The organism is Leucobacter faecis, from assembly GCF_054456635.2.
The window spans coordinates 1-57,671 of record NZ_JBTJEP020000002.1 but is presented as its reverse complement, the minus strand read 5'-3'; the positions used below and the strand labels follow the sequence as shown (position 1 = coordinate 57,671).

Sequence of the window (57,671 nt, the reverse complement as noted above, 5' to 3'; positions counted from 1 at the left end):
CCGATCTACGTGCAGAGCGTGCTCGGCTACAACACGCTGCAGACTGGGTTGCTGATGCTGCCGGGCGGCCTGCTGATGGGTCTGCTAGGCCCCTTCGTAGGGCGCCTCGTCGATTCCAAGGGGGCGCAGTTCGTGCTGATCCCGGGCACGCTCATCACCGCGCTCGCGCTGTGGAGCATGGGGTTGTTTACCGACACCACCCCGCTCGCGCAGGTGCTCGGCACACACTTGGGCCTGAGCCTCGGGCTCGCCGGCGTGTTTACGCCCCTGTTTACCGTGTCGCTAGGATCGCTCGACACGAAGCTCGCCTCGCACGGCAGCGCCCTGATCTCAACCGCGCAGCAGGTCGCCGGCGCTGCTGGCACCGCGCTGTTTGTGACGGTCATGACGCTCGTATCGGTGCAGGCGGCGGGGTCACCCCAGGCCGTCGACCCGCACGATCTCGCCGCCGGTACCCGCGCAGCGTTCTTGCTGGGTGGCGCGGTGTCGACGATCGGATTCGTGCTGGCCTTCTTCGTGCAGGACCCTGCGCACACGAAGGATCCTGCGCCGGCCGCGAGCGCGGCTTAGGAGACTGCGTGTGAGGGCACGACGGGGCTAGCGGGCTCCTCGGTAACCCGCTGTGTGCGCGTCCGAAAATCAATTGTCAGCTTGGATCGATTCACCGACCTGACTCGCGATGTCGGGCTCGTCGCCAACAACTAGGAAAACTATTTCTGGCGGTGCGCGTTATTAGAAGCACTGTCTGCTGGCATTCAAACGGCACGAACCCGGTCATACGCACAGGCGCCAGGACATCGTGCGGCCAAAAGTGGGTGTTATCGGTCCTGATAACACCCACTTTTGGCCGCACGGCCTCTTTGCCAGAGGAGTCGATCTTTGGTGCAAGGGATGTCGGCGAAGTCTCATACGCCTGGGCTATTGCCTCAACGCTTCGACAGGTGCACTGCACGCCAGTACTTAAGAGGCATGAGCCAGGACCTATGACAGGGGTGTAAAGAACATCCAACCGGAGTTTATGGGTGTGTAGAGTGAAGAACGATGACCAGCGAGAGATGTGACTGCTTTCTTGCACATACGTGCCAGCAGACGGAACGCTCCGCGGTACCTCTGACTTGGCGGGGCTTCGTGCTCCTCGTCGCGGCTCCTTTGCTACTTGTGGCAGGCTTCGTGGTGCTCACTTCGATGGGTTGATAAGCGCTAGTCCAGCGCGCTGATCGAGCGCCGCACGACCTCGGCGAGCTGCCGCACCGCGGCCGACGGGCCGCCGGGGCCCGCGGGCGCCGCGAGAATCAGCTCGCGGGCAAACCGCGGGTCGTCGATGGGGCGCAGCACGACCCCCGCCGGGGGTGTGCTGCCCACGAGGCTCGGCACGAGCGCGACGGCCATGCCAGCCGCAATCAGGCCGAGCACGACCGAGTAGTCGTCGGTGCGAATCGCGGCGTCGACCTTGTGGCCTCCCGCCGCGAAGACCTCGTGCAACAGGTCATCGAGCGTATCGCCCGGGGTCGACCCCATGACCCAGCGTTCGCCCGCGAGATCCAGCAGCCGGTCGGCGTCGAACGACGCGTGCTTCGCGGCCGGGTGACCTTCGGGCAGCGCGAGCAGCATCGGGTCGGTGAACAGGTGCGTCGTGTGCACCTCAGCACGAAATGGCAGCTTGTACCCGCCGGCCGCGTACACGAGCGCCGCGTCGAGCGTGTGCTGGTTCACGCGGGTGACGAGCGGCGCGAGCTCCTCGAGGGTCGCATCGAGCTCGATACCGAGCTCTGTGATGCGGCTCGCGATGCCCGGCAGGAGCCTCGCCGCCGCGGTCGGAAACGTGCCAAAGCGCAGCCGGATCCGTCCAAGCTTCGCCAGATCCCTCACGTCGGTGAGAGCCCGCTCTGCGAGGCTCAAGATCTCCTCGCCGCGCTCAAGCATCAGTGTGCCCGCGGTGGTGAGGCGTGAGCCGCGGGTGCTGCGGGTGGTGAGGTCGGTGCCGACGAGCCGGTCGAGGTTGCGCAGGTGGTAGTCGACGGTGGGCTGGCTCCAGCCGAGGCGCAGCGCGGCGCGCGCCACCGACCCCTCGGCAGCGACGGCGCTGAGAGCTTGAAGCTGGCGTACGTCGATCATGGAGTATCACGGGTCCCTTCGATGCCGTTGCCCGCTCTGGGCACTTGGCTCCATACAGTCTATTACGCCCGAGAGTCGTTTCACGGGTTCCGTTCGCGCAGCATTCCGGCCACGCTGAAGGTATGTTCGATCACCACACTCACGACGGCCGCGCCGGGGTCGCCGCATCCGAGGTTGCCGCATCCGAGATCACCGCACCCCAACCCGCTGCTTCACCTGCCACCGCAGCAGCCACCGACGCGAGCCCCGCGCGCGGCGGCGAAGGCCTGGGTGCACTCGCTGGGTGTGGCCTGCAGCAGTGGCCATTGGTCGACAGGCTCTCGCCCGGGCAGCGCGGGGCGCCGTACGCCGACGCGCTGCGGCGTTTCGCCGAAAGCTCGCCACTGTCGCTCATGGTGCCGGGGCACGGCAATGATCCGGCTGGGGGCGCCGCGCACATTGCCGACCTGTTTGGTGAGCAGGTCGCGCGCATGGACGTGCCGTTGATGCTCGAGGGCATTGACCTGGGCGATGATTCACCGCTCGCCCACGCGCGTGAGCTCGCGGCCGAGGCGTGGGGCGCGTCACGCACTTGGTTTCTGACGAACGGCGCGTCGCAGGCGACGCGCACCGCCGCGATCGCGGTGCGCGGGCTGGGGGAGCGGGTGCTCATTCAGCGCAGCATGCACTCGAGCTTCACCGACGGAGTGCTGCTTGCCGGGCTGATGCCCGCGTTTGTGATGCCCGCGATCGATGCCCGCCACGGCATTGCACACGGGCTCACGCCGGCGGCCCTCGACGCCGCGCTCACGCGGGAGGCGGCAGCGGGGCGGCCCGTGACGAGCGTCTACGCCGTCTCGCCGAGTTACTTTGGGTCGACCGCAGACGTGTCAGGGCTTGCCGAGGTGGCGCACGCACACGACGCAGCCCTGATCATCGATGGGGCCTGGGGTGCGCACTTCGGCTTTCACCCTGAGCTGCCTGAGTCGCCCGTGCGCCAGGGGGCAGACCTGGTGATCTCGAGCACCCACAAGCTCGCGGGCTCGCTCACACAGTCGGCGATGCTGCACCTCGGTCACGGTCCGATCGCGGCGAGGCTCGCGCCGCTCGTTGAACGCGCGTTCTCGATGACGTCGTCGACGTCGATGAGCGGGGTGCTGATGGGGTCACTTGACCAGGCCAGGCACGCGCTCGTGACGAACGAAGCCCGCATCGGCGAGGCTGTCGCTGCCGCGCAGCAACTGCGCGAGCTGCTGCGGGCCGACCCGCGGTTTAGCGTGATCAGCGACGAATTTGGCAGCTTCGATGACATCGTCGCCACCGACCTGCTGCGCGTGCCCATCGATGTGTCGAGGCTCGGCCAGAGCGGCCACTGGGTGCGCAGCCGCATGAATCACGGCCACGGCATCTACCTCGAAATGTCGACGGCCTCGAGTGTCGTGGCGGTGATCGGCGCGCTGGCGGTCCCCGATATTGAACGTGTCATGGCGGCGCTTGGCAGCGTCGCTGACGAGGCGGCTACGCTTACGCCCGATGCGGCTGCGACCGGCGGGTTTCCGGCGCTGCCCGCGCCCGGGCGGCTGCTCGAAGAACCGCGGGTCGCCTACTTCGGCGACAGTGAGACGGTGCTGGCTGGTGAGGCGGTCGGCCGCATCTCAGCCGACACGCTCGCGGCTTACCCGCCCGGTATTCCAAACGTGTTGCCGGGTGAAGAGATCACCGCCGAGACGGTGGCCTTCTTGCAAGCGGTGGCGGCCTCGCCCACGGGTTACGTGCGCGGCGCCGTCGACCCGCTCGTCGCGCAGTTTCGAGTGGTGAAGTAGGTGTAGCGGGTGGAGCGGGCGGGGCGGGTGTCGCGCCGCACCCGCACCGCACCCGCACAACCGCAAGCGAGCACGAGCAGGTATCAAAACGACGAGTCGGTGCGATAAATACGTATTTATCGCACCGACTCGTCGTTTCGATGCCGCCTCGTCGCCGATGCGGGATCCACTGACCACCCGCTCGCCTTCTCCCAACAAAAAAGGCGCCGCCCAGACGGGCGGCGCCTTTTGAACCCGACTACCGGGCCCCCACTACTTCTTCTCGACTACTTCTTCTCGAAGAGGTTGCCGATGAGGGTTGAGCCGATGAGCACGATGGCGAGGATCACAACGCCTACGATCGAGATCGCGACCACGTCAACGGGGTGGCCTGCCGACGAGTAGGGGTTTGCCTCGGGGCCCACGTGCGCGAATGCGGGGGTGGCCACGAACACCGAAGCAAGAGCTACGGTCACGGCGGTGGCGATACGGGTGCGGATCTTCACGGATGTCTCCTCGCGAGTCTGAGCTGCCGAAAGTGGCGGGTGCCAAAATGGCGATGTCACCATCCTAGCCGGTTGCGGCGCGCGTCGCGGGCGCCCGCGCCAGGCAGCCCTAGGATCGAAGATATGGACGCTGCGCGCACACCAACGATCATCGATGAAATCGCCGAGGGCTGGGTCGACACCGTCGCCGAGCTGGCCCCAACGGTGGGCACCTACATTGGGCGCACCAGCGTGACGCTCGCTGACTACTCGCCAGAGGGCGCCGAGGCGCTCGCTGAGGCTGAGCGGCGCACGCTCGCGCAGCTTGAAGCGGCCACGCCGGTCGACGCGGTCGATGAGGTGACGCGCCAAGACCTGTCGGCTGAGCTGCGGCTGTCGCTCGCGCAGTACGAGGCGGGCGAGCACCTGCGCGACCTCAACGTGATCGCGTCACCGATGCAAGACATGCGCGACGTGTTCGACCTGATGCCTCAGGGCACTGCCGAAGATCGGGCACGCATTATCGAGCGGCTGCGCGCTCTTCCGGCCGCGGTAGCGAGCTACGAGCGCTCGCTCGCCGAGGGCGCGGCGCGCGGCATGGCGCCCGCGCTGCGGCAGGTTACCGAGGTCGCGGCCCAGGCCCGCCGCACCGCAGGCACGCCCGCGGCCCCCGGCTTCTTTGGCGCGCTCGCTGCTTGCCTCGGCGACAAAGCGGGCGCGACAGCGCACTCTGGGGCGGCCGCGGGGCGTGACGCGGCGCTCGCGCAGGACCTTGAGCTAGCGAGAAGCGCGGCAAACGAGGCAGCTGCGGCCTACGACGGGTTCGCCCGGTTTCTCGAGACCGAGATCGCGCCGCACGCGACGGCGACCGACGCGTTTGGGCGCGACCGGTACGAGCTCGCCTCAGAGGGGTTCTTGGGCGCGCGCGTCGACCTCGACGAAACCTACGAGTGGGGCCTCGACGAGCTCGCGCGCATGGTCACAGAGCAAGAGCGGGTCGCCGCCGAGATCGTGGGCGGTGGGCCCAGGCCGGGCATCGTGGCAGAAGCGATCGCGCAGCTCGACCGCGACGAGACACGCAAACTGCACGGCACCGCCGCGCTGCAGCAGTGGATGCAGCGGGTCAGCGACCGCGCGGTCGCAGAGCTCGGGGCGACGCAGTTCGAGATTCCCGACGAGATTCGCACGCTCGAGTGCATGATCGCGCCCACGCAAGAGGGCGGTATCTACTACACGGGGCCGAGCGACGACTTTGCGCGCCCGGGCCGCATGTGGTGGTCGGTGCCCGAGGGTGTCGAGACGTTCGACACCTGGCGCGAGCTAACGACCGTGTACCACGAGGGGGTGCCCGGGCATCACCTGCAGATCGGGCAGGCTGTCGTGAACCGCGGCACACTCAACGAGTGGCGTAGGCAGCTCGCGGGCACATCGGGGCACGCCGAGGGCTGGGCGCTCTACGCCGAACGGCTCATGGAGCAGCTCGGCTACCTTGACGACCCCGCCGACCGGCTGGGCATGCTCGACGGGCAGCGCATGCGGGCCGCCCGCGTGGTGCTCGACATCGGCGTGCACCTCGGCAAAGAGCGGCCCGGCGGGGGCGGCGCCTGGACGGGCGACTACGCCTTCGAATTCATGAGCCAGCACGTCAACATGGAGCCCGCGTTCGTGCGCTTCGAGGTGCTGCGCTACCTCGGCTGGGCGGGCCAGGCGCCCTCGTACAAGATCGGGCAGCGCATCTGGGAGGAACTGCGCGAGGAAGCTCGCGCGCGGGCCGAGGGATCCGGATCGAGCTTCGACGTGCGCGAATTTCACCGCAGGGCGCTCGCTCTGGGCGGAGTGCGGCTCGACACGCTGCAGCAGGCGCTGCGCGGCGGGTTGGGGGAGCGAGCATGACGCGCGACGAGCCGGGCGTAGCGGGGCCTGGGGCCGTAGTATCTGGACCCGCGGTGCCCGTGCTCGCGGCGGAGGCAGGCTGCCCCTGCGGGCGCGGTGAGTCGTATGGTGCGTGTTGCGGGCCGCTGCACGCGGGGGAGCCCGCGCCCACCGCAGAGCGGTTGATGCGGTCGCGGTACACCGCGTTCGCGCTGGGGCTGGTCGATTACCTTGAGCGCAGTTGGCACGAAACGACGAGGCCCGAGGAGCTCGAGATCGACCCCGACGTGGTGTGGCGGCGACTGCTCATCGAGCGTGTCGAAGCGGGCAGCCCGTTCGATCGTGAGGGGTTTGTGACGTTCACCGCGATCGGCCGCGGCCCCGAGGGACGCTTCGAGCAGCGCGAGCGCAGCCGCTTCGTGCGCGATGCGGCCGGGCGCTGGGTGTACGTCGACGGCGAGGCCGAGTTCGTTTAGCCGCAGCGTGCGGGAGGGAGCCCGAGAAGGCAGCCTCCCGCCGGCTAACGAATGTAGACGTCGAGGTGGTTGCCGAACGTGCCGCGGTCGTAGATTTTGCCGGGGTACCCGAACGGCGTGTCGAAGACGGCACCCTTCGGGTGGTCGCCCGCGAGCACAATGTAGCCGTCTTCGTCTGCGACGTATCCGCCCGCGTTGACGTGGCGGCCCGGGATCGCGAGGCCTGGCCCTGGCAGCACCTGCTGGCTATAGAACGTGAAGCGGTAGCCGCTCCAGTTCACGACTCCGCTGAAGAGAAACTCTTCGAGGGAGTACTCGGCAGGCGACGCCTTTGACAGCTGCGCTGCCGCGCCGATGCCGGGAGCCACGGCTGTGGCTTCCTCGACGCCGTCAATGCTCGTGTCGAGTTCCGTGATGGTGGCGTCGGTGCTCTGCAGCGTCTGCGCAGTGCGCGCGCCGGGAACACCGCCTGCGCCCCCGTCGAGGGCGAACGCCGTGGTCATCGAGAACGGCGCGAGCGCGGCGGTGCCGAGAAACACGCAGACCGTGGCCACGGCGCCCGCCGCACGTACACGAGAAGTATTAGCCACGCTGGCGCTGTACCCAGGCTTCAACGGCGTCAGCCTCACGGGGAATATCGGCCGAGAGGTTCACGCAACCGTCTGCGGTGACGACGATGTCGTCCTCAATGCGCACACCGATGCCGCGGTACTCGGCCGGCACGGTGAGGTCGTCGGGCTGGAAGTAGAGACCGGGCTCGATGGTAAACACCATGCCCTCCTCGAGCTTGCCGTCGAGGTACATGTCGCGCCGCGCCTGCGCGCAGTCGTGCACGTCCATGCCGAGGTGGTGGCTTGTACCGTGCACCATGTAGCGACGGTAGTACGCAGTGCCGTCGTCCTCGGGCAGAAACCCCCACTCGCGGGTCTTGCGTTCGATCACGGCCATGGCCGCGTCGTGCACGTCGCCAAAACGAATGCCCGGGCGCACGATCGCGCGCGCCGCGTCTGCGGCCTCGAGCACTGCCTCGTAGACCCGACGCTGCACGTCAGAGAAGGTGCCCGAGACGGGAATCGTGCGCGTGATGTCGGCCGTGTAGAGGCTGTCGAGCTCGACGCCCGCGTCGAGCAGCAGCAGGTCGCCGTCGAGTACGGGACCGTTGTTCGTGATCCAGTGCAGCGTGCACGCGTGAGGGCCAGAGGCCGCGATCGTTTCGTAGCCGACGGTGTTGCCGTCGAGGCGTGCGCGCTGGTTGAAGACACCCTCGACGATGCGCTCACCGCGTGGGTGCGCACTCGCCTGCGGCAGCGCCGCGAGCACCTCATCAAAACCCTTAGCCGTGGCGTCAACGGCGGCCTGCATCTCGGCGAGCTCGTAGGAATCCTTCACGAGGCGCAGTTCAGACGTGGCTCGTGCGAGCTGCGCGTCAGCGAGAGTACGGTCGCCCTCCTGGGCGGCGAAGTCAGCGAGCGGGGCGGTACGCACACCGAGCGCGGCAGCGACCTGCACGAGAGACGGGCGCGCGCCGATCCAAAACTCGCCGATCTCGGGGTTCGCGAAGAACTCGTCGCTGTCGCGGCCCGCACGCTCACGGAAGTAGAGGGTGGCCTCGTGCGTGGCGGCCGACGCGCCGGGAGCGGCCGGGTCGAGCACCAGGATCGCGCCGGGCTCGGAGTCTGCGCCCCAACCGGTGAGATGCGCGAACGCGCTGTGCGCACGGTACTGGTAGAACGTGTCGTTGGAGCGCTGCTTCATAGCACCGGCTTCAATGACAAGCCGCTCACCGACAAACTGCGCACCGAGAGCGGCGCGACGCTCGGCCGCAAAAGGAGCCGCGGCCAAGAGGTTCGGCGTGACCTCGGGGCGGTCCGCCCAGTGCTGTGAAATGTACGAGGTAAACACGTCGCTTTGCGGCGTCGTGCTGCGGTTGGTGTTGTCAATCTCCACCTCGTGGGTGGTCTGCGCGCTCTCGGTCATGCCTGCCATTGTCTCACCCCGGCCTGGGCGTGACGATAGAGCGGCATAGCGAGTGTCGCCCCTCGTCATACAATGGCAAGATGGCGCATCTTTTGGCAGGCGTTGGCTTCGACCTGCACACGCACTCAGCGTTTTCAGACGGCACGACGTCTCCGACCGAGATCGCAGCCGAAGCAGAGGCGGTGGGGCTCGCGGGCTTTGCGCTCACCGACCATGACACGATCACGGGGTGGGAGGAGGCCAGGGCAGCCGCTGCCGCCCACGGGGTCTCGTTTGTGCCAGGCATCGAAATCACGACGAAGCACAATGGTGCTTCGCGGCACCTGCTCGGCTACGGCATCGACCCTGCGCACGGTGAACTGTTCGCCGCGCTGGGAGAGGTGCAAGTGGCCAGGCTCACCAGGCTCAAAGAAATGGTGCGGCGGGTGGCCGTGGATTATGCCATCACACTCGAAGACGTCGTGGGGGCGGGCGATGTTGCAACGGTCGGCCGACCGCACATCGCCGACGCGCTGGTAGCGAAGGGGTACTTCGCAGACAGGTCGACCGCGTTCGAAGAAATACTGCACCCGCGCTCACCGTACTACTTGGGCACGCTCGCGATCGACACGCGTGAAGCGATCAGGCTCGTCACTGAAGCGGGCGGCGTCTCGGTGCTCGCCCACCCCGCCGCATTTCGGCAGCGCGCAGCGATCGCTACCACCGACATTGCCGAGCTTGCGGCGTCGGGGCTATGGGGCATTGAAACTGATCACCCCGAGAACCGGGCCGACTGGATGCCGCCGATTGTCGAAGCCGCGGCGCGGTTGGGCCTTGAAACAACGGGGTCAAGTGACTATCACGGGGCGGGTAAGCCCAACCGCTTGGGGGCGCACCGCACCCAAGCAGCAGTGGTCGCCAGGCTGCGTGAGCGCGTCACCAACCCGCAGTAATTCCGCCGGCCCAGGCACCCGGCGCGATGAAACATTCCGTAGTTGCGCGGGCGTGGATTCTGCGATCGACTCCGTCGCCGCAGAATGACTGGGTGGGGTGTCGCCGCAGAATGACGGGGTGGTGCCTGCCACCCCGTCACATCGCGGCTACTCTGCGGCTGCTTCGGCCGACGGTGTCGACTGCGCCGACTCGCCAGCAGCGGCGCCGCCCGTGGTGCGACGGCGGCGACGGCGACGCGTGCCCGAAGCACCCTCGCTCGTGGTGTCCTTAGCGGCGTGCTTGAGGGCGCCGTCGAGCGAAGCCCCCGGCTCACCCCCGCCCGCGAGGTCGTGACCGTGCTGCTCGTGACCGTGGGGCTCGTGGCGGCCACGGCCCTGCGGGTTGGCGCTGCGGGTGCGGCGGCGCGTGCGTGTGCGGCCCTCGCCCGAGCGCTCACCGGCGCCAGCGCTACCCGCGCCATCACTGGCAGCGCCACCGCCGCTACGCGCACCAGCGCGGCGTGCGGGTGCGCTCTCCTTCACGGGAGTGGCCTTGAGGCGGCCCTTTGATCCCTCGGGAATGTTCAGGTCAGTGAACAGGTGGGGGGACGACGAGTAGGTCTCGACAGGCTCGGGCACACCAAAGTCGAGCGCCTTGTTGATGAGCGCCCACTTGTGCATGTCTTCCCAGTCGACGAACGTGACCGCGATGCCGGTGCGACCGGCGCGGCCGGTACGCCCCACGCGGTGCAGGTACGTCTTCTCATCCTCGGGCACCGTGTGGTTGATCACGTGTGTCACATCGTCAACGTCGATGCCGCGCGCGGCGACGTCGGTCGCGATGAGAATCTCCTTCTTGCCCGCTTTAAATGCGGCCATGGCACGCTCGCGCTGATCCTGATTGAGATCGCCGTGCACCCCGGCCGTGCTGAAGCCGCGGTCGGTGAGCTCCTCTTGCAGCTTGGCAGCGGCGCGCTTGGTGCGCATGAAGATGACGGTCTTGCCGCGACCCTCGGCCTGCAGAATGCGGCCGATCACCTCGTCTTTGTCGAGCGAGTGCGCACGGTAGATGATGTGCTCAATGTTCGCCTGCGCGAGCCCCTCGTCGGGGTCAGACGCGCGAATGTGCACGGGGTTTGACATGAAGCGGCGCGCGAGCGTGACGATCGTGCCCGGCATGGTTGCCGAGAACAGCATCGTGTGGCGCACCGCCGGCACCTTCGAGAACAGCTTCTCGATGTCGGGCAGAAAGCCCAGATCGAGCATCTTGTCGGCCTCGTCGAGCACCATCTCGCGCACCTTCGACAGGTTGAGCAAGCGCTGGCTTGACAGGTCGAGCAGGCGGCCGGGCGTGCCCACGACGATCTGCGCGCCAGCCTTCAGCTGCTCGATCTGGCCCTCGTACGCCTTACCGCCGTAGATCGGCACGACGGTCGCCCCGCGCCCGGCAGCCGCCAGCTCGAGGTCTTCGTATACCTGCACGGCGAGCTCGCGGGTGGGCACCACGATGAGCGCCTGTACGCCGGGCTCGGGGTTTGCGCCAATGCGCTGCAGCACGGGCAGACCAAAGCCAAAGGTCTTGCCGGTGCCGGTTTTGGCCTGGCCAATAATGTCTTGCCCCGAGATCGCGAGCGGAATCGTCTGCTCTTGAATGGGAAAAGCTTCGGTGATGCCCTTGGTAGCTAGCTGGTCGACCATGTCTTGGTCAACGCCGAGTTCGAGAAATGTCGTCACGTGTGCGTCCTTGTCGGTGTGCGGTGCTGCGCACGCAGTGTTCAAAGGCGCAGCGGCGGGGGCTCCTGCGGCACCCGCGGTGAATACGTACCCGGCCAGTCTATTCCAGTAAGCGTGCGCACCGGGGCTAAACTGGCGGGGTGTTTGAATGGATTCGAGGCCTGCGCAGGCAGTCAGCCCCCGCCCGCAAGCTGCGTTCACGCGGCGACTCAGCTGACGCTGAGCGCGTAGAACTTGCCGAGTTTGCGCCCGGGATCCTGCCGTTTCTGGGGCTCACCTCGTACCTGCAGCTCGAGCTGTATGAGGCCGCGACCCGCGCCGTCTCGGGGGCGCCCACGCTGCAGGCCAAGAACGTGCTCGCCCATGTCGCGGGCCAAACCCTCGATAAGCACCAGCGCCTCACTCAAGAAATAAGGGACCGCGGCCACGAACCGCACACGCTCATGTCGCCCTACGCCGGCGTGATCGACGCGTACGTCGAGCGCATCGAGACGACCGACTGGCACCAGCACGTGCTGTCGCTGTACCTGGTGGGGGGACTGTTTGACGACTTCTTCGCGAGCCTAGCGCGAGGCCTTAAAGACGGCTTTCGCTCTGACGCGATCTCGATTTTGCAGAGCGAGACGGGCCGCGGCGAGCTGAAAGAGCTGCTCGAGGGCGAGCTCGCGGCAGACGATGCGCTCGGCAGCTGGCTCGCGGTGTGGGGCAGGCGACTCGTGGGCGACACGCTGCTCATGTCGCGCGCGGTGCTCACGCTCAGCGAGCGCCGTGACTTTGACGCGAGCGAGGTGGAGCCCGTGTTCACCGAGCTTATTGCCGATCACATTCGCCGCATGGACGCGCTCGGCCTCACGGCCTAGCCGCTGGCCCACGCAATGCGCAAACCGTTACTCACTCAAGCGAACACGCCCCACTGCGACTACTTCGAGCGCGGGGTATGCCGTTCGTGTGTGCTCATCGAGACGCCCTACGAGCGGCAGCTCGCCGAGAAAGAAGCCCGCTGCAAGAGTCTGCTCGCCTCGGTGCCCGAGGCCGCCTGGCTCGAACCCGTCGAGGGCGGAGTCACCGGCTTTCGTAATAAGGCGAAGCTCGTAGTGGGGGGTGTGCCCGGCGACATCACGCTCGGTATTCTCGGGCCCGATCAACGCGGCGTCGACCTGCGCGAGTGCCTCATCCAGTCGCCCGAGATTCACGCTGTGATCCCCGCGATCGCGCGGCTGCTCGAAGAGTCGAACCTTGCGCCCTACGATGTGCCAGCGCGCCGCGGGGAGCTCAAATTTGTGCACGTCACCTCGTCACCGGCCGGCCGCCTCATGCTGCGCTTCGTGGTGCGCAGCGCGCACGCTGCCGACCGGCTCACCCAGCTGAAGCCGCGGCTTACCCAGCTGGTGCCCGGCATCGAGGCCGCCTCAATCAACCTGCTGCCCGAGCACAAGGCGGTGCTCGAGGGCGACGAAGAGCGGCCACTCATCGGATCCTCGCTCACCATGCAGCTCGGGCCAATCGCGCTGCACCTGCTGCCACGCAGCTTCTTCCAAACGAACACCGCCGTCGCGCGGGCGCTCTACGCCCAGGCCGCCGAGTGGGTCGCGGCAGCTGGGCCCGCCTCCCTCTGGGATCTCTACTGCGGCGTCGGTGGCTTCGCGCTGCACTGCGCACCGTCCGTGGGTTCCGGATCCGGATCGAACGGTGAGGCCTTGGCCCCGGGCCCGCAGGTGACGGGCGTCGAAATTAGCGAGGCAGCGATCGATTCGGCCGTGCGCAGCGCGCGCGAGGCGGGGCTGGCCGCGCACTTCATCGCGGCAGACGCGACCGCGTTTGCGCTTGGAGCGCGCGAGGTGCCCGAGATGGTCATCGTGAACCCGCCGCGCCGCGGCATTGGGGCGGAGCTTGCCGGGTGGCTCGAAGCGTCGGGCATTGAACGCGTGATTTACTCGAGCTGCAACCCCGAGTCGCTCGCGCGTGACCTCGCCGCCATGCCTGGTTTCAGGGTGCAAAGCGCGCGGGTGTTTGACATGTTTCCGCACACGAAACACCTCGAGGTGATGGTGCTGCTCGAACGTAGGTAGCTCACAGCGCACGAAAAGTGCGAAGATGAACCGGTGAACATCGTATTGGGAGTGACCGGCGGCATTGCCGCGTACAAGGCCGTGCTGCTCGCCCGGCTGCTCGTGGAGGCGGGGCACGACGTGCACGTCATACCGACCGATGACGCGCTCAGGTTTGTGGGCAAGCCGACATGGGAGGCGATTAGTCGCCACCCGGTCACCACCTCGGTGCACGAGGATGTCGCGTCGGTGCGGCACGTCGCGCTCGGGCAGGGCGCCGACCTCGTGATCGTGGCTCCCGCGACGGCGAACACGATCGCGCGCATGACCGCGGGGCTCGCCGACGACCTGCTGGGAACGACACTGCTGGCGACGCGCGCGCCGGTGCTCATCGCGCCGGCGATGCACACCGAAATGTGGGAGCACCCCGCCACCCAAGACAACATGGCGATTCTGCGTGCGCGCGGCGTGCACGTGGTGGGCCCCGAGAGCGGCCGGCTGACCGGTGACGACTCCGGTGCGGGCCGCATGAGCGAGCCCGACCAGATCGCGGCGCGCGCGCACGAGCTGCTGAGTGGTGGTGCTGGCGCTCGTGCGGGTGCTGGTGCTGCTGGCGGTGGTGCTGCTGAAGCAGACAGCGCCTACGGCGGTGTCGCGGCGGCGGGTGGGCTCGATCCGGAGCTTGACGATGGGTTCGCAGCCGGAGCAACGACCGCGCTTGGCGCGCTCGATGCCGATATTGATATTGATGCTGATGCTGAAGGCGACGATGCGGCGGTCGCGCCTGGGCTCGCTCCGGGGGCTGCTTCGGCTGCCCCGTGGTTTGCGCAGGAGGAGGGGGACCCCGTGCCTGCGCAGGATCTCGCGGGGCTGCGCATGCTGGTGACGGCGGGCGGTACACGCGAGCCGATCGACCCCGTACGGTACCTGGGTAACCGGTCGAGCGGCAGGCAGGGGGCGGCGGTCGCCGCGGCGGCGGCGCTGCGTGGAGCGAAGGTCGTGCTGCTCGCAGCCAACATTGATGAGGCCGTGCTGGCGCCGGTGCGCGAGTTGGCGGGCGTGCGCGTGGTGCCCGTGGGCACCGCGGCAGAACTCGCCGATGCGGCGCAGGCGGCGGCGCTGGGCGCCCAGGCCGTGGTCATGGCGGCAGCGGTGGCCGACTACCGCGTAGCGAACCGGTCAGAGCAGAAGATACGCAAAGAGGACTCGCCCGGCGAAGCCCCCACGATCTCGCTCGTCGAAAACCCCGACATTCTCGTGGGGCTGGTGCGCGAGCGGGTGGCCGACCAGATTATCGTCGGGTTCGCGGCAGAAACCGTCGAGAGTGAAGAGGAGCTGCTCGAGCGGGGGCTGCGCAAGCTGGCCCGCAAGGGCGTCGACCTGCTCGCGGTGAATGCTGTGGGATGGGACGCGGGCTTCGAGTCGGCCGACAACACGCTCATGGTGCTCGATGCCGACGGTCACGTGGTGACCAGGTCGTCGGGGAGTAAGCGCCGCGTGGCAGACAGGCTACTCGACGCGGTGCGCGAGGAGCTGCGCGACTTTTAGCGGGTGCTGCGGATAGACCGTTTTGGCGGGTGCTGTGGAAAGGCCGTTTTGGCGGGTGCTGTGACGAGGCTGTTTTGGCGGGTGCTGCGACGAGACGGCATCGAAATGACGAGACGGCATGGAAAATGCGTTATTTCCATGCCGTCTCGTCATTTCGATGCAGAGTCGTGGGGAGAGCTCTACTAGCTGATGAAGCCGACCTTGCGGGCGGTCTCGCCGCCGAGCTCCACGTATGCGATCGAGCGGGTAGCCACGAGGTACTGGTTACCCTTCTCTGAGGTCAGCGACACGAGCGGGGCGTCGTTCGTGATGGCAGCTTCGATGAGCTCGCGCACATCGGCGGCCGCCTGCTCGGTCTCGAAGGTGAGCTCACGGGGGGAATCCTTGATGCCGATGCGAACTTCCACGGTGCCTCCTTGAGTGCGGTGGCGAGATGCCACGGGTGCCCGGCTGAGCCTGGGCGTGAATACCTGTCTCGAGTCTAGGGCCCGAGCCGTGTCTGGCGCTGCAGCAGTGCGGCTCGTTCGCCGTGAGCGCAGCGCGAAACGGCGATGTCGTACGTCACAAGTAGGCTGTGGCCATGATCGAATTCGATGATTCGCAGCGGCTGGTGCTCGCGCTCAATACGGCGCTGCACGCGAGTGTGCTGGGGGCGCCCGGTACGGGCAAGACTGCCACGCTCGTCGAGAGCCACGTGCGAGCGCTCGAAGAGCCGGGGTGGAGCGAAGAGGATGTGCTTTCACTCGCCCCCAACCGCCTCAGCGCTACGACGCTGCGGCAGCAGATCGAGGCGCGCGCGAGCCGGGCGATGGGGGGCACCGCCGCGCGCACGGCGACGTCGCTCGCGTTCTCGATTCTTGCGCGCGGCGCGGCACTACGCGGGGAAGACGCCCCGCGGCTACTCACAGGCACAGTGCAAGACGAAGCGATTGCGCAGCTGCTCGAGAGCGCCGGGAGTGGGGCCGCAGCCGAAGCCGCTGGGCTCACCAGTCTGGCCGCGTTCCCACCAGAGGTGCTCATGAGCCCGGCATTTCGCGGTGAGCTGCGCGAGCTGTGGCGCGTGAGCGACGACTACGGGCGGGGCCGCAAAGGGCTCGCCGAAGAGGTGTTGGCGGCGGCGGAGGTTGGCGGGCGCGAGGCTCACTCAATGGCACCAGACGCGGGGCTTGCTGAGCGCTGGGCGGCCGGGCTCGAAGTGATCGATGCCGTAGCTACGAAGCTTGCGGTCGAACGGCCGGGGGAGCTGACCTCGAGTGGGTTGCTGCGCGCCGCGGCCGAGCTGGTGGCGGCCGAGGGAGGAGTGCACGAGGGCGCGCGCATGCGGCTACCGAAATTGATCTTGGTCGACGACGCCCAAGAAGTGGGAGAGGGGGCGCTCGCGTTGATCGCCGCCTGTGCCGCGCGCGGCAGCACGGTGTGGGCGTTTGGCGACCCCGACGTGTCGACGGCGGCGTTTCAGGGTGAAGCGAGCGACCTTGCCGTGCACCCCGAGCGCGAGCTGGTGCGCCGCGGCGGCCGCACGGCCGCGCGTGAGCGAGAACAACGCGTGGTGCTCGCGGTCTCCCACCGACAGACCGGTGACCTGCGCGAGTTCGTACAGAGCCTGAGCCGCCGGGTGGGCGCGCGGGGAGCGGGCGGTCAGCGTGAGGCGGGTCCGGCACAGCCCGCAGCGCCCGCCGCAGGTGCAGTGCCCGCCGCAGGTGCAGTGCCGGCCGCAGGTGCAGTGGCGGCCGCAGGTGCAGCGCCTGCCGTGCCCACAGAACCCGCAGCGCCTGCCGTGCCCACAGATCCCGTAGCGCCCACTGGCGCACGCACGCCCGCACTGCAGTTTACGCTCGCCGAATCTGTCACCGAACAGTTGGGCGTCGTCGCGTACCAGCTGCGATCGAGGCGACTGGGGCTGGGAGGCGGTGTGCCGCTCGACTGGGGCGACATGGCGGTGCTCTGCCGCAGCCGTGCCGACGCCGTGCGAACCTCACGTGCGCTTGCCCTGCACCAGGTGCCCACGACGCTGGCGGCGGGAGGCATCGTGCTGCGCGACCACCAGCTGGTGCGAGACCTCGTGGCGCTGCTGCGTCACGCGCTGGGCTACGAACAGCTCGGCGCCGCGAACGTGCTCGACATCGTGGGCGGCCCGATCGGGGGGCTCGACCCTGTGGCGCGGCGACGCCTGCGACGGGAGCTGTTGATCAGCGAACGGCGGGCGGCGGCAGACGCTGGGCGTGATCCGGCGCCGATTGAAGAGCGGGTGTTTGCGGCGTTCGAGCAGCCGGGGCCCGAACCCGTTGTCGACAGTGCGGGTGGTCGGGCCCTGCGCAAGGTGGGGCTCGTGGCCGCGGCTGGCACGAAGGTGCGCGCCGCGGGCGGCACCGCGCGTGAGACACTGTGGGCCGTGTGGGAGCGTACGAAGCTCGACGCAAAGCTGCAGCGCGAGGCGCTCGACGGTCGGCCCGCGCGCGCTGCAGAGGCAAACCGGGCGCTCGATGCGGTAATGGGACTGTTTTTTGCGCTGCAGCGGCACGAGGAGAACGACAGCGCGCAGCCGATCGCGCAATTGCTCACCGACCTCATGGAGAACACGCTCCCCGAGGATTCACTAGCGCGACAGTCTGACCGGCAGTTGGTAACGGTGACGACACCGCAGGGTGCGATCGGGCGAGAGTTCGCCCAGGTTGCCGTGCTCGGACTGCAAGATGGCAGCTGGCCCAATTTGCGCGCGCGCGGCATGCTGCTGGGAGCCACAGCGCTCGAGCGGTGGTTGCGGGGCGGGGCGGCGGCGACACCGTCGCGCCGAGACACGATTCATGACGAGCTACGGCTCATGATTTTGAGCTGTTCGCGCGCGAGCGAAGACCTGCTTGTCGTCGCGGTGGCAGACGAAGAGCAGCACCCGTCGGCGTTCCTCAGGTTCGGTGACGCTGCTCGCTGTGAGGGGCTACCGAGCTCACGGTTGACGCTGCGCGGGGCGACCGCCGAGATGCGGCGCAGGCTCGTACAGCAGCCCACAGACGAGACTGCGGGGCGCACGCTCGCGGCGCTCGCGCGCGAAGACCTGCCAGGCGCCCACCCCGGCACCTGGTACGGTGTGCGCGGCCCGAGCACGCGAAGGCCGCTCATCGATCTCGACGCAGACCCTGAGGCGACGGTGCCGGTGAGTCCGTCGCAGCTCGAACGTGCCGAGGAGTGCCCGCTCAGCTGGGCGATTGCGGTGCTCGGCGGCGGCAGTAGCAACCTGCAAGCGAACATCGGCACGCTGGTGCACCACGCGTTTGAGACTGTGAGCGAGCCAGATTCGGCAAAGCTGCTGGCCGCCGTGCTCTCACAGTGGTCAAAGCTGCAGTTCGACACCGACTGGCAGTCTGAGCGCTCTGAGCGCACCGCGCAGGCGATGGTTGATGGGCTCGCCGGGTACCTGCGCGAGTTCGAAGCGTCAGACCGCGAGCTGCTCGGGCAAGAAGCAAGGTTTCAGGCCACGATTGAGCGCGCGCTGCTGCGTGGCACGGCCGACCGGCTCGAGGGGCGCACCCTGCCCGATGGTCGGCTCGAGGTGACCGTGCTCGACCTGAAAACCGGGCGCAACGTGCCTTCTGCGGGCGAAACGGCTGAGCATGCGCAGCTGCAGGCCTACCAATTAGGGGTGGCGCTGGGGTCGTTCGTGCTCGACGCTGAAGTGGCGGCCGGGGGAGCGGTGTCAGAAGGGGCGGCGGCCGGGGGAGCGGTGTCAGAAGGGGCGGCGGCCGGGGGAGTAGCGACGCACGAGCTAGCTACTAGCTCCGAGCCAGAAGTCGTGACCGGGGGTGCCAGGCTGCTGTATGTGCACCCAGACGCGACGAAGAAAAACGTGTTTGTCGAACGCGCGCAAGCGCCCATCAGCGAAGAAATGAAGGAGGCGTTTATGCAGCGTGTAGCCTCGGCTGCCCGAGTTATGGCGGCCGGCGAGTTTATTGCCCGTGTCGATCACCACTGCTCTGACCAGTACAAACCCGGCGACTGCCAGATTCACATTATTCCGGCGGTGAGCCGAGCATGAGCGCGTACGCCTCAAACGAGCCGCCCGCGGGTGCCGTGGGTGCTGCTGGCGCTGCTGGCGCCACCGCGACCGTGGTGTTTTCGGCGGCCCGCATTGCCGAGCTGCTCACCGTGCCGCCGGCCACCCCGCTCACACCCACCACCGAGCAGCAGGCCGTGATCGAGCACCCGGTGGAAGGCACCGCGCTCGTGGTGGCTGGGGCTGGCAGCGGCAAAACCGAGACGATGGCCAACCGTGTGGTGTGGCTCGTCGCTAATGGCATCGTCGCCCCCGACCAAGTGCTCGGGCTCACGTTTACACGCAAAGCGGCGGGTGAGCTGCGCGAGCGTATCGCGGGCAGGCTCGCGACCTTCGCCGAGCGGCTCGTCGATGCGGCCGAGCGCGGGATGCTCACTGAGCTCGAGCAAGCGCGTGCGACCGAAGTGTGCGAGCTGCTCGCCGACGGGCTCGAACTGCCCGACGTGAGCACCTATAACGCGTTTGCCGCGGCCGTGCTGCAAGAGTTCGGTGTCGCGGCGGGCGTGGCCCCCGGCGCCGCGATCATCGACGAATCAACCGCGTGGGGGCTCGCCCGCGAAGTAGTAGTGGCGAGCCGTGACCCCGAGCTTGTGGCGAGCGAACTGAGCCTGCCCAAGCTCATCGACAATATGCTCAAACTCGACCACGCCGTCTCAGACAACCTCACATCGTTTGACAGGGTCGACCAGGTCATCGCCGAGTTCGCTCGGGTAGAGCAGCTGCCCTACAACGAAAAGGCGCGGCAGACCGGCGCGGTGGGCAAAGTGTATGCGCCCGTGCGCGACGCGCTCAAAGCGCTCGAAGAGACCCCGCTGATTACACGGCTTGCCCGCGCCTACGCCGAGCAAAAGCAGGCGCGCGGCCTGCTCGAGTTCTCAGACCAGCTTGCCCTCGCCACGCGCGTCATCGAGAAGTCTGCCGAGGCTGTGCAGGCGATACGCCGCCGCTACCGCACGGTGCTGCTCGACGAAGTGCAAGACACGTCAGTCGGGCAGACACGTTTTCTGTCGCGCATCTTTGCGGGCATGGCCGTGATGGCGGTGGGCGACCCACACCAGTCAATCTACGGCTGGCGCGGCGCATCAGCCGAAGGGCTCACATCGTTTCACCAAGACTTTGGTGGCCGGGGGGTGCCACAGGCAACGCTGTCGCTCTCGACGAGCTGGCGCAATCCCGTGAGCGTGCTGGCCGCCGCCAACATCATCTCGGCGCCGCTCGCGGCAGAATCGGCGATCGACGTGCCGCGGCTTGCCCCCCGCCCGGGGGCCGCCATAGGCAGCGTGGAGTGGCGGTTCCCCGAAACCGTGCACGAGGAGCGGCTCGCCCTCGCCGAGTGGATGCGCGATGCCCGCGCCGCGTTTCAGGCCGAGCACGGCAAATCACCCACCGCGGCCGTCGTGTTTCGCAACCGCAAACACATGGCCCCGGTCGCTGCCGCGCTCACCGAGGCCGGTGTGCCCAATCGCATCGTCGGGCTGGGCGGTCTCCTCACAACCCCCGAGGTCACCGACGTCGTGAGTGTGCTGCGGGCAGTCTGGTACGCCGACGCGTCGAGCGAGCTCATTCGGCTACTCACCGGCCCGAGGTTTCGGGTGGGGGCGGCCGATATCGCGGGGCTGCGTGCTGCGGCACGCTGGTTCGGTGACCGCGACGTCACCCAGCAGCAGCTGAACGAGCGCGACCGCGCGGCCGACAGCGTGCTCCCTGATCCGGATCGTGCGTTCACCCTCATCGACGCGCTTGACCAGCTCGCGCGCATGAAGCCCACGCGGCATCGCGCATTCGAGGGCGTGAGCGACACCGGCCTCGAGCGCATGCGGGAGGCCGGGCTGATGCTCGCCGAGCTGCGTCTCGGCGTGGGGGGCAGCATCACCGAGCTGATCAGCGAGACCGTGTACGCGCTGCAGCTCGACATTGAGCTTGATGCGAACGAGGCTCGCGAGACCTCGGGCACCTCGGCCGCCCACGCCAATATTGATTCGTTTGTGCAGCTCGTTGACCAGTTCCTATCGATCGACGGGGCGGCGACGCTCGCGTCGCTGCTCGAGTGGCTCGAGCGGGCCACCGAGGCAGACGAGGTAGCGGAACATGTCGCGGCCCCGTCGCCCGACACGGTGCACCTCATCACAGCGCACGGTTCGAAGGGGCTCGAGTGGGATCTGGTGGCCGTGCCGCGGCTCGTTGCCGGTGAGTTTCCGGGGTCATCGAAGAGCGGGGCGGGTTGGCTGCGCACCGGGCAACTGCCCGATGAGCTTCGCGGTGACGCGGCCGCGCGCCCCGAACTGAACTGGCGCATCTGCGAGACACAGCAAGAGCTTAAGGAGCGCATGGCCGAGTACTCGCAGGCGCTCAAGGACCGGCACGCGCAAGAAGAACGCCGGCTGGCCTACGTCGCGGTGACGCGCGCCGCTTCTCGACTGCTGGTAACCGGATCATTCTGGGGTGGGCAGACCCGCGCTCGCGTGCCTTCTGACTTCTTGACCGAGCTACAAGACGAGAAGTCGACCGAAATGCAGGGCAACGCGCTCATCGAAGGGCTGCCCGAGGCGACCGTATATGAGACCGATCCGAGCGAACAAGACGAGCTGACGCTCACTTGGCCGCTCGATCCGCTCGGAAAGCGGGGAGCGGCGGTGTTGGCAGCAGCCGATGTCGTGAGCGCGCTGCTCGCGGCTGATCCGGCTGATCAGGGAGAGCCGGGAGAGCCTGGAGAGCCTGGGGAGTCGGGTACGGCGCGCGACGCAGGCCCAGCCATCGACCCGACCGTGCGATTGCTGCTTGCAGAGCGGCGCGCGCAACAGACGCACACCGAAACTCCGCTCGCCACGCGCATCACGGCGTCGACGTTTCACGACTTCATCGACGATCCGGTGCTTGCAGAGCGAACGAGACTGCGCCCCGTGCCGCAGCGACCGTACCGGCGCACGCGCGTGGGCAACCTGTTTCACGAGTGGGTGGAGCGCCGGGCGACGACCGCGCGTGGCACCGCGCTCACCCTCGCCGGTTTCGAACCGGCAGGCGCGCTGGCGCTCGAAACCGAGACATCTGACGCGAGAGCAGCCGCAGCCGCAGGGTTTGATGCAGCAGCGTTTGATGCGGCAGGGGTCGATGCCGCAGCGCTTGATGCAGCAGGGGTCGATGCCGCATTCGCGCATGAAACAGCCGAAGACCTGGGGCAAGACGCGGCAGCGCTGCAGCCGCTGATCGACCAGTTTGAACGCTCACGCTGGGCGTCACGCCAACCCATTTCGGTTGAGCAAGAAGTAGTGTTGCCGTTTGCCGGCCGCTCGCTCGTGTGCAAACTCGACGCCGTGTTCGAGGAAGTGGGAGACGACGGCGCGTCTCGGTTCGAGTTGGTCGACTGGAAGTCAGGGCGGGCTCCGGCCACCGCCGCCGAGCGCGAGACCCGGTTCTTTCAGCTCGACCTCTACCGCCACGCCTACGCACAGTGGGCGGGGGTACCGCCCGAACGCATCGACGTCACCCTGTTTTATGTGGCCGAGGGGGTGGAACTACGCGGCGACACCCCGCGCAGCCTCGCCGAGCTTGAAGGGCTGTGGCTCGAAGCTGCCGAGCGGCGCTTCGAAGATCGAGGTTAGCGCGCCTCGCCCCCCGGCCCGCCTGCAGAGCTCGGGCCGGGGCTTCCCGGTTCAATCAGATCGGTGTGAAACACGTCGGTTACCTGGTCGTCGGGGTTGAGCTCAGCGGAGGGGAACTTGCCTGCGGCGTCGCTGTTGGCCTCGGAAGTACGAGCAGCCTCGCTCGTACCCTCGTCGCCAGACGCCCCGGTACCTACTTCACCGGTACCTGCCTCACCGGTACCTGCCTCACCGGTACCTGCTTCACCAGCGCCGGTACCAGCGCTTGCCGCGTCGGCTTCTGCTGCCGTCAGGGGCTCGACGAACTCGGTGTCTTCACCAAACATGCGGTCTTCGTCGAGCGCCTCGTAGGCAGCGGTGTCAGACAGAAAGTCAACCACCTCGGGGGTCTCGCTGAGAATCTGTTCGGCCTCGGCCGCAGACAGGGGCGAGCGGTCGCGTGCCTTCGCGAGGGCAGAGGTGAGGGTGTGGCCACCGTTCACGAGTCGATCGAGCATCGCCACAGCATCGTCCACGATGTCTTGATCGTGGCTGTCGACGCCCTGCAGCAGCCACCGGGCCACCTCGAGCTCGTGGTACAGCGCCACGCGCGAGCGCAACTTCGCGAGCACACCCGGGTTGTGGAGGTCGGCGTAGCGCTCGAGTACCGCGTCCAGCACCTCAGCGCTCGCCCCAAGTAGCCACGTGAAGTCGAGCGCGGGGTCATCAACAGCAAGCCCCGACCAGCCCAGCACACCGGTGACGCGGTCATCATCGATGCGCAGCTGGCTCTCGTTGAGTGTGCCGTGCACCATTGAGGGGGCAAAGTCCCACAGCGCCGCATCTTCGACAACGCTCAGCCAGCGCCTGCGCACCACCTCTGGCACGAGTCGAGTTTGCTCGGCGCGGTCAATGACGCGCGTCGCTGCAAGCCTGGCATCGTTTGCCGAGTTGATGGCGAGGCCGCCGTGCTGTGCAACGCTCACGGGCAGCGAATGAATCGAAGCGATTGTGTGAGCGATCGATTCGATGAGCAACGAATCCGCCTGCAGGTCGGAGGCCTCGAATGAGCCGCCAGCGAGATGCGAGGTAACGACCGCGCGGGTTTGGCCCGCCCGCGTCATTCCCTGAGGTTCGGGCACAGCAAAGGGCAACTGAGACCTGGGCCCCTCGGTGAGCGCGGCGAGGCCGAGCAGCTCTCCACGCTGCAGCGCCTCGGCCGACTGGGTGCGCGGCACTCGCACGAGCAGCTCGGCGTCCTCGCTCACGATGACCGCTTCAACGAAGTCAGGGTTGGGTTCGAGCGCCCGGGCGCCGAATACCGTGAGGTCTGGCACCGCGGAGGTGGCGAGCGCGGCTAAAGTGAGAGGGATGCTGGCCATATAGACAGCGTATGCATCAGCGGGCACGGCAGGGTCGCGCCACGCGCAAGGAGGAGAATCGATGGACCAGGCAGTACCACCGCTCGCGCAGGGAACCTTTGACCGAGACGCCCCCTCGAGACTGAGCGACGACCTACTAGCCGAAGCCTGGAACGACCCGCGAGCGCGTCTTCTGCGCCTGCGCGGCACAGAGATCCCAGTGACGCAGCTCGCTAAGGGCGAGCAGGGCAAGCAGCGGCTCGCCCTCGCCCCCACGAGCGGCCCGTGGCGGCTCGCCCACGACGACGGCCGGGTCGCGCACGTGTTTCTCGGTCGCGTAGCTGGCGCGCCCGTCTTCGCACGCGCTGCCGCCGCAGACGAAGCGGCGTCTGACACCGATGCTGAGACGCGCTGGCGCCCGACCTTCGAGGCGGCGCTCGGGCTTGAAGAGTCCGAGCGCGAGCTAGTGGCGGCGGCGTCTGCGCTGCTGCGCTGGCATGAGGCTGCAAGGTTCTCTGGTGCAGACGGTTCGGTGACTCACCCGGCACAGGGTGGCTGGGCGCGCACCGACGCGGCCGGGCGTGAGTTCTTTCCGCGTACTGACCCCGCGGTCATCGTGCTGATCGAGCACGACGATCGCGTGCTGCTCGGCTCGAATACGCTGTGGGAGGCGGGCCGGTTTTCTCTGCTTGCGGGCTTCGTGGAGGCCGGTGAGTCGCTCGAGCAGGCTGCCCGGCGCGAGGTGTTTGAGGAGTCTGGTGTGCGGCTCGGTGAGGTGCGCTACGTCGCCTCGCAGCCGTGGCCGTTTCCCCGGTCGTTGATGCTCGGGTTTCGTGCCAGACTCGCCGCAGGGCAGGCGCCAGACGCGCTCAGCCCCGACACCGCCGAAATCTCGGAGCTGCGCTGGTTTAGCCGCGACGAGCTGCGCACCCCGCCGCCGGGTGTGACGCTGCCCGGGCCGCTGTCGATCGCACGCTGGCTGCTCGATCGCTGGTGTGAGGAGGGCGCGTGAGCGAGACGGGGGACCCGATCCTGTCGGGCCTCGATCCCGACCAGCGTGACATCGCCGAGGCTCTGCGTGGCCCGGTCGTGGTGCTCGCGGGAGCGGGCACTGGCAAGACACGAGCGATCACGCACCGCATCGCGCACGGTGTGCGCACGGGTGTCTACGCTCCGGATCGAGTGCTCGCGGTGACCTTTACGCGTAAGGCCGCGGGCGAACTGCAGGGGCGGCTGCGTGCGCTGGGCGCAGACGGCGTGCGCGCGCAGACCTTTCACGGCGCTGCCCTCGCCCAGCTCGGGCACTTCTGGCCCGACCTGGTGGGCGGGGCCGCCCCGCAGATCATTCCCGGCAAATCTGCCGTACTGTCACAGGTGCTCGAGGCGATGAAACTGCGCGCGAGCGGCGAAACCGTGCGCGATGTGGCCGCCGAGATCGAGTGGCGCAAGACCTCCATGCTTAGCCTCGATGACTATGAGACGCGCCTGCCGGATCGCCCGCTGCCGCAGGGCCTCACTGCAGAGCAGCTGCTTGACGTGCACCGCGGCTATGCGAGCCTGCTCGAGGAGCGGCGTCAGATCGACTTCGAAGACGTGCTGGTGCTTATGACGGGCATGCTCGAGGCGGAGCCGCGGGTCGCGATGCAGGTGCGCGAACGCTACCGCTTCTTCACCGTAGATGAGTACCAGGACGTCTCGCCGCTGCAGCACGCCCTGCTGTCGGCGTGGCTGGGCAACCGCGACGACCTGTGTGTGGTGGGCGATGCGAGCCAAACGATTTACTCGTTTGCGGGCGCATCGAGTTCGTACCTGCTCGGTTTTGGTGTTGAGTACCCGAACGCGCGCGAGATACGGCTCGAGCGTAACTATCGCTCTACCGAGCCGGTCGTGCGCCTCGCGAACAAGCTGATGCGAGACCAGCCGGGTGCGCTCACCCTGCGTGCGCACCGCGACACCGGGGCGACAGCCGGGCAACCGGCTGCGACATCGGCAGCATCACCGGCGCCGCCCAGTTTCGGTTGGTTTGCATCGGAGGCCGACGAAGCGGCGGCCGTGGCCGGGTCGGTGCGCGACGCCATTGCGACGGGCACACCACCGTCAGAGATTGCCGTGCTCTATCGTACGAACGCGCAGTCGGCCAGGTTCGAGCAAGCGCTGCAACTCGCGGGGGTGAATACGCGCGTGCACGGCGCGCAGCGATTTTTTGACCGCGCTGATGTGCGCCAGGCCGTGATGCTCATTCGAGGCGAAGCCAAGGTGGGCGACACCAGGCCACTGTTTCAAATCGTGAGTGACGTGCTGCGCGCGGGCGGATGGACGGCGCGTGCGCCCGAGGGAGCAGCGGCACGCGATAAGTGGGAGGCGCTTGCGGCGGTGCTGTCACTCGTGGACGAGATGCCCGAGGCTGCCACGATCAAGGAGTTCAGTGAGGAGCTGCTCGCCAGGCAGCGCACTCAGCACGAACCAACGTTGCAAGCTGTCACGCTGAGCGCGATCCACGCTGCCAAGGGCCTTGAATGGTCGCTCGTGCACGTCGTGGGTTTGGCCGAAGGGGTGCTGCCTATCGCGCACGCGGTAGATGACGCGGCAATCGACGAAGAGCGGCGGCTCACTTATGTCGCGTTCACGCGTGCGAAAGATTCGCTGCGGCTATCTGGTGTGGCGGGCGGGGCACGCGGCCGCAGGCTGCCGTCACGGTTCTTGGAAGAGGCCGGCCTCGCAGTGTAGCCACGGCGTGCGTTCAGCATCATCTCCGCAGCGTGCACGCGCACTCGGGGTGCGGTGTTACCTGTTCGATGCGGGGAGCCGCGGCCAGAAGAACGGGTGACGTCGGAATCACGACGCGAGTGGCGTGCACATGCCCGGCGCCCGCGACCCAGTCGGTCATCAGCGCGGCCGCGATGCTTGCTGCGATGCCCACAGCGGCACGGGTCTCGCTCTGCGGTTTCACGGCGGCCAGCTGTGCCGCAAGCACCGGGTATGCCGGGTCACGAGCAATGAACTCGAGTGTGACGCACATGTGGCACGGGACGCCCGGGGGCTCAACGATGGGGCCCACGTGTACCGCGGTATCGGTGAACCGCACGAGCAGCTGCGGCACCCCAGCGATGAGCCAGCGCTGCGCGCGCTCGAGCGGCTCAAGAAACCGTTCAACGTAGACGATGAGATCGGGTAGCTCACGCTCGTAGTCGTAACTCAGGTCGCACAACCCAGTGGCGGCGATCGCTTCGACGAGCCAGGGCACCGCCCGGCCGTCGTCTGAGATCGCCATGCGCAGGCCGGGCGGGGAGCCTGGAGACTGACTAGGCGATACCAGCGCAGGCGCGAGCGTATCGATCACCAGTTCGGCCTCGCGGGTGGTGATCCCTACTGCGCTCGCAGATTCGGCGATGCGGCGGGGGTCGATACCGCGCAGGAGGGCATAGAGAAGCCGCTGCACGCCAGGGGAAGGATCGTGCAGGCGCGCGTGCGCTCGCTCGAAGCCGACACGCAGCGTCTCGGGGTCTTCCCAGCACAGCGGCAGATCTGGATCAATCTTGAGGTGTGCCATAGACCGAGTATGAACGCGAAAGTAGCCCCGTGCGGGTTATCCACAGTCAAGCTGCAAACTCACCAAAAACAGCTCATTGGCGATGCCTGTGGACGACCAGGCGCGACCAGCACCCCCGCTACTCGGGTGTTACGTCGCTACTCGGGGCGTCACCGTTCTTGTCGTCATTCTTGTCACCGTTCGTGTTGCCGCCCCCATTGTCAGCTTCGTGCGGCGGCAGTTCGCCATCGAGTAGCTGCGCGAGCGCCGCGTCGAAGTCGTCGACCTCGGTGGTCGGGGAGCCCCCAGCGAGCCCCAAACGCTCGAGGAGTCGGGCCGGATGATCGAGCTCCTCGCTCGTTGGCAGCAGATCGGGGTGCGCCCACAGGCCATCGCGCACGGCAACCGAACCGCGCTCAGACACGAGCCGCCACAGCGCGGCGGCGTCGCGCAGCCTGCGCGGCCGCAGCTCAAGCCCCACGAGCGATGAGAACGCGTGCTCGGCGGGCCCGCCCGTGGCGCGCCGCCTGCGCACCATCTCGGCGATGGCCTCCGCTCCGGGAATACGCTTCGCAGCGTCTGCCGTGACGACATCGACCCAGCCCTCGATCAGGGCGAGCATCGTCTCGAGGCGCGCGTGCGCGGCCTCCTGCGCCTCGGTCTTTGGTGGAATCAGGGCCCCGCCCGCGATCAGCTCCTGAATCTGCTCGGGGTGCTCCGGATCAAGATCCTGCGCAAGATCCTGGATCCGGTCGGTGTCGATGCTGATACCGCGCGCGTAGTCGGTGATGGCAGTGAGCAGGTGCAGCCTGAGCCACTTCGTGTGCCTGAACAGGCGCGCGTGCGCGAGCTCACGCACCGCAAGGTACAGCATGACCGTGTCGAGCGACTGGTCGAGCCCCTCAGCGAACTTCTTGACGCCGCCCACCATGAGGGCACCGCCCTCGCGTCCCGAGCCCTCGAAGAGTGGAATGCCGACGTCGCCCGCAGAGACCACTTCTCCCGAAAGCTTGCCGATAATCGTGCCCAGCTGCACGGCGAAGAGCGCACCGCCCACGCTGCGCAGCATGGGGGTCGCGCCCTTGAGGGCGTCGCCGAGCTCCTCGGGCATTTGTTGGTTGAGCGCGTTCATGAGCGCCCCCGTGATGGATTCGGCGACGGGCTCAGCGAGCGCCACCCACGTGTCGATGCTCTGCTGCACCCACTCGATACGGCCGATAGCGCGCGGGGCATCTGGAGTGGGGCCGAGCTCGGTGGCCTCGTCGAGCCACAGCGCCGCGACAGGAAACGCGCGCAGCGCTGGCGCAGGGTCAGCGGCGGGCGTGCCATCGCTTGCCACTTCGAGGGCGGTGCGCCTGGTGACCGACCAGTCGATGCCCTCGCCCGGGTGCTGCATCGCACCCTGCAGCGTGCTGAACAGGTTTTGCAGGGTGGCGGGGTCGACGGGGATGCCTGCGGCCTTCGCGAACTGCTCGGCATCGACGGGGCCCTGCGGGGTGCCGCTACCCGAGAACATGTCACGCAGCATGCGCTGCAGTTCTTCAAAATCGGGGGTGTTCTCGGCGTCGTCAGGCCGATTGTTGTCGCCAGTGCTCATGTCTTGGCTCCTCGTGAGATTGGTGCAGCTTCAACGCTACGGCACACGGCCAGAAACTGCCTGCTAGATTGGCGGGCGGCCGCCGTGTTGCGTTGCGCCGAGTGCGAACAGGCACGGTCATCGCCGCCGGTGGGCGAGACCTGCAGCGCACAAACGAGAAGAGCACCCGTGAATTTCGAACCCGCAAGCGTGAACGAGCAGAACGCACCCACGGGGGACACAGCGCCAGCGAATGAGGCGAAGCGGCCGGGCAAACTGGTGCGCTTGTGTCGGCGCACGTGGGCACTCGTGCGCGCCAACCGCACGGAGACCGTAATGGGTCTGGTGGCGATCGCCGTTTTGCTCGCGGCCACCGTTCCGTCACCCTATGCGATCGAGCGCCCCGGCCCGGTCGTCGATGTGCTCGGCACCGTGCAGGTCGAGGGTGAAGATGTGCCGGTGCTCACAGTAGCGGGGCAAAAGAAAGAGGCGCAAGACGCCGAGGCGGCGGGCGCACTCAACCTCTTAACCGTGCAGATCACGGGCAGCCCGCAGAAGCCACTCAACTGGGCAGCCTTGATTCCGGCGCTGTTTGACCCGTCGCAGTCGATTGCGCCCGTGACCAACTTTTATCCCGAAGGCATCACCGTCGAGCAGCGCGAGAAGGTGACATCGATGCAGATGGACAATTCGCAGGTGCAGGCCGCCGCCGCCGCGTTCGCCGAGCTGGGGTTGCCCGTAAAAGTGGCTCTCAGCGTCGACGGAGTCGACGAACACGGGGCCGCTGCGGGACTACTCGAAGCGGGGGACGAGCTCGTGAGCGTGGGCGGTGCACCGCTTGAAAGCTTCGATGACCTGATTGCCGCGGTATCTGCGTCCGACGGTGAGATCGAGATCGGGATCCGGCGCGAAGGCAAAGACCGCAGCGTGCGGGTGACGCCGCAGCCGCAAAACCCGGGGGGCGACCCGCGTCTCGGGGTCGTGATCGCTTCGTCGTTCGAGCTGCCGCGCGAGGTCGACATTAGTGTGCCGCAGATCGGGGGGCCGAGTGCCGGGCTCATCTTTGGGCTTGCGATCATGGACCGGCTCGGCGACTCACCCGAGCTTGGCGGCCTCGCCGTGTCGGGGACTGGCACGCTCACCGCCAAGGGCGAGGTGGGCCCAATTGGTGGGCTAACACAAAAGGCCTGGGCGGCCAAGCGGGCGGGCAGTGACCTGTTCTTGATGCCCGTGGCGAACTGCGCAGACGTCGAAGGGTTTCCAAAGGAGCTGCGCGTGGCCCCCGTAGCGACGCTCGCCGAAGCGGCGGCAGCGATTGATACGGCGGCCTCGGGTGGTCAGGTCGCTGGGCTCGAGCGCTGCAGCGCTGGCGGCGTCGCGGAGGGTTAGCGCGAAGTGAGCGGAGGGTGCGCGCTTCGCTCCGCATCGAACGCAGCAATTGTCAGCTCAGGGCGACGCCTGCGCGATAGGCTCGAGGGTGTAGACCGCGCCCCGCACTTGCTGGGCGCAAGCTCGGACAGGAAGTAATACGAAGACGTGACCGACCAGAACGTACATGCTCAGGCCGCACGCTCGCGCCGGATGTCGCCGCTCGCGGTGACCATCGTGATCGTGGTGGCCCTCATACTCGGCTTTCTCGCAGCCGCCGCGGTCGCCGCGGAGGTGCTGTGGTACCGGCAGGTCGGCTTCTTGCCGGTGCTGACGACACAGTGGATCGCCGCCGGCACCATGTTTGTGCTCGGCTTTCTTGGCCTTGCCGTGCCGCTATTCTTCGCGATCGATATCGCGTACCGCAAGCGCCCCGTGTACGCGCGCCTGACAGCGCAGCTCGACCGGTATCAGGAGCTATTCGAGCCGCTGCGCCGGCTCGTGAAGTGGGCGTTGCCGTCACTCATCGGTCTGTTTGGCGGTTTCGCGGCCGCCGCGAACTGGCAGCGTGCACTGCTGTGGCTCAACAGTGAGCCCACGGGTGAGAAAGATGCCCAGTTTGGGCTCGACGTCTCGTTCTACATGTTTGACCTGCCCATGCTGCAGGGCATTGTGGCCTTCGCGTCAGCCGTGATCATGCTGTCGCTCATTGCGGGCGTCGCCACCAGTTATCTGTACGGCGGTATCTCCTTCTCGGGCCGCGACGTGCGCGTCTCGAAGGCGACCCGCATTCAGGCGGCCATCTTGGCTGGCGTCTACCTGCTGCTGCAGGGTGTGAGCCTGTGGCTTGACCAGTACCGTACGCTCACCGGCGGTGAGGGTATTCGTACCGGTGCCATGTTCCAAGACGTGCACGCACTGATTCCGGGTAAACAGATTCTGGCGGGCATCGCGATCATTGTGGCGCTGCTGTTCTTTGTCACCTCTGTGACCGGCAAGTGGCGGCTGCCGGTTGTGGGCACGGCGCTGTTTCTGGTGTCGAGCATCGTGCTCGGTGTCGGTTACCCGTGGGGTGTGCAGCAGTTCCAGGTGAACCCCGACGAGAAGAGCCTCGAGTCCGAGTACATTCAGCGCAACATTGACGCGACGCGGGCGGCCTACGGCATTGAAGATGTCGAAAAGGAACGCTACGACGCGGTCACCGACGCAGAGCCGGGGGCGCTGCGCAATGACGCCGCGACTACCGCCAACATTCGTATCATCGACCCCGAGGTCGTGTCGCCCACGTTTGCGCAGCTTGAACAGATCCGGCAGTATTACCAGTTCCCCAAGTCACTGAACGTCGATCGCTATGAGATCGATGGCAAGATCGAAGATACGGTCTCGGCTATTCGAGACATCGACATTCGTGACCAGAGCGGCTGGTACAACCGCACGCTCGTGTACACGCACGGTTACGGCCTGGTCGCCTCGTACGGCAACCAGCGTTCTGCCGGCGGCGAGCCCGTGTTCCTCGAGAGCGGCATTCCGACGAGCGGTAAGCTCGGCGAGTTTGAGCCGCGCGTCTACTTCGGCGAGAACTCGCCCGAGTATTCGATCGTGGGTGGAGAGCGCAAGAAGGCCATCGAGCTCGACTTCCCGGCCGACGCCGAGAGCATTGCAGAGGCGTCAGCCGAAGACGCGCCCGACGCGACTGAGGCTGAGGCCGATAAGACCGATACCGCCACCGACGAGGCTGCGGCAGAAGACGCTGCGGCAGAAGACGCTGCGGCAGAAGACGCTGTCGCCGAGGGTGATGGCGGCCTGCAGAACATGACCACCTTTAAGGGTGACGGCGGCCCCGAGCTGAGCAACATCTTCACGAAGCTGATCTATGCGCTCAAGTTCCAGGACATGGAGGTGCTGTTGTCGGGCGCCGTGGTTGACGGCTCCCAGATTCTTTACGACCGCAACCCTGTCGACCGCGTCAAGAAGGTTGCGCCGTACCTGACGATTGACGAGTCGCCGTACTCCTCGGTCGTTGACGGGCGTATCGTGTGGATCATCGACGGCTACACTACGTCGGCCGACTACCCCTACTCAGAGGTAGCCGACATGAACGCGCTGACCGTTGACTCGGCGAACAAGGAGCGCAACCCGCTGCCAAAGCCGATCAACTACATTCGCAACTCGGTGAAGGCCACGGTTGACGCCTACGACGGTTCGGTGAAACTGTATGCCTGGGACACCGAAGACCCGCTGCTGAAGTCGTGGGGCAAGATTTTCCCCGGCACGCTCACGAGCATCTCTGAGATGAGCGGCGACCTCATGAGCCACGTGCGTTACCCGTCAGACCTGTTCAAGGTGCAGCGCGCCATGCTCGGTGAGTACCACGTCACCCAGCCCGACGCGTTCTACTCAGAAGAAGATAAGTGGCGCACGCCCAATGACCCGGTCACGGGAACGCAGGCGAGCGCGCAGAAGTTCTTGCAGCCGCCGTACTATCTGACGCTCGCGGCGGGTGCTAAGGCTGACCCGAACTACTCGATTTACTCGACGTACATTCCGGCGTCTGAGGGCGAGACCCAGCGAGACATTCTCACGGGTTACCTCGCTGCGAACTCGAACGCGGGCAACGTGAAGGGCAAAGTGTCGAAGGACTACGGTTCGCTGAAGATGCTCACCCTGCCCAAGAGCAACTCGATTCCTGGCCCCGGTCAGGTGCAGAACAGCTTTACGACCGACTCGAAGGTCTCGAACCTGCTCAACATTCTGCGTCAGGGCGAGAGTGAAGTGATCAGCGGTAACCTGCTGACACTGCCGGTGGGCGGCGGGCTGCTGTACGTGCAGCCGGTGTACGTGAAGGCAAAGTCGGGTACGAGCTTCCCGATCCTGCAGAAGGTGCTGGTGTCGTTCGGTGACCAGATCGCGTTCGAGGACACCCTCGACGGCGCGCTCGACGCGCTCTTCGCGGGTGACTCGGGGGCGAACGCCGGTGACGGCGATACGCCCACTGAAGCTCCGGATCCCGATGCCGAAGCGCCCACTGACGAAGACGGCTCGGCCGGATCGGGTTCATCTGATTCTGGTTCGACAGATGCTGGTTCGACAATGACGCTCGACGAAGCGCTCAAGCAGATGCAGGCCGCGATCAAGGATCGTGATGCCGCAATGCAGAAGGGTGATTGGGCGGCCTACGGCAAGGCCGATGCGAAGCTGAAGGAGGCGCTCGACGCCGCTCTCGCGGCAGAGTAGTTTCACTCTTGCGCTGTTGCTGAGCGGGCCCGGCACCGGTTCTTAATTGAACTGGTGCCGGGCTCGCTTCGGTGTTCCTTGGTGTTTTGGTTTCGTATCTTTAAGCGATTTCGAACATGTTTACCGTATACGTGATATACTTAGATCATGTCCAGCAATGTAGCTGGGACAGAGGATTTGACCGTTGAAGCGGAGCAGCTTGTGTCAGGTCTGGCTGACCTTTCTGAGCGTATGGGTGACCGCGATTCGCACTCATCGCAGATGACTCCCTGCTCGCTCTCGTAACCGGGCTTGAGCAGGCGTCCCGGCAGCTCGAAGCGTTGATTGTGCGGGCCGAGGGCACGGTGGTGGAGCGTTGCGTGGGTGATACGCGTGAGACGCTTGCGGGCCGGTTGGGGTGTCGCGACGGGGTTGATGTGCTGCAGCGCATTACGCGTAGGTCTCATCGGCTGCTGCGGCAGCGTGCCCTGCTCGCGAGTGATCTACGCCCTGATCAAGGGTATTCGGGTGGTGTGATTGGGCCCGTGTTTCCGGCGATTGCGGCCGCGTTTTATGCGGGGGATGTGTCGTTTGAGACGGCGCAGATGATTGCTGACGCGCTGCGCAAGGTGCCTGGCCATGTTGGCCCGGCGGAGGTGGCAGAGGCTGAGCGGTGCATTGTGAATCAGGCGGCGGGGTATCCCGAAGACCACGGCTTTGCAGGTGCTGCGGGTGATGCTGACCTTGATGCTGGCGCTGATGCTGGCGCTGATGCTGATGCTGATGCTGATGCTGATGCTGATGCTGATGTTGACGCGGCCGGCGATGTTGATGCGGGTGGGGTGGCGGAGCGGTTGCCGGTGGGGCATGACACGGTGCGCGAGATTTGTGCGTATTGGGTGACGGCGCTTGATCAAGACGGGCCTGAGCCTGACGAGGAGTCGGTGCTTGCTCGTCGTTCGTTTCGGTTGGGGCGTATGTGGCGGGGCCTGGTGCCCGTGCGTGGGGCGCTCACGCCAGAGGTGGCGGCGCTGCTGGGCAACTTGATCACGGCGCTCAACTCCCCGAACACAGCAACCAACACGGCCGACCCGGCGAGCGCGGCCGACCCGGCGAGCGCGGCCGACCCGGGCAACACGACCGAGTCAACCGACTCAACCGACAACCCGACGGGTGATCTTTCCGAGGCGTCGCGGGTGCGGTTTCGTGCCGCTGATGCACCAGACTCCGAAGATCTTGAGCCCGACTTGACGCCCCGGCCAGAGGATGCCCGGTCGCAGGGGCAGAAGATGCATGACTCGCTCATGCTGATCGCTCAGATGGCCGGGCAGGCCGCCCAGATGCCTACTCAGGGTGGGGCGCCGGTGACGGTACTCATTCAGACGACCCAGGCCGAGCTGGCGGCGAGCCTGGCCCGCGATATCGCGCGCGCCGATCAGGCTGCAGCGCAGCAGGCGGCGGGCCGCGGCGGCACGCACGCTGGTGGTGGCCGTACCAGCACGGGTGTGCAGGGCCGGCCCGAGCGGGTGGGGGCGGCGTGGCTACACGGTGCTGACGGGGTGCCGGTGCCGGTGGGGTTTGCGGCGGTGCGGCACAGCATGTGTGCGGGCGCGACGCAGCGGGTGCTGGTGGGTGAGACGGGGCGGATTGTGGGGCTTGAGAGCCCGGCCCGGTTGTTTACGGCGGTGCAGCGGCGGGCGATCACGGCGCGTGATGGGGGTTGTGTGATTCCCGGGTGCACGGTGCCGGGGGCGTGGTGTGAGGTGCATCATGTGACGGGGTGGGCGGCAGGTGGTAAGACGACGACGGAGAATGGCGTGCTGTTGTGTTGGTGGCATCACCGCAGTGTGGAGGCGGGTGGCTGGCATGTGCGCATGGTGGCGGGGTTGCCCGAGGTGCGGGGGCCGAGGTGGTGGGATCCCGGTATGGTGTGGCGGCCGGCCAGGTCGGTGTGGGCGGTGGCGATGGAGCATGTGGCGGGGCGGGCGGTGCCGGGGCAGCAGCGCAGGCCGCGAACGGGGTAAAAGAATCCTCCTGGGACGAGTGTGTCCACAGGAGGAATACTTCATTGCTCCAGAGGGGCGGGCGGCAGTCCAGCAAGAGCAGTACGAACTGGCTAACTTTTAGGCTCAGCTGCTACGTCAGTACCGGTTTTGGTATATCGCCCAGTAAGCGCTGCTCCTATCCCAGCCAAATGGTCCCGCACGCTTTGTGGGCTGGTGATCTCGAGCCACTCGACGAGCCCCGCGAGATGGCCAGCGATCCCGTAGTCGCTGGGTGCATGGATCACCACAGGGATGCGGCCATCGCTTGCAGGCGGGCCGATCTCTAGATTGCCGCCGACCGCAGCGCGCAGGAAGTCGAGCCCGTCGGGTGTGCAGCTCGCGTGAACTTCGATGTTCGAGTGTCTGTGATTCGCCTCATCGGTGAGATTGCGCCAGGTCTCTGTGAGGTCGAAGTTCGCGGGCCGGTGCGCGAGGACATTGCTGAGGGTGACGGCAGTGACGCGGTCGATGCGAAAGGTACGTTGACCTGCTCTCGTCTGTGCAACGAGGTACCAGTGTGACTCTTTTGCCACCAGGCCCAGCGGGTCAACGGTCCTCTTCGACGCGTTTCCGGCACTGTCGACGTAGCTGAGCTCCACCCGCACGCCGCGAATGACGGCGTCCTGCAGCGTCTCAAGGAACGGGGGTGTTGAAATTGCAACACGGGCCGAACCCCACGGTTGTGAATCACTGAGCAGTGAAGAAGCGGCGGCTTCGGCCTGCTCACGAAAAGTCTCGGGCAGAGCTCTGACGAGTTTTCGAAGTGCCGCTTTCAACTCAGGAGTCGTCGAAGCTGCTGGCCCTGCGACCAGGAATAGGGCGCGAGCTTCGCTGGCAGTGAGGCCCGAAAGGTCGGTGCGCCCGCCACCTAGAAGTCGCCAGCCACCCCTTCGGCCCTGGACCGAATAGATGGGGATTCCTGCTAGTCCGAGCGCGTCGAGATCTCTGCGGGCGGTGCGCTCTGAGATCTCGAGCTCCTTTGCGACTTCTGCTGCAGTGACTTGTTCGCGCCGCTGCAGCATCAAGAGAATGGCGACTAATCGATCGGATTTCACAATTTTCATCTTTCCAGAAAAACCGGTCACTGGGTGTCCTGTTTAGCTCGATACCTTGAATACATGTACAAGAAAAGTGACGAGATTCCATTCCCTGAAGCCACCATTATTTCTGTGAACGGTGTTGCCCTCGAGGTGTTCGAGGCTGGCCGCGAGAACGAAGGGAATCCGATTGTGCTGTGCCATGGATGGCCAGATCTTGCGTACACCTGGCGCTATCAGATTCCCGCTCTTGTCGCTGCCGGTTACCATGTGATCGCCCCTAACCAGCGGGGATTTGGCAATTCAGCCAGACCAGACGAAGTGATTGAATACGACATCGAGCACCTAACGGGTGACCTGGCGGCACTGCTTGATCACTTTGGCTACGAGAGTGCAACCTTCATTGGCCACGACTGGGGTGCGTTCGTTGTCTGGAGCTTCGCGCTGCTGTATCCGCAGCGTATCGATAGGATCGTGGCTCTCAGCTTGCCCTACCTAATGCGTGGCGACATGCCGTGGATCGACTTCATGGAGGCGGTGTTTGGGGGTGACTACTATTTTGTTCACTTCAACAAACAGCCGGGCGTCGCAGACGCGATCTTCGACGCCAATCCTGCAAAGTTTATTAACAATCTCTACCGTAGGGACGAGCCGCTTTCGCCACCAAAACCGGGCATGGCAATGATCCAGATCGCTCGCAACGACTGTCCCCTCGGCGAACCCCTGCTCAGCGAGCAGCAACTCGCTGTCTACGCTTCAGCGTTCGAGCGTTCGGGGTTTACCGGAGGTATTAATTGGTATCGCAACCTCAACCGAAACTGGCACCTGCTCGCAGACGCCAACCCGATTATTCAGCAGCCTGCCCTCATGATCTACGGTAATCGTGACGCGGTCGCCCGCTCCGAACAGCTTTCCGCGTACGTGCCGAATGTCGAAGAAGTCAGCCTCGATAGTGGTCATTGGGTGCAGCAGGAACGTCACGAGGAATCTACCCGAGAGATCTTGGACTGGCTTGCTAAACATTCAAGCCCGGTAGATGGGCCCAGGAGCAGCGGGCCTGTGCGCGGGGCTTGGAGGCAGGAAAGCGAAAGGCCCTTGGCTTGGAAATAATTCCAAGCCAAGGGCCTTTCTCACAGTTGCGGGGGCAGGATTTGAACCTACGACCTCCGGGTTATGAGCCCGGCGAGCTACCGAGCTGCTCCACCCCGCGTCACAATCATTAGCTTAGCGGGGTGCCTGTCGCATGCCGCAAAGCGGCGTGCACGCGGGCGTGTTGCTTTGCGACATGGAGCCTGTGCTGTTGATGGAGTAACGGCAACTCGTTACACTTTGTGCCAATTGCGCAATACGTCGGAGGTAACGATGCTGAGGATCTACCTGCTCTATCTCGTCGGCCCGTTTGTGGCTGCCATCGCAGCGGGGCTCGTACTTGCGTTCCTTGAGAGAAGGCACTCTAGGGCCGCCCCAACTCCTGTGGCGCGCAAGCTTGCGGCAGCCGGAGCAATCACTGCGTTTGTGTTTCTTGTGGTGCCTTTCGCTGCAGAACTATTGCTCTTGCTTCTGCGTCTGCCGCGCCTGACTGAGCTCGCGTGGGGGCTGCGCGACACTCCTATAAAGTACGCGCTGCCACTCATTGCGGCTCTACTGGCAGTGGCGCTCATGGCGTGTGCGCCCGCGCGCGCGACCGGGGTGGCCCTCGTGCGGCGTCCTATCTGGGGGTTCGCTCGCAGGGGTGAACTGGTATGGATAGGTGTGCTTGCACTCGTCGCGGTAGCGGTCGCCATCGCAGCGGGGCGGGTCTCGTCGCTCGACTCCGAGGGGCGCTATCGCATGCACGAAATCGAAGCCGGAACGCAGCGCGCGGCGACAGAGATCTACGGCTGGTACTTTTCGGTTCCCGCTCTTATTGCGTTGCTACTGCTGCTGATTATCGCTCTTGTGGCCCTCGTGCGCATCGCGAGGCCGGCGTTCGGCGAGAATGTCGATGTCGACGCTGAAACGCGCAAACTGCAAAGCGACTGGGTGACGCGCACGGTCTTGTCGGCCCTGCTCGTGCATCTGGGCAACGTGGGTAGATCCCTTGCGGCCACGGCCTCCCTGCGTATGAGTTCCCAACCCACCCTGACAGAGCCGGTGCTCGAAATTCGGCCGGAGTTTGCGGCCCTCGGGCCAGCGCTGCAGGTGACCGGGACCGTGCTGAGTTTTCTGGGCATTGCCCTGTGGAGTACGGTGTTCTGGCGAAGCGTGCTGAGACCCTCGAAGGGCGTGGGGGACAGTGGGGCTGTGTTTGCTTAGGCAACTGGCTTCTTTCCTGGGCGATCCCAGAGCGCAGCGTGGCCGAAGAACAAAGTCACGCCCGCAGCGAAGGTAACCACGATTAGCGTGTTCGTGTGTGCGTCGCGGGCCTGAGTGCACGCGAGGCTCGCCAGAATTGATTCGATGTCGTTCTTGAGGATCTGCTGATTGAAGATCTGCATGCCTGGGTCGGCAGAGAGTTCTTGGCCAGACGGAACAGTGGGTGGGTCCCAGCGAGAAGGGCCAGCCCCAGAATGGCTCACGTGGACAGCAAAGCGAAAGGCCCCCGGTTTGGTGTTAATACCAAACCGAGGGCCTTTCTCACAGTTGCGGGGGCAGGATTTGAACCTACGACCTCCGGGTTATGAGCCCGGCGAGCTACCGAGCTGCTCCACCCCGCGTCACAAGAAGTAACTCTATCACGGGTATTTGGGCCTCACGAATCGTGTGTGCACAGGGCGTGTTGCGCCGCCCGTCTGAGGTGTGTGCGAGGGTGGGGGAATCGAGACCAGCAGGTTCTGTGCAGCCCTTCCAAATTGAATTCATAGGTTTGCAGGCCACAGTTGAGACATACGAAGGGAGCCACCATGGCCACAACGCCCGAGAACAACACGCCAGCAACGCCAGCAAGCAACAACGCTGCGGGTGCTGCGGCACCAGAGCCCACCAGCTACCCCGCACCTGCGGCACCGCAGCCCCAGGTAGCACCGCACGAGCAGGTTACGACCCAGTTACCGCACGCTGCACCAGTTGCGCCCACACACACTGTGCCCGCACCAGCTGTGTCCGCACCAGCCGTGCCGACGGCTCCGTTGGCGCCCCGGGTGCCGGTGGCTCAGCACAGGGCACAGTGGCCCGCTGCCGCACAGGCCACTACGCCGCTGCCGAACCTGCCAGCGCCGCAGGTGCCAGGCTTCCAGCAGCAGCAGCAACAGCAGCAGCAGCCGAACGCGTCATACCAACAGGCGCCGGGGTCGAGCTTTGCTGCGCCAGTCGCTACTCGCGAAGCTGCACCGGTAGATGGCAGTGGGAGCGCGCAGGGTCACAGTGGCAACAGCGGCAACGGTAACAACGGCGACGGCGGTGACTACAACGGTCACCACAGCGCGCAGCCGAAGGGCCGCACGGGCATGCTGCTCGCGGGGCTTGCAATCGGTGCACTGCTGGGCGGTGTAGTCGGTGGCGGCGTTGCGGCCGTGGTCTCGGCAAACGGTACGCAGCAGGTTGTGGCGCAGGGAGCGAGCGGCACGCTCACGCTCAACAACGCAGAGACCGCCACCGCGATCTCGGGTGTGGCCGCGGTGGCTACGCCGAGCGTTGTGACACTCGAGGTGGCGGGCGCAAGCGCGAGCGGATCGGGTTCAGGCGTGATCTACAGCGAAGACGGTTACATCGTCACGAACGCGCACGTGGTGACACTCGATGGCGCGGCCAGCGATAACGCCAAGATCCGCGTGAAACTCAGTGACGGCCGCATTCTCGACGGCAAGCTCGTCGGCGTCGACCCGTATGCCGACCTCGCCGTCGTGAAGGTCGAAGCTACCGGGCTTCCCGCTATTAAAGTGGCGGATTCCAGCAAGCTCAACGTGGGTGATCTCACGGTGGCCATTGGTGCTCCCCTCAACCTCGCGAACACTGTCACGAGCGGTGTTGTGAGCTCGCTCTACCGTGGCATCTCGGTAGGAAGCCCGCTCATTCCGCAAGACCCTGCAACACCGCAAGACGGTCAAGACGGTCAGGGCGACCAGGGTGGTCAGGGCGAACAAGACGGCGGCGACAGCTACGGCTTCCCGTGGGACTTCCGATTCGGCCTCCCCGATCAGGGGCAAGACGGCGGCCAACAGCAACAGCAACAGCGCACCGGCACGGTCACCCTGCCTGTTGTGCAGACCGACGCGTCCATCAACCCGGGTAACTCGGGCGGCGCGCTGCTGAACGGCAAGGGCGAGTTGATCGGCATCAATGTCGCTATCGCCTCGCCCACGAGTTCTGACGGCGTGGCCGGCAGCGCGGGCCTCGGGTTCGCGATTCCCTCGAACCTGGCGGCCCGGGTCGCCGACTCGATCATTGCTGGCGAACAACCCTCGCACGGCCTGCTTGGTGCGAGCGTCGCCGATTCGTCGCAGGACACCGACGAAGACGCTAACCACGCGGGTGGCCTGCTGGTCGACGTCATGAAGGGCGGCGCCGCCGACAAGGCTGGACTGCGCGCGGGCGACGTAGTCACTGCCGTGAACGGTGTGCCCGCGGTCGACGGCACCTCGGTGTCTGCGCTGGTGCGCATGAATGCGGGCGGCAGCACGGTCACGATCGACTACACCCGCGGCGGCAAGGCCGCGCAGACCGAAGCCAAGCTCGGCGAGCTCGAATGGTAAGGGCATAACGCTCACTCGTATCCCGTAGCATGGACACAATGAGCAGCACGTCACGATTTCGCTTCGAACAGGGCAACCTTGAAAAGCTCCTCGCCCTACCCAAGTACGTGCTCGCGCTCGTGCTGTCGTGGTTCGTGCCGCGTGTGAAAACCCGCTGGGTGTTTGGCAGTGGTGTGGGGGTCGGCGAGGGGGCGCTCGTCGTCGCCCGCGAACTCGCGAGGCGCGAACCGGCCACCCCCATCGTGTGGCTGACGGCAACCGAGATCGAAGCTGAGCAGGCGCGCGGTGAGGGGTTCACCCCCATCGCGCGCCGCAGCTGGGCCGGGTTTTGGGCGACGCTGCGTGCAGGGCAGATCGTAGTCACACACGGCCTCGGCGACGTGAACCGATTCGGCGTGCAGGGCGGCTTCATCACCCAGCTGTGGCACGGAGCACCGCTCAAGAAACTGCACTTTGATTCGCCCGTCACGACCGCGGTGCGAGGGCCCGCAATCGTGCGGCGCGTGCTGCGTCGCATGTACGCGCGCGGCGCGAATTCGGTCGATCTGTATGTCGCAGGCTCCCCGCTCGCCGCCACGCGGCTGCGCTCGGCGTTTCGCGTCGATCCGGGCAAGGTGCGGGTGCTGGGCGACCCACGCGACGATGCGCTTGCGGCGCAGGCCATCGATCCGGATCGCGCCGAAGCCGCGCGCACCGAGCTGATTGCGCGCGTGGGCGTTGAGCTTGGCGCACAGCAAAAGGTCGTGTTGTACGCGCCGACGTGGCGCGACGGTGCAGAGGATCCGCTGCTGCCCGAGGCGGCGGAGCGCGCCGCGATCGAGCGCGCGCTTACCGCGGCCGATGCGCACCTCGTGATCCGGTCGCACCCGCTCGGCGAGGGGGAGTGGGCGAGCTGGCACAGCGAGCGTGTGCACCTGCTCGGCAGCGACCGCGTGCGTGATATTACGCCGCTCTTGGGCGGCGTGGACTGGCTGATCACCGACTACTCGTCGATCGCCGTTGACTTCGCGCTGCTGCAGCGGCCTGTCGTATGGTTTGCTCCAGACCTCGCGCACTACACCGCATCACGCGGCCTGTACGAACCGCTCGAGGTGACCAGTTTTGGGCGCATTGCGCATGATTGGAACACGCTCGCGGCGAGGCTTACCGAGCTCACGACTTCGCACGCGGCGCTGCGTTCGGCGGTGTCAGATGCGCGGGCGCTCGCGGCACGCTTTCACGCGCACCCCGAGGGTGGGGCCGCGGGTCGCGTGCTTGACCAGATCGCGCAGTTGCAGCGCCCCGCCCGCGAACTCGTGCAGGCGCCCGCGGCGTTTTTTGAGAGCTTCTACGGCAGGCAGGTGAGTTGTAATCCGCTTGCGCTTGACCGTGAGATTGCCGCCCGAGCGCCGCACGTCACCCGATACTGGAGCGTAACGAACGAGACGCAGCAGGTGCCAGGCGGCGCGGTGCCGCTGCTCGTGGGCGGCCGTGAGTGGCACGCCGCTAGGCGCTACGCGAAATTGATCGTCGCGAACGATTGGCTGCGCTACGGTTTTCGCCGGGCGCGCGGCCAGATTGTGTTGCAGACCTGGCACGGCACGATGCTCAAGCATCTGGCGCTCGGGCGCCCAAAGGTCGGCTTGCGCACGCGCATCGCGATCAAGCGTGAGAGCCGGCGCTGGAGCCTGTTGCTGTCACAAAACCCGCACTCAACCGAGCAGTTTCGCGCGAGCTATGCGTTTCGTGGCCGCATCATCGAGGCCGGTTACCCACGCTGCGACAGGCTCGCGACAGCCGCGATTGGGCAAGAGCGCAACCCGATCGCAGTGTCAGTGGCCCGTGCGAGCCTTGGCGTGCACGCGGGCGAACGCGTGCTCGTCTACGCGCCGACTTGGCGCGACGGCGGCGTAACGCTTGTCGATGACCTCAACGTGGCTGCCCTCGCCCGTGAACTCGGTGATGGGTGGGTCGTGCTCGCGCGCGGTCATACCCGCACGCAGGCGTTTGGGGTGTACGGTGCGTACGGCGACGGCGGCCGTGTGATTGATGTGAGCGGCCACCCCGACATTAATGATGTGTTGATCGCCGCCGACCTGGTCGTCACCGACTACTCATCGATCATGTTTGACGCCACTGTGGCGTGGCTACCGCTCGTCTTCTTTGCCCCCGATCTCGCCGCGTACCGCGACCGAGAGCGCGGCTTCACGTTCGATTTCGAGCGTGAAGCGCCCGGCCCCATCGTCGCCTCACGCGCTGAGGTGATTGATGCGGCGCGCCGTATCGCAGAGCAGGGAAGCGAAGCCTGGTTTGAGGCTCACGCCGAGCGCTATACCTCGTGGCGCGAGAAGTTCAACCCGCACGACGACGGCCACGCGGCGGGACGCGTGGTCGATGAGCTCGAACAACTGGGAGCTTTCGCAGGCTAACCGCCGTTAGCGAGTAATTCCGCGTAACGTTTTGCGGCATCTGCAATATCGAGCTTCGCGATTTCAGACTCTGGCACGCCGAGGCGCGTCAGCTCTCGGTAAAGATATAGGGGAATGGGGCTGCGTGGCTGACGAGGCGTAGGGTCGCCGCGATCGGGCAAGATTCGGTCATTCACACAGCTCCAAAACGTCGCAGCATCGACCTCGAGCTGTGATCGTAAGATGTGGGCCCACATGCTCTTAGAGTATTGCGAGCCGTCTATGGGGCGCGAGATACGTGTGCGCAGTACGTGCCCGTTCCACAGGCGCAGAATGTAGGTTCGATGGTGCTGAACGGGCTGCCCGGTAGCGCCACGTTTCAGCTCCCACTGTTCAGTGAGACAGAAAGTGTCGTGGTCTTCGCGGGTTATCGGCGCATGTTTATGCTCCGCCACGTTCGAACCAATTAAGAAGCTCTTCGTCCGAAGACAGCTGCACTAACTGCACCAGTGCCCAGTTTTGGGCATGGTTAGGTGCGGTGGAGAGATGATCTTCCCAATCCTCTGCGTATTCCCGTAGGGCGTGCAGCATGTCTGCAAGGGCTTCGTCGACCGTGAGCCCCTCAGAAACGAATGGACGTGAATGCATCAGTGCGATCACTCGGCCACTCTCGTGTGCGATCTCAAGACCGGGCACAACAGTGCGAAAAAAATAATCCTGCAGTTTGTCGGCCGACACGACGGCAGATACTTCGGCACCGCGTGTAATCGTAACAACTTTGCCAGCGCGGGCACGGTCCAGCACTTCCTTGAGATGGGTGCGTGCACTAGAAAATGTCTGATAGTCGGAGGCTGTCGCAAGGGACACTATTTACTCCATCGGTCGCTGTAGGTCTATTAAGTACGTCGTGTACTTAGCGTACGTCGCAGAACGAAGCTTGGCAACGACGCGACGCGCTACGAGGAGATGCGGGAGCGGTCAACCACGCGGTGTGCCCCAAGTGCGAGGCCACGCAAGAACCCCGAACCCCAGCACACGTGCATGGTCACGAGGGTTATGGCAGTGAAGAAACGGTCGCGCGCCCCCCGCTGATCCGGAATGCGCGCGGTCGCAAACAGCACGCCCGCGAGGTACAGCGCGAGCGGCGTGAGCAGCAGCGGCCAGGCCGATGCCCAGGGCAGCGCGCCCGCACCGAGCAGCACAAGCGCGATGGTGCTCACGGCGAGGCCGATGACGAGGACCCCCGGCGCGAAGAAGCGCCAGGGGTTGGCGCGGCCGTAGCGGCGTACCAGCTCGGCACGCCAGGCTCCGGTCGCGAAAAATTGCCTGGCGAGCGCGGCGAAGCTGGCGCGTGGCCAGTAGGTCACCTCGAGCGCGGGAGCGAACCACACGCGATAGCCGGCGCGGCGCAGTCTGAGGTTGAGCTCCCAATCTTCACCACGCAGGATCTCGGGGTCATAGCCGCCCACGGCGTCGAGCGCCTCGCGGCGAAACACGCCGAGGTACGCGGATTCGGCGGGCCCGGGCTCACCGTCACCGTGATAGGCGCCGCCGCCTAAGCCATAGGGGCTGTTGTAGCCGCGGGCAATCGCGCGCTGCACCGGGCCCTCGCCAGCAGCGCGCATCACCCCGCCCACGTTTGCGGCATCGGCGTCGCGCAGCGCGGCGATCGCGCGTTCGGTGTAATCGTGGGTGAGCTCGGAGTGCGCGTCGACGCGCACGATGATGTCGTTGCTCGTGTGCGCGATCGCCAGGTTCAGCCCGGCGGGGATATCGCGGGCGGGGTTCTCGACGAGGCGCACCCGCGCGTCTTCGGCCGCAAGCTGAGCCGCGACCTCGTTGGTCGCGTCGGTCGAGGGGCCGAGCGCGATGACGAGCTCTTTCTCGCCCGTGTACTCCTGCGCTAACACGGTGCGCACCGCTGCCGCGAGAAAATCGGCCTCATTGAGTACGGGCATCACGTAGCTGACCGACGGCAAAGCGGGCAGCGGAGCAAGGGTGGGCGCGGGGTTGGTCACCTGTCGATCTTGCCACAGCGGGCTGAGCCGGGGCCGGGCCGGGGCCAGGCCGGGGCTCTTCACGGGATCGCCGCGGTATTCTAGAGGGATGCAGATTGCGAAGGATGTGAAGCGCGCCGCCCGCCTGGCGCAGCGCGTACTCAAGGGGCGGCGGGCGTACTTCGAGCTGCGCGACACGCTCGCGGCGCGCGGCCCGCTGCCGACCGAGCACTACCGCGTGGGCGTGTACTTTGCCGACAGTGACGTGAATATTTACCAGATGCGGCAGTGGTACGCACCGCTCGTTGAGCTGTCGAAGCAGCACCCGGTGCTCTTGCTCGCGCGCAACGCGGCAGGTGCCCGGCAGCTGATGCGCGAGAGCGGGCTCGACGTTGCCTTCGTGCAAAAAGTCACCGACATTGAGCGCGTAATCGCGGCCCAGAACCTCGACGTGATTCTCTACGTGAACCAGAACACCCGCAACTTTCAGATGATGCGCTACGGCGAGCGGTGGCACGTGTTTGTGAACCACGGTGAGAGCGACAAGATGTACATGACGAGTAACCAGCACAAGGCGTACGACTACGCCTTCGTCGCCGGAGACGCGGCGCGTGACAGGCTCTCGAAGGCGCTGTGGGACTACGACGTGACGACCCGCACGGTTGCGATCGGCCGCCCGCAGGCCGACCATTTGACGGGCGAACCGCCCTTCACGCCCGATGATCGCACCGTCGTGCTGTACGCCCCCACATGGGAGGGCGACCGGCCCGCCGCAAGCTATGGCTCGGTGGCAACTCACGGTGAGAAACTCGTGGCAAAGCTCATCGCAACGGGCCGGCACCGCGTGGTGTATCGCCCGCACCCCCGCAGCGGCGTCGTCGACGCGGGCTTTGGCGAGGCGAACAAGCGCATCATCGCAATGCTTGCCGAGGCCAACAAACACGATCCCACCGCGCAGCACGTCTACGACACCGCGCCCGCGCTGGGCTGGCAGCTGAGCCTGCCAGACGTGGCGATCTGCGATATTTCGGCGATGGTGTACGACCGGCTCGCGACGGGCAAACCGCTGATGGTGACGCAGCCGGTCGCGCCTGAGGCGTCGGTCGACGAAGGCGGATACCTGAGCGAGTGCGAGTGGCTCGCAGCGAGCGACTGCGACAACATCGAGGCTGTGCTCGACGCCGTCATCGGGGACGACGCGGCGCGCGAACGCCTCGGCGTCTGGTCGACCCGCTACTTTGGCGACACGACCCCCGGCGCACCCACGAAACGCTTCCACGCCGCGATCGAAGAGCTGCTCGCGAAAGCGGCGTACTGGCGAGAGCAGCAAGCGCGCGTCTGATCCGGATCATCGGGCCCGGGCCAAGACCGGGTGTGATGCAATAGGGGAGTGAGCACGAAGGAGCGGGGCGAGATGCGCGGTGAGGCGTCTATTTTGCACGTCGACATGGACGCGTTCTTCGTGTCGGTCGAGCTGCTTGAACGCCCCGACCTCGTGGGTAAGCCCGTTGCCGCTGCGCACGACACCGCACGGTCGGTCGTGTCGAGCGCGAGCTACGAAGCGCGGCGGTTTGGCGTGCGCTCGGCCATGCCCGTGGCGCGCGCCAAACAGCTGTGCCCGCAGCTCATTTTTGTGCCGCCCGTGTTTGAAAAGTATCGGGCGGCATCGCGTGAGGTGATGCGCATTTTTCACGAGTTCACGCCGCTTGTCGAGCCGCTCAGCATCGACGAAGCGTTTCTCGACGTGGCAGGCTCGACCAGGCTGTTTGGTACGCCCGCCGAGATCGCGAGGCAGCTGCGTGAACGGATTCGCAGCGAGTTGGGGCTGCCCGCATCTGTGGGGCTTGCGGGCACCAAGTTCATCGCGAAACTCGCGTCGCAGCGCGCCAAACCAGATGGGGTGCTCGAGATTGCGCCCGCGCGTACGCTCGAGTTCTTGCATCCGCTGCCCGTTTCGGCCATGTGGGGTGTGGGCCAGGCCACGGCGCGCTCCCTCACCGCGCGCGCCATTCACACGGTCGCCGACCTCGCAAACGAGCCCATCGACTCACTGCGCCGCATCGTGGGGGCGGCGAGCGCCGAGAAATTGCACGAGCTCGCGCACGGCCGTGACTTGCGCGGTGTTGAGACCGAGCGTACCGAGAAGAGTATTGGGCACGAAGAAACGTTTGAGTTCGATGAGCCCGACGGCGAGGTGCTGCGGCGTGAACTGTTGCGGCTGTCTACGCGTGTGGGGGAGCGGCTGCGTGCGCGGGGCATGACCACCCGCACCGTCGCGATCAAGCTGCGGTGGTCGAGCTTCGAAACAATCACCAGGTCGCGCACACTATCGGAGCCCACGAGCGCGTCGCAGCGCATCTATCTCACCGCCCGCGAGCTCTTTGAAGAGGCGTGGAGCGAAGGGCGTCGGGTGCGCCTGATCGGGGTGCGGGCCGAACAGCTGGGAGAAGCGAGCGACGGATTCGCTGGGTTGTGGGACGACGACGAGGACTTGAACGCCGTCGATCAGGCTGTCGACTCGGTGCGCGAGAAGTTTGGCGCGGCGGGTCTCGCACCGGCCAGCCTGTTGAAGGGGCGGGGCACACCTGTGGACCCGCGATCGCTGCAGCCACCGCGGTAGGCGCGGTAGGCGAGGTAGTTGCGGTAGATCTCCTGCGCGAGCGCTGCTCAGGGGGTGTGAGCCTCAGGAGCTGGCGGCATGATGAGCACGGGGCACTCGGCCGTGTAGATGAGCCGGTGTGCGAGCACGGGGGACTTCATGCTCGCGCGGGTGCGCGGGGCGTCGAGTACGAGTAGTTCAGCGTGAGCGGCCTCGGCGAGCAGTACGGTGCTCGGCGCACCCTGCACCACCTTGCACGTGACGGCCTCGTCAGGGCCGAGCACCGCGGTCACACGGCTGCGCAGCGTGCGTTGGGCACTCGCGAGCGCCGCCTCGATGTCACGCGACACCCCCGGCGGTTTGCCGCCCGGGGCTGCCGGGGGAATCGGGGCGCGCCACGCCTGCACCGCGAGCAGGCCAGCGCCGCGCTGCCGCGCTTCGGTGGCCGCGGCGCGCAGGGCCTGCGGGGAGCCGCTTGAGGCGCTCACTCCCACGACTACAGAGGTCATGCTGGGTCTCCTTCTTGATCTTGTTGCCCGCGATCACCCGGCGCCTTCGACAACGGGTCGGTGATGCTCTCGAGTGACTGTCTCTCGGCATTCACCCCAAAGATCAGCGCGATCACACCGCCCGCGATCATGATCCCCGCGCCGAGGTAATAGCCGGCCGCGAGCGGCCCACGGTCAGAACCGTCACCGATCATGGCACCGTAGAGGGTGGGCGCGATGGATCCGGCAATCTGACCGACCGCGAAGAAGTACGAGATCGCTTGCCCGCGCAGTTCGAGCGGGAAGATCTCGCTCACGGTCAGATAGGCGCTGGAGGCTCCCGCCGAAGCGAAGAAGAACGAGACGCACCAGAACACGGTCTGGGTCGTGGCGTTCAGCACATCGGCCTGAAACAGCGCGGCCGAGACCGCGAGCACACCGCCCGCGAGCGCGTACGTGCCGAAGATCATCTTGCGTCGTCCCAGCGTGTCAAACAGCGGCCCCAGCACGAGCGGGCCCGCAAGGTTTCCGATCGCAAACGGAAAGAAGTAGAACGCGATGTTGGCGGGTGAGATGTCATAGAACTTTTGCAACACGAGCGCATACGTGAAGAAGATCGCGTTGTAGAGAAACGACTGCGAGATCATCATGCTGAGGCCCAAGAACGTGCGGCGCGGGTAGGTGCGCAAGAACGTGTGGGCGACCTGGCGAAACGGCACGTTCTTGAGCGGCACGACATCGAGCGCGAGGTTCTCGTCGACGTCGGCGAGCTTGTGACCTGCCGCCTTGATGTCATCCTCGATCTTGGTGACGGTCGCTTCGGCCTGCTCCTCGTGACCGTGGGTCATGAGCCAGCGTGGGCTCTCGGGAATGTGGCGTCGCAGGTAGATGATGATCAGCCCGAGAAATGGGCCGATGAAGAAGCCGATACGCCAGCCCCAGGCGTTCGCAAAATCTTTGTCTGCCAGGAGGAAGAGGTTTGCGAACGCACCGATTGCGGCGCCCGCCCAGTACGTACCGTTGACGGCAATGTCGACGCGGCCGCGATAGTGTGATGGGATCAGCTCGTCGATGGCTGAGTTGATGGCGGTGTACTCGCCGCCGATGCCGAGGCCCGCGACGAAACGAAAGATCCACAGAAACCACATGGCGGGTGACAGGCCCGCGATACCGCTACCGATGAGGTAGATGGCGAGCGTCAGAATGAAGAGCCGCCGCCGGCCGAGTCTGTCAGACAGACGGCCGAAGAACAGCGCGCCGACAACCTGACCGATCAGGTAGATCGTGCCGGTGAACCCGACCTGCGCCGAGTTCATCTGTAGGTCGTGCGCGTACCCGGCGGTGGCGACGATCTGAATCTCGAGGCCGTCAAGAATCCACGAGGTGCCCAAACCCACGACAATTGACCAGTGAAACGCCGTCCACGGCAGCCGGTCCATACGGGCGGCGACGAGGCTGCGCACTGGCCCAGCAGGTTTCGCCTGCTCGGTGGCGCTCATCATGCCCTCCTTTGCCGGATCAGCGCGCGGGCGCCAGCCGACACCGCGCCCACCGCGCAGCACGCGGCGGCCCCTGCAGCAGCGATCGCCGCGAGTAGACCGTGGTGTTGCGACGCCCACAGCTGCGAGCTGCGGCCGCGCGAGCGGGTGTCAAAGCTGCCGTGTGCGCCGTAGTCGCGCCCGCCCTCGCCGTCAGCGGGATCCCACAGATTGGTGGGTCGGTTTGCGCTCTCGGGGCGCTCGATCTGTTGCGACGCATAGCCGGTACGCGCGAGAAAACGGTCGAGCAGGCCGGGTGCGACAGCGTTGGCCGCGAGCGTGAGCGCGGTGCTGCCGCCCACCCAGTACTCCCGGCGCCCGGGGTGATCGGCGGCGTACACGACGGCACGCGCCGCTACCTCGGGCTGATAGATCGGCGGCACGGGCTGCGCCGGTTTGGGCATGCGGTTAATCACCCAATCAAACTGGGGTGTGTTGACCGCCGGCATTTGCGGCATCGTCACGCGCACCCGGCTTTTGCGGTGCAGCAGCTCACACCTGAGGGCTTCGTGAAACCCCTGAATCGCGTGCTTTGACCCGCAGTAGGCGGTCTGCAATGGGATCCCACGGTAGGCGAGCGCCGAACCCACCTGCACGACCGTGCCGTGGTCTCGCGGCAGCATGCGGTGCAGCGCCGCCATCGTCGCGTACACATAACCGAGGTAATTCACCTCGGTGACGCGCTTAAACTCGGCCGCGCTCATATTCGTAAACTCGGCAAACACCGACGTGAACGCGACGTTCACCCACACATCGATCGGGCCAAACGCTTCTTCAACTGTTGTGGCGGCTTCGTCTAGCTGCTCGGCGCTGGCAACATCGACCGGCACGACAAGCGCGGTACCGCCCGCGCCCTCGACATCGCGTGCGGCCGCCCGCAGGCCCGTCTCGCCACGCGCTAAGAGCGCCACCTTCGCACCTCGGGCACCAAACGCCTGCGCGGTCGCGCGCCCGATCCCCGCGCTCGCTCCGGTGACTACGACAACCTGGTCGGTGGGTGACGGGTCAGCGGAAGAAACGGTGATGCGACTCATGATGGGCCTCCTCGGGTCCCACTATGCGCGCCTCATACTCAGCCGCAAGGGGGTTGCATTCTCACGCAAAGTGTTCGACCCTCGGGGCGAATGCGGTCACAAAACGCGCGGGTGAGAGGGCGAACATGACGAAGTCGGCAACGAAACAGGCGAAACAGGCATTGACTCGGGCGCAGAAACAGGCCAAGCATGCGCGCCGGGCGCTCGCCGCAGAGACGGCGCGCGGCACCCGTGGCGCCGCGCACAGCATCGATGAAGCAGTGCAGGGCATCGATCGGCTGGTGCGCAATGTGCGCACGGGCCGGTTCGAGCGCAGCCTGGCGGCGCTGACGGCGGCGGGCGCGGTCGTCACGGCGGCCGAGATCTTCTTTGAGCACGACAAAGCCAGTTTTGGTAACCGGTGGATGTGGGCGCCCGTCATTCTTGGCCCGGTCGGGGCAGCGGCGGGCATCGCGGGCGTCTGCAGCAAACGCGCCGCAAAAACTGTGCTGCCCATCGCATCTGCCGCGATCGTCGCAAACGGCGTGCAGGGGCTGTGGCTGCACGGCCGAGGCATCGGGCAAAAGCCCGGCGGCTGGCGCAACTTTCGCTACAACATGGAGATGGGGCCGCCCCTCATGGCACCCCTGCTCGTCACGCTCGTGGGCGGCATGGGGCTGCTCGCCGCCCTGCTGCGGCGAGAGAAGTGAGCGCGGCCGCATGCCTGCGAAACGTCTCGAATCGTCGCTGCCTCTTGACCCGGATCATGGGGGTGCGCGGTTTCCTGGCTTCGATGTGCTGGGGCAAGCGCAGCACTGGGACGAAGCTACCCGCAAGGTCGTGGAGGGGCGGCTCGAACACTCGCCCGAGCTGCAATTTTTTAGCGCGGCCGAGGGGGCTGCGGCGGCGGCGCTGTGCGACCAGCTGCTCGGCCAGCGCGCAGCGCCGCGCGTACCCGTTGCGCAGATGATCGATGAGCGGCTCGCGGCGGGGAGCACTGACGGCTGGCACTATAACGACCTAGCGCCCGACGATGCAGCGTGGAGACGGTCGCTCGCTGCCCTCGACACCGACGCCGTGGCGGCGTATAGTGCACCGTTCGCCGAGTGCGGGTGGGGGGAGCAGCATGAACTATTGCGCCGTGTGCAGGCGCTCGGTGCGGGCGTGTGGCACACGATGGTCGCGGCGCACGTGTGGAGCCTGTGGAGCCGCTACGCCTGCACCGCGTTCTATGCGCACCCGTGGGCGTGGAACGAGATCGGCTTCGCGGGCCCCGCCTACCCGCGCGGCTACAAGAATCTGGGCGTCGACAGGCTCGAGCCCTTCGAAGTGCGCGACGCGCGCCCCGGCGATGATCCGGTTGCAGAGCCGGAACCGCCGGAGCCGCCGGAGCCGCCGGAGTCGGAAGAAGCGGAGGGCAAGCGATGAACGCGGTGCGGCAGCGCAACGAGTCGGCCTGGCTGCTCACGCGCGATGGTGCGCGCGTCGAACCCGCCCTGCGCGCTCAGATGCGACAGTTCGCAGACAGTGAAGAGATCGATCTCGTGATCGTGGGTTGCGGCGCGGGCGGGTCGACGCTGCTGCAGCGCACCGCGCGGGCGGGGCTGAAGGTCGCAGCGCTCGAGGCGGGGCCCTTCTGGGAACCCGAGAGTGACTGGGTGAGTGATGAAGCCGGGTCGCACGGCCTGTACTGGACGCAGCCGCGCGAGATCGGCGGGGGCGATCCGGTGCCGCTGGGCGCAAACAATTCGGGCCGCGGGGTCGGTGGGTCGATGGTGCACTATGCCGGGTACACGCCGAGGTTTCATCCCAGCGACTTTCGCACGCGCACCGAAGACGGTGTGGGTGCCGACTGGCCGATCGACTATGCGGCGCTCAAACCGTACTACGAGCAGATCGAGGGTGAGCTGCCGGTGTCGGGCGAAGCGTGGCCGTGGGGCGACCCGCACACGTACCCGTATAGCCCGCACCCCGTCTCGGGTAACGGTGAGATTTTTCAGCGGGGGGCGCTCGCGTGCGGCATCACCGCCAAGGTGGGGCCCGTGGCGATCACGAGCGGCCGATTTGGCAACCGCCCGCACTGCATTTATCGCGGGTTCTGCCTGCAGGGGTGCAAGGTGAACGCGAAGGCGTCGCCGCTCATCACGCATGTACCTGATGCGCTCGCGCACGGCGGCGAAGTGCGGCCAGATTCGATGGTCACCGAGGTCGCGATCGACCAGCGCACCGGGCGCGCGACGGGCGTGCACTACGTGCGGGGCGGCGTGCCCAGGTTTCAGCGGGCCCGCGCAGTCGCGGTGGCGGGGTACTCGATCGAAACGCCCCGGCTGCTACTCAACTCGACGTCTGCACGGTTTCGTGACGGCCTGTGCAACGACTACGACCAGGTGGGGCGCTACCTGATGGTGCAGGGGGCACCGCAAACCGCTGGCCGCTTCGACGAAGAGGTGCGCATGTGGAAGGGGCCGCCGCCCGAGGTGAGCAGCGAAGACTTCTACGAAACCGACCCGGCTGCCCCCTATAAGCGCGGGTTCTCGGTGCAGACGGTATCGCCGCTGCCGATCACGTGGGCAGAGCATGTGATGGCGCAGGGGTATTGGGGTGCAGACCTACGCAACTACATGAGCGACTATGTGCACTGGGCGTGCCTCGGTGCGCTGTGCGAGTTCTTGCCGCAGCCGGGTAACCGGGTCACGCTGGCAGACGAGACCGACCAGTACGGGCTGCCGATCGCGCGCTTTGACTACACGCAGTGTGACAACGACCGGGCGCTGCTGCAGGCTGCGACGCGCGTGATGGAGCGCATTTTGCGGGCCGCGGGAGCCGACGAGGTCATCACGATCGAGCGTGCCGCACACCTGGTCGGCGGTGCACGCATGGCCGCGACCGAACAAGAAGGGGTCGTCGACGCCGACTGCCGCAGCTTTGCGGTGCCGAACCTGTGGATTGTGGACGGCAGTGTGCTGCCCACTCAGGGCAGCGCGAACCCGGCGCTCACCATCATGGCGCTGGCGGCGCGCGCTGCCGACCGGCTGGTGGGCAGTGCCCGGCACGGTGACTGAACACGATTGGAAGGAGTAACACGATGACTACGGTGAGCGAGTTTGTGATCCGGCGCGTGAAGGAGTGGGGCGTGAGCCGCGTGTTCGCGTTCCCAGGAGACGGCATCGGCGAGTTCGACGGAGCCCTCGGCGACGCGCAGCGTGCCGGGGAGGGGCTCGAATACGTGCGCCCCACGCACGAAGAGATTTGTGCGCTGATGGCGACCGCGCACGCCAAATTCACGGGCGAGGTGGGCGTGTGTATTGCGACGTCGAGCCCCGGCGCGTTTCATATGCTGAACGGGCTGTATGACGCGCAGATGGACAACCAGCCGGTCGTCGCCATTATTGGGCAGCAGGGCCTCAACGCGCTGGGCACATTCACGCAGCAAGAGAGCAACCTCGAGCGGGTGCTCGCCGACGTCGCGGTGTACGTGCAGACGATCGTTTCGCCCGCGCAGGCGCAAGCCGTCGTCGACACGGCGTTTCGCACCGCCCGCGCGCGGCTCGGGCCCGCCGTGGTGATCTTGCCGCACGACGTGCAGGGCATGCCGTTCACCGAGCTTGCGCCCGAAAACTGGGTGTCGCGTTCGAGCGCGGTCGCCCCCAGCTTAAGGTTCACGCCACCCACGGCAGACATTGAGGCGGCCGCGGCGCTCATCAACGCGGGGCACAAAGTGACCTTTCTCGTGGGGCACGGCGCAAAGGGGGCCACCGACGAGGTGCTCAAAGCTGCTGAGCTGTGCGGGGCGGGTATCATCACGACCCTGCGCGCCAAACAGGTGGTGCCGTCTGACGTGCCGTTTCACACGCAGCAGCTGGGGCTACTCGGGTCGCTGCCGAGCCTGCACCAAATGAACGACTGCGACACGCTTGTGCTGCTCGGCACGAACTACCCGTACGGGCAGTTTTTGCCCAAGAGCGGCCAGGCGCGCGCCGTGCAGGTCGACCTGAAGCCCGAGCACACGGGCCTGCGCTATCCGACAGAAATTAACCTGTGGGGCGACGTGCGCGCTACCCTGCAGGCCCTCATACCGCACCTCACACAGCAGACCGACCGGTCGTGGCAGACGACCGTCGCAGACGAGATGACGGAGTGGGAAGAAGAAATGCGGGCGCAGGCGATGCTGAGCTACGAAGACGGCGTCAACCCCAGGCGGGTGTACCACGAGCTCAACACGCGACTGCCGCCTCGCGCGATCGTCACCGCAGACGCGGGCACGACCGCCGACTGGTACGGCCACCACATCAGGTTGCGCGAGGGCATGCAGGGTGATCTGTCTGGGCGGCTCGCGAGCATGCTCGCGGCGATGCCATACGCGGTGGCCGCCAAGTTCGCGTTCCCTGAGCGCTGCGTCGTGTGCACCATCGGCGACGGCGCGTTTCAGATGCTCGGCATGAACGAACTCATCACGGTGAAGAAGTATCTGCAGCAGTGGGAGAACCCGCAGCTCATCATCATGGTGCTGCACAACAACGACCTGTCGCAGGTGTCGTGGGAGATGCGCACAGAAGACGCGAACCCGGTCTGGTCGACCTCTCAAGACGTCGAGTCGGTCGACTACGCCGGCTGGGCCGAACTGCTCGGCTTCGCCGGGATCAGGGTCACCCGCGATGACCAGGTCGCCGCCGCCTGGGACGCGGCGTTCGCGCACCGCGGCGTCACCCTCATCGACGCCCACACGAGCAAGAACGTGCCCCCGCTGCCGCCGCACATCACGTTCGAGTTCGCCAAGAACACCGGGCTCGCGCTCGTGAAGGGCGACCCCGACACGGCAGAAGTCGTGAAGGACACCGCGAAGGCGCTCTTCTCAGAGGGCGTCGAGCGCGTGAAGGACACAGTCAAGGACACGCTGCACCTGGGGCACGCGCGCGGTGAGCGGGGCCAGGGCGGCAAGCAAGATGATCCGGATCATGCCGGCCCGGATCGCGGCCCGGAGCGGTGACATGGATGCCCCCAAGATCACGCAGCTCGATGCGAGGGTGTACACAGTGCCTACCGCGGGCCCCGAGGCCGACGGCACGATAGCGTGGAACGCCACCACGATGGTGATCGTGCAGGCGCACGCGAGCGGCCTCGTCGGCACCGGGTGGACCTACGGCGCGGCAGAATGCGGGGCAGTCGTGCAGAGCACGCTCGCCCCCATCGTCGTCGGCCACAGCGCACTCGACGTGGGCGGCCGGTTTCTCGACATGGTGCGCGCCGTACGCAATGCGGGCAGGCAGGGCCTCATCGGGTACGCCATCTCGGCCGTCGACGTCGCCCTCTGGGACCTCAAAGCGCGCCTGCTCAGTGTGCCCCTGCACCACCTACTCGGAGCCGTGCGCGACACCGTGCCCGTGTACGGCAGCGGCGGCTTCACCACCTACTCAGACAGGCAGCTCGCGGGGCAACTCGAAGGGTGGGTACACGAGCAGGGTATGTCACGAGTCAAGATGAAGATCGGCGAGTCACGCGGCAGCGAAACCGGCCGCGACCTCGCCCGCATGCGGCAGGCCCGCGAGGTGATCGGCCCGCACACCGAACTGTACGTGGACGCCAACGGAGCCTACACGCGTAAAGAGGCGATCCGTGTCGCCCGCGCCGCCTCCGACTTGAACGTCACCTGGTTCGAAGAGCCCGTATCGTCAGACGACCTCGACGGGCTACGCCAGGTACGCGACTCGATCGACGCCGACGTCACGGCGGGGGAGTACGGCTTCGACCTGCCTTACTTTCAACGCATGTGCGCGGCGCAAGCCGTCGACTGCCTGCAAATCGATGCCACCAGGTGTGGCGGCATCACCGAATGGCTGCGCGTCGCGGCGCTCGCCGCAGCGTACGGGCTTGATGTGTCTGCGCACTGCAGCCCACAGTTGCATGCGCACGTGGCGGCGGCCACCCCCAACCTGCGGCACATTGAGTGGTTTTACGATCACGCCCGCATTGAGGGCCGCTTCTTCGATGGCGTGCTCGACCCGGCGGGCGGTTCGTTGCGGCCTGGTGGTGACGCACCGGGCAGCGGGCTGACGCTACGGGCGCGCGATGCCGAGCGGTTTCGGGTGGGGTGAGGCGCCAGCGGTGCTACTCGCACACGAACACTTGCTCACGAACATAGAAAACAGGAGATAGCTCATGCCCAAGAATCAGACACCACAGCTGAAGGACCCCGAGCTGTATCCCGACTTGGCTCAAGTTAGTGTCCCCCAAAATATCGGCCATCACTCCCGCATAAGCGCAGCCACAACGGTCGCGT

Annotated in this window: 43 protein-coding genes and 2 tRNA genes (1 of these 45 running past the window's edge); 27 read left to right on the top strand and 18 right to left on the bottom strand. The window is 66.3% G+C overall.

Annotated features, from left to right (window positions below):
* Positions 1 to 570, top strand: the 3' end of a protein-coding gene (locus ACXR2T_RS01945; protein ID WP_458838304.1) for a DHA2 family efflux MFS transporter permease subunit. It extends 885 nt beyond the left edge of the window; only the last 570 of its 1,455 coding nucleotides appear in the window; the start codon falls outside the window, past its left edge; it ends in the stop codon at positions 568 to 570.
* 630 nt (positions 571 to 1,200) lie between these two features.
* On the opposite strand, the gene ACXR2T_RS01940 is transcribed toward ACXR2T_RS01945, so the two are convergent.
* Positions 1,201 to 2,115 (bottom strand): LysR family transcriptional regulator, encoded by a 915-nt coding sequence (locus ACXR2T_RS01940; RefSeq protein ID WP_458816797.1) that lies wholly within the window; start codon positions 2,113 to 2,115, stop codon positions 1,201 to 1,203.
* 122 nt (positions 2,116 to 2,237) lie between these two features.
* Between ACXR2T_RS01940 and ACXR2T_RS01935 the strand changes: the two genes are divergently transcribed.
* A complete protein-coding gene (locus ACXR2T_RS01935) occupies positions 2,238 to 3,917 on the top strand; it encodes an aminotransferase class I/II-fold pyridoxal phosphate-dependent enzyme (RefSeq protein ID WP_458838305.1) in 1,680 nt (559 codons plus the stop codon).
* A 266-nt stretch (positions 3,918 to 4,183) separates the two neighbouring features.
* Here the strand turns inward: ACXR2T_RS01935 and ACXR2T_RS01930 are convergent, their stop codons facing one another.
* Positions 4,184 to 4,402 carry a hypothetical protein gene (locus tag ACXR2T_RS01930; protein WP_458816801.1) on the bottom strand — a complete coding sequence of 73 codons (219 nt, stop codon included), beginning with the start codon at positions 4,400 to 4,402 and terminating at the stop codon, positions 4,184 to 4,186.
* 123 nt (positions 4,403 to 4,525) lie between these two features.
* On the opposite strand from ACXR2T_RS01930, the gene ACXR2T_RS01925 reads away from it, so the two are divergent.
* A complete protein-coding gene (locus tag ACXR2T_RS01925) occupies positions 4,526 to 6,274 on the top strand; it encodes a DUF885 domain-containing protein (protein WP_458838306.1) in 1,749 nt (582 codons plus the stop codon).
* Complete coding sequence (locus ACXR2T_RS01920; RefSeq protein ID WP_458838307.1) at positions 6,271 to 6,729, top strand: YchJ family protein; 459 nt, start codon at positions 6,271 to 6,273, stop codon at positions 6,727 to 6,729. The genes ACXR2T_RS01925 and ACXR2T_RS01920 overlap by 4 nt, the downstream gene beginning before the upstream one ends.
* A 44-nt stretch (positions 6,730 to 6,773) precedes the next feature.
* Here ACXR2T_RS01920 and ACXR2T_RS01915 read toward each other — a convergent pair whose 3' ends face one another.
* Complete coding sequence (locus tag ACXR2T_RS01915; protein ID WP_458838308.1) at positions 6,774 to 7,319, bottom strand: hypothetical protein; 546 nt, start codon at positions 7,317 to 7,319, stop codon at positions 6,774 to 6,776.
* Positions 7,312 to 8,706, bottom strand: a complete 1,395-nt coding sequence (locus tag ACXR2T_RS01910) for an aminopeptidase P family protein (protein ID WP_458838309.1) — start codon at positions 8,704 to 8,706, stop codon at positions 7,312 to 7,314. Before ACXR2T_RS01910 ends, ACXR2T_RS01915 begins: the two co-directional genes overlap by 8 nt.
* 80 nt (positions 8,707 to 8,786) lie before the next feature.
* On the opposite strand from ACXR2T_RS01910, the gene ACXR2T_RS01905 reads away from it, so the two are divergent.
* The gene (locus tag ACXR2T_RS01905) at positions 8,787 to 9,638 is read left to right on the top strand and encodes a PHP domain-containing protein (protein WP_458838310.1); all 852 of its coding nucleotides are present in this window, start codon (positions 8,787 to 8,789) and stop codon (positions 9,636 to 9,638) included.
* Positions 9,639 to 9,785: 147 nt separating this feature from the next.
* Here ACXR2T_RS01905 and ACXR2T_RS01900 read toward each other — a convergent pair whose 3' ends face one another.
* Positions 9,786 to 11,351 carry a DEAD/DEAH box helicase gene (locus ACXR2T_RS01900; protein WP_458838311.1) on the bottom strand — a complete coding sequence of 522 codons (1,566 nt, stop codon included), beginning with the start codon at positions 11,349 to 11,351 and terminating at the stop codon, positions 9,786 to 9,788.
* Positions 11,352 to 11,491: 140 nt separating this feature from the next.
* Between ACXR2T_RS01900 and ACXR2T_RS01895 the strand changes: the two genes are divergently transcribed.
* The 3 genes from ACXR2T_RS01895 to ACXR2T_RS01885 are packed head-to-tail and all read left to right on the top strand — an operon-like array spanning position 11,492 to position 14,947.
* Positions 11,492 to 12,211: a ferritin-like fold-containing protein gene (locus ACXR2T_RS01895; RefSeq protein WP_458838312.1), complete on the top strand. Its 720-nt coding sequence runs from the start codon at positions 11,492 to 11,494 to the stop codon at positions 12,209 to 12,211.
* 15 nt (positions 12,212 to 12,226) lie between these two features.
* Positions 12,227 to 13,420 (top strand): methyltransferase domain-containing protein, encoded by a 1,194-nt coding sequence (locus ACXR2T_RS01890; RefSeq protein ID WP_458838313.1) that lies wholly within the window; start codon positions 12,227 to 12,229, stop codon positions 13,418 to 13,420.
* Positions 13,421 to 13,453: 33 nt separating this feature from the next.
* Entirely contained in the window at positions 13,454 to 14,947 is a 1,494-nt protein-coding gene (locus ACXR2T_RS01885) for a bifunctional phosphopantothenoylcysteine decarboxylase/phosphopantothenate synthase (protein WP_458838314.1), read from the top strand.
* A 182-nt stretch (positions 14,948 to 15,129) separates the two neighbouring features.
* On the opposite strand, the gene ACXR2T_RS01880 is transcribed toward ACXR2T_RS01885, so the two are convergent.
* Positions 15,130 to 15,354: a DUF3107 domain-containing protein gene (locus ACXR2T_RS01880; RefSeq protein ID WP_458816821.1), complete on the bottom strand. Its 225-nt coding sequence runs from the start codon at positions 15,352 to 15,354 to the stop codon at positions 15,130 to 15,132.
* 173 nt (positions 15,355 to 15,527) lie between these two features.
* Between ACXR2T_RS01880 and ACXR2T_RS01875 the strand changes: the two genes are divergently transcribed.
* Together ACXR2T_RS01875 and ACXR2T_RS01870 are read left to right on the top strand one after the other, a co-directional pair.
* Positions 15,528 to 18,977, top strand: coding sequence for a PD-(D/E)XK nuclease family protein (locus tag ACXR2T_RS01875; protein WP_458838315.1), 3,450 nt, complete (start codon positions 15,528 to 15,530; stop codon positions 18,975 to 18,977).
* Complete coding sequence (locus ACXR2T_RS01870) at positions 18,974 to 22,594, top strand: ATP-dependent helicase (RefSeq protein WP_458838316.1); 3,621 nt, start codon at positions 18,974 to 18,976, stop codon at positions 22,592 to 22,594. The genes ACXR2T_RS01875 and ACXR2T_RS01870 overlap by 4 nt, the downstream gene beginning before the upstream one ends.
* Here ACXR2T_RS01870 and ACXR2T_RS01865 read toward each other — a convergent pair.
* The gene (locus tag ACXR2T_RS01865) at positions 22,591 to 23,955 is read right to left on the bottom strand and encodes a phosphotransferase (RefSeq protein WP_458838317.1); all 1,365 of its coding nucleotides are present in this window, start codon (positions 23,953 to 23,955) and stop codon (positions 22,591 to 22,593) included. The genes ACXR2T_RS01870 and ACXR2T_RS01865 overlap by 4 nt on opposite strands.
* A gap of 61 nt (positions 23,956 to 24,016) precedes the next feature.
* Here ACXR2T_RS01865 and nudC point away from each other — a divergent pair, with 61 nt between their 5' ends.
* Both nudC and ACXR2T_RS01855 read left to right on the top strand, forming a co-directional pair.
* The gene (gene nudC, locus ACXR2T_RS01860; protein WP_458838318.1) at positions 24,017 to 24,946 is read left to right on the top strand and encodes an NAD(+) diphosphatase; all 930 of its coding nucleotides are present in this window, start codon (positions 24,017 to 24,019) and stop codon (positions 24,944 to 24,946) included.
* Complete coding sequence (locus ACXR2T_RS01855) at positions 24,943 to 26,661, top strand: ATP-dependent helicase (protein ID WP_458838319.1); 1,719 nt, start codon at positions 24,943 to 24,945, stop codon at positions 26,659 to 26,661. The genes nudC and ACXR2T_RS01855 overlap by 4 nt, the downstream gene beginning before the upstream one ends.
* Positions 26,662 to 26,680: 19 nt before the next feature.
* Here the strand turns inward: ACXR2T_RS01855 and ACXR2T_RS01850 are convergent, their stop codons facing one another.
* On the bottom strand, positions 26,681 to 27,484 hold the full coding sequence (locus tag ACXR2T_RS01850) for a hypothetical protein (protein WP_458838320.1): 804 nt from the start codon (positions 27,482 to 27,484) through the stop codon (positions 26,681 to 26,683).
* A gap of 118 nt (positions 27,485 to 27,602) precedes the next feature.
* Positions 27,603 to 29,060, bottom strand: coding sequence for a zinc-dependent metalloprotease (locus ACXR2T_RS01845; protein WP_458838321.1), 1,458 nt, complete (start codon positions 29,058 to 29,060; stop codon positions 27,603 to 27,605).
* A 168-nt stretch (positions 29,061 to 29,228) separates the two neighbouring features.
* Between ACXR2T_RS01845 and ACXR2T_RS01840 the strand changes: the two genes are divergently transcribed.
* From ACXR2T_RS01840 to ACXR2T_RS01825, 4 genes are all read left to right on the top strand, one after another.
* On the top strand, positions 29,229 to 30,428 hold the full coding sequence (locus tag ACXR2T_RS01840) for a YlbL family protein (RefSeq protein WP_458838322.1): 1,200 nt from the start codon (positions 29,229 to 29,231) through the stop codon (positions 30,426 to 30,428).
* 147 nt (positions 30,429 to 30,575) lie between these two features.
* On the top strand, positions 30,576 to 33,641 hold the full coding sequence (locus tag ACXR2T_RS01835) for a UPF0182 family membrane protein (RefSeq protein ID WP_458838323.1): 3,066 nt from the start codon (positions 30,576 to 30,578) through the stop codon (positions 33,639 to 33,641).
* A gap of 147 nt (positions 33,642 to 33,788) precedes the next feature.
* Positions 33,789 to 33,926: a hypothetical protein gene (locus ACXR2T_RS01830; RefSeq protein WP_458838324.1), complete on the top strand. Its 138-nt coding sequence runs from the start codon at positions 33,789 to 33,791 to the stop codon at positions 33,924 to 33,926.
* Positions 33,896 to 35,644 carry an HNH endonuclease signature motif containing protein gene (locus ACXR2T_RS01825; protein WP_489945480.1) on the top strand — a complete coding sequence of 583 codons (1,749 nt, stop codon included), beginning with the start codon at positions 33,896 to 33,898 and terminating at the stop codon, positions 35,642 to 35,644. The genes ACXR2T_RS01830 and ACXR2T_RS01825 overlap by 31 nt, the downstream gene beginning before the upstream one ends.
* Before the next feature lie 92 nt (positions 35,645 to 35,736).
* Here the strand turns inward: ACXR2T_RS01825 and ACXR2T_RS01820 are convergent, their stop codons facing one another.
* Positions 35,737 to 36,720 carry a helix-turn-helix transcriptional regulator gene (locus ACXR2T_RS01820; protein WP_458815615.1) on the bottom strand — a complete coding sequence of 328 codons (984 nt, stop codon included), beginning with the start codon at positions 36,718 to 36,720 and terminating at the stop codon, positions 35,737 to 35,739.
* Positions 36,721 to 36,783: 63 nt separating this feature from the next.
* On the opposite strand from ACXR2T_RS01820, the gene ACXR2T_RS01815 reads away from it, so the two are divergent.
* A complete protein-coding gene (locus ACXR2T_RS01815; protein WP_458815617.1) occupies positions 36,784 to 37,812 on the top strand; it encodes an alpha/beta fold hydrolase in 1,029 nt (342 codons plus the stop codon).
* A 26-nt stretch (positions 37,813 to 37,838) separates the two neighbouring features.
* On the opposite strand, the gene ACXR2T_RS01810 is transcribed toward ACXR2T_RS01815, so the two are convergent.
* A tRNA-Met gene (locus tag ACXR2T_RS01810) sits at positions 37,839 to 37,912 on the bottom strand.
* A 152-nt stretch (positions 37,913 to 38,064) separates the two neighbouring features.
* Between ACXR2T_RS01810 and ACXR2T_RS01805 the strand changes: the two genes are divergently transcribed.
* On the top strand, positions 38,065 to 38,997 hold the full coding sequence (locus ACXR2T_RS01805) for a hypothetical protein (RefSeq protein WP_458815619.1): 933 nt from the start codon (positions 38,065 to 38,067) through the stop codon (positions 38,995 to 38,997).
* Here the strand turns inward: ACXR2T_RS01805 and ACXR2T_RS01800 are convergent.
* Together ACXR2T_RS01800 and ACXR2T_RS01795 are read right to left on the bottom strand one after the other, a co-directional pair.
* A complete protein-coding gene (locus tag ACXR2T_RS01800; RefSeq protein WP_458815621.1) occupies positions 38,994 to 39,179 on the bottom strand; it encodes a hypothetical protein in 186 nt (61 codons plus the stop codon). The two genes, ACXR2T_RS01805 and ACXR2T_RS01800, sit on opposite strands and share 4 nt — an antisense overlap.
* Positions 39,180 to 39,324: 145 nt before the next feature.
* A tRNA-Met gene (locus ACXR2T_RS01795) sits at positions 39,325 to 39,398 on the bottom strand.
* Between the two features lie 186 nt (positions 39,399 to 39,584).
* On the opposite strand from ACXR2T_RS01795, the gene ACXR2T_RS01790 reads away from it, so the two are divergent.
* Both ACXR2T_RS01790 and ACXR2T_RS01785 read left to right on the top strand, forming a co-directional pair.
* A complete protein-coding gene (locus ACXR2T_RS01790; protein ID WP_458840433.1) occupies positions 39,585 to 41,372 on the top strand; it encodes a S1C family serine protease in 1,788 nt (595 codons plus the stop codon).
* Positions 41,373 to 41,410: 38 nt separating this feature from the next.
* Positions 41,411 to 43,780 (top strand): CDP-glycerol glycerophosphotransferase family protein, encoded by a 2,370-nt coding sequence (locus ACXR2T_RS01785; protein WP_458815625.1) that lies wholly within the window; start codon positions 41,411 to 41,413, stop codon positions 43,778 to 43,780.
* Positions 43,781 to 44,200: 420 nt separating this feature from the next.
* On the opposite strand, the gene ACXR2T_RS01780 is transcribed toward ACXR2T_RS01785, so the two are convergent.
* Both ACXR2T_RS01780 and ACXR2T_RS01775 read right to left on the bottom strand, forming a co-directional pair.
* A complete protein-coding gene (locus ACXR2T_RS01780) occupies positions 44,201 to 44,626 on the bottom strand; it encodes a type II toxin-antitoxin system prevent-host-death family antitoxin (protein WP_458840431.1) in 426 nt (141 codons plus the stop codon).
* 89 nt (positions 44,627 to 44,715) lie between these two features.
* On the bottom strand, positions 44,716 to 45,717 hold the full coding sequence (locus ACXR2T_RS01775; protein ID WP_489945479.1) for a glycosyltransferase family 2 protein: 1,002 nt from the start codon (positions 45,715 to 45,717) through the stop codon (positions 44,716 to 44,718).
* Positions 45,718 to 45,865: 148 nt separating this feature from the next.
* On the opposite strand from ACXR2T_RS01775, the gene ACXR2T_RS01770 reads away from it, so the two are divergent.
* Together ACXR2T_RS01770 and dinB are read left to right on the top strand one after the other, a co-directional pair.
* Positions 45,866 to 47,098, top strand: a complete 1,233-nt coding sequence (locus ACXR2T_RS01770; RefSeq protein ID WP_458840430.1) for a CDP-glycerol glycerophosphotransferase family protein — start codon at positions 45,866 to 45,868, stop codon at positions 47,096 to 47,098.
* A gap of 48 nt (positions 47,099 to 47,146) precedes the next feature.
* Entirely contained in the window at positions 47,147 to 48,376 is a 1,230-nt protein-coding gene (gene dinB, locus ACXR2T_RS01765; RefSeq protein WP_458840428.1) for a DNA polymerase IV, read from the top strand.
* Positions 48,377 to 48,423: 47 nt separating this feature from the next.
* Here dinB and ACXR2T_RS01760 read toward each other — a convergent pair whose 3' ends face one another.
* Genes ACXR2T_RS01760 through ACXR2T_RS01750 form a run of 3 tightly spaced genes read right to left on the bottom strand, consistent with a single transcriptional unit; the run spans position 48,424 to position 51,415 of the window.
* The gene (locus ACXR2T_RS01760; protein WP_458840426.1) at positions 48,424 to 48,864 is read right to left on the bottom strand and encodes a universal stress protein; all 441 of its coding nucleotides are present in this window, start codon (positions 48,862 to 48,864) and stop codon (positions 48,424 to 48,426) included.
* Entirely contained in the window at positions 48,861 to 50,342 is a 1,482-nt protein-coding gene (locus ACXR2T_RS01755; protein WP_458840435.1) for an MFS transporter, read from the bottom strand. Before ACXR2T_RS01755 ends, ACXR2T_RS01760 begins: the two co-directional genes overlap by 4 nt.
* Positions 50,342 to 51,415, bottom strand: a complete 1,074-nt coding sequence (locus ACXR2T_RS01750; RefSeq protein WP_458840424.1) for an SDR family oxidoreductase — start codon at positions 51,413 to 51,415, stop codon at positions 50,342 to 50,344. Before ACXR2T_RS01750 ends, ACXR2T_RS01755 begins: the two co-directional genes overlap by 1 nt.
* Positions 51,416 to 51,540: 125 nt before the next feature.
* On the opposite strand from ACXR2T_RS01750, the gene ACXR2T_RS01745 reads away from it, so the two are divergent.
* From ACXR2T_RS01745 to ACXR2T_RS01725, 5 genes are read left to right on the top strand one after another with little or no spacing between them, the layout of a single operon-like run.
* On the top strand, positions 51,541 to 52,104 hold the full coding sequence (locus ACXR2T_RS01745; RefSeq protein ID WP_458840423.1) for a hypothetical protein: 564 nt from the start codon (positions 51,541 to 51,543) through the stop codon (positions 52,102 to 52,104).
* Positions 52,105 to 52,114: 10 nt separating this feature from the next.
* Positions 52,115 to 52,822 carry a gluconate 2-dehydrogenase subunit 3 family protein gene (locus ACXR2T_RS01740; protein ID WP_458840421.1) on the top strand — a complete coding sequence of 236 codons (708 nt, stop codon included), beginning with the start codon at positions 52,115 to 52,117 and terminating at the stop codon, positions 52,820 to 52,822.
* Positions 52,819 to 54,456 carry a GMC family oxidoreductase gene (locus ACXR2T_RS01735; protein ID WP_458840419.1) on the top strand — a complete coding sequence of 546 codons (1,638 nt, stop codon included), beginning with the start codon at positions 52,819 to 52,821 and terminating at the stop codon, positions 54,454 to 54,456. The genes ACXR2T_RS01740 and ACXR2T_RS01735 overlap by 4 nt, the downstream gene beginning before the upstream one ends.
* Positions 54,457 to 54,479: 23 nt before the next feature.
* The gene (locus tag ACXR2T_RS01730) at positions 54,480 to 56,381 is read left to right on the top strand and encodes a thiamine pyrophosphate-requiring protein (protein ID WP_458840417.1); all 1,902 of its coding nucleotides are present in this window, start codon (positions 54,480 to 54,482) and stop codon (positions 56,379 to 56,381) included.
* The gene (locus tag ACXR2T_RS01725) at positions 56,338 to 57,486 is read left to right on the top strand and encodes an enolase C-terminal domain-like protein (RefSeq protein ID WP_458840415.1); all 1,149 of its coding nucleotides are present in this window, start codon (positions 56,338 to 56,340) and stop codon (positions 57,484 to 57,486) included. Before ACXR2T_RS01730 ends, ACXR2T_RS01725 begins: the two co-directional genes overlap by 44 nt.
* Positions 57,487 to 57,671: the final 185 nt, after the last annotated feature.

Bases quoted from the DNA above. Each gene is read 5' to 3' on its own strand.
- ACXR2T_RS01940 (WP_458816797.1), bottom strand. From the start codon at position 2,115: ATGATCGACGTACGCCAGCTTCAAGCTCTCAGCGCCGTCGCTGCCGAG.
- ACXR2T_RS01935 (WP_458838305.1), top strand. From the start codon at position 2,238: ATGTTCGATCACCACACTCACGACGGCCGCGCCGGGGTCGCCGCATCC.
- ACXR2T_RS01925 (WP_458838306.1), top strand. From the start codon at position 4,526: ATGGACGCTGCGCGCACACCAACGATCATCGATGAAATCGCCGAGGGC.
- ACXR2T_RS01920 (WP_458838307.1), top strand. From the start codon at position 6,271: ATGACGCGCGACGAGCCGGGCGTAGCGGGGCCTGGGGCCGTAGTATCT.
- ACXR2T_RS01910 (WP_458838309.1), bottom strand. From the start codon at position 8,706: ATGACCGAGAGCGCGCAGACCACCCACGAGGTGGAGATTGACAACACC.
- ACXR2T_RS01905 (WP_458838310.1), top strand. From the start codon at position 8,787: ATGGCGCATCTTTTGGCAGGCGTTGGCTTCGACCTGCACACGCACTCA.
- ACXR2T_RS01890 (WP_458838313.1), top strand. From the start codon at position 12,227: ATGCGCAAACCGTTACTCACTCAAGCGAACACGCCCCACTGCGACTAC.
- ACXR2T_RS01875 (WP_458838315.1), top strand. From the start codon at position 15,528: ATGATCGAATTCGATGATTCGCAGCGGCTGGTGCTCGCGCTCAATACG.
- ACXR2T_RS01870 (WP_458838316.1), top strand. From the start codon at position 18,974: ATGAGCGCGTACGCCTCAAACGAGCCGCCCGCGGGTGCCGTGGGTGCT.
- ACXR2T_RS01865 (WP_458838317.1), bottom strand. From the start codon at position 23,955: ATGGCCAGCATCCCTCTCACTTTAGCCGCGCTCGCCACCTCCGCGGTG.
- nudC (WP_458838318.1), top strand. From the start codon at position 24,017: ATGGACCAGGCAGTACCACCGCTCGCGCAGGGAACCTTTGACCGAGAC.
- ACXR2T_RS01850 (WP_458838320.1), bottom strand. From the start codon at position 27,484: ATGGCACACCTCAAGATTGATCCAGATCTGCCGCTGTGCTGGGAAGAC.
- ACXR2T_RS01845 (WP_458838321.1), bottom strand. From the start codon at position 29,060: ATGAGCACTGGCGACAACAATCGGCCTGACGACGCCGAGAACACCCCC.
- ACXR2T_RS01830 (WP_458838324.1), top strand. From the start codon at position 33,789: ATGTCCAGCAATGTAGCTGGGACAGAGGATTTGACCGTTGAAGCGGAG.
- ACXR2T_RS01815 (WP_458815617.1), top strand. From the start codon at position 36,784: ATGTACAAGAAAAGTGACGAGATTCCATTCCCTGAAGCCACCATTATT.
- ACXR2T_RS01805 (WP_458815619.1), top strand. From the start codon at position 38,065: ATGCTGAGGATCTACCTGCTCTATCTCGTCGGCCCGTTTGTGGCTGCC.
- ACXR2T_RS01800 (WP_458815621.1), bottom strand. From the start codon at position 39,179: ATGCAGATCTTCAATCAGCAGATCCTCAAGAACGACATCGAATCAATT.
- ACXR2T_RS01790 (WP_458840433.1), top strand. From the start codon at position 39,585: ATGGCCACAACGCCCGAGAACAACACGCCAGCAACGCCAGCAAGCAAC.
- ACXR2T_RS01785 (WP_458815625.1), top strand. From the start codon at position 41,411: ATGAGCAGCACGTCACGATTTCGCTTCGAACAGGGCAACCTTGAAAAG.
- ACXR2T_RS01775 (WP_489945479.1), bottom strand. From the start codon at position 45,717: ATGCCCGTACTCAATGAGGCCGATTTTCTCGCGGCAGCGGTGCGCACC.
- ACXR2T_RS01770 (WP_458840430.1), top strand. From the start codon at position 45,866: ATGCAGATTGCGAAGGATGTGAAGCGCGCCGCCCGCCTGGCGCAGCGC.
- ACXR2T_RS01760 (WP_458840426.1), bottom strand. From the start codon at position 48,864: ATGACCTCTGTAGTCGTGGGAGTGAGCGCCTCAAGCGGCTCCCCGCAG.
- ACXR2T_RS01755 (WP_458840435.1), bottom strand. From the start codon at position 50,342: ATGAGCGCCACCGAGCAGGCGAAACCTGCTGGGCCAGTGCGCAGCCTC.
- ACXR2T_RS01750 (WP_458840424.1), bottom strand. From the start codon at position 51,415: ATGAGTCGCATCACCGTTTCTTCCGCTGACCCGTCACCCACCGACCAG.
- ACXR2T_RS01745 (WP_458840423.1), top strand. From the start codon at position 51,541: ATGACGAAGTCGGCAACGAAACAGGCGAAACAGGCATTGACTCGGGCG.
- ACXR2T_RS01740 (WP_458840421.1), top strand. From the start codon at position 52,115: ATGCCTGCGAAACGTCTCGAATCGTCGCTGCCTCTTGACCCGGATCAT.
- ACXR2T_RS01735 (WP_458840419.1), top strand. From the start codon at position 52,819: ATGAACGCGGTGCGGCAGCGCAACGAGTCGGCCTGGCTGCTCACGCGC.
- ACXR2T_RS01730 (WP_458840417.1), top strand. From the start codon at position 54,480: ATGACTACGGTGAGCGAGTTTGTGATCCGGCGCGTGAAGGAGTGGGGC.
- ACXR2T_RS01725 (WP_458840415.1), top strand. From the start codon at position 56,338: ATGATCCGGATCATGCCGGCCCGGATCGCGGCCCGGAGCGGTGACATG.